We start from the raw sequence: 56837 nt of genomic DNA on the forward strand, positions 1-56837 counted from the left end.
CAAAAATGTCCGTCACCCTCACGGGGGGAGGATGAACGGAACCAAAATAAATATTTGGCACTGACATTCATCGACACACTATTGAGTTCTCAAAGAACACACGCACCAGCAATCTCGCGGGATTCTTCCCGGTCGATCGGTTGGGCAACTTTTACAGCTTAGCTCAGCCAGAAGTTCCCGACCAAATCGGGGTCCCTCTTACCGAACCAGTGTGATTGTCAGGCGCTCCTCGTCCGACCTCGTTGTCCCGGGCCTCTCGGCTCCGGGTCGGTGTCCGTGTCGCTCTGACCTGGAATAAGTTACGTGCCAACCGCATTCGAAGTCAAATCGCCTGGTCATCCGGCCTAACGACGCACATCGGATGCGCTCGCAACACCATTCACAACATCGGCGCCGGCGAGAATTCCGACCGTCGGCCGAAGCTCGCCCCGAAATGCCGGAAGCCGGCCCGCGGTGGGTGCGGGACCGGCGTCCGATCGCTATTCGGGATACGCGTCTCGGGGATACGCGACGATTTCGGCTGCGAGTCAGCCGTTGCAGCGCGACGCGCTGATGACAGCGGGACCCGAACCGTCCGAACTCAGGTTCGGCGGGCGATCCGGGCCCAGCGCCGCGATCGCGTTGCGCTCGGCCTCCTGCAGGGTGGCACCGGTTCCGACGGCATGAACGTCGTCACGCCTGGCGACCGCCCCGCATCCGTCGACGAAGCGAAGGATGGTCGCGCAGCCGGGCGCCCCCTTCGACCCGCACACGTCCACCGCATCCCGGTCGGCCGTGTCCTGATCGGGCGCGTTGACGACACTTCCGATGTGCGAGCCGTCGTCCATTTCGTAGGAGATGGCGAACGCGCCGTACAGGTGGCCGTCCAGTCGACGCAGACGTTCGACCGCCGAAACGCCGGTAGCCGGCCCGCCCGAAGGCGGACCGGCTACCGGTTCGAAAGGTGTTGATGGAAGGCAGGACTCAGAAGTCCATGCCGCCCATGCCGCCGGTCGGGTCGCCGACAGGAGCGGCGGCCTTCTCCGGCTTGTCGGCCACGACGGCCTCGGTGGTGAGGAACAGCGCGGCGATCGACGCGGCGTTCTGCAGCGCCGAACGGGTGACCTTGACCGGGTCGGCGACACCGGCGGCCAGCAGGTCCTCGTACTCGCCGGAGTCGGCGTTGAGGCCCTGGCCGGTCGGCAGGTTGGCGACCTTCTCGGCGACCACGCCGGGCTCGAGGCCGGCGTTGAAGGCGATCTGCTTCAGCGGCGCGGCCAGCGCCACCTTCACGATGTTCGCGCCGGTGGCCTCGTCACCGGTCAGCTTCAGGTCGTCCAGCGCCGGGCCGGCCTGCAGCAGCGCCACACCACCACCGGGGACGATGCCCTCTTCGACGGCGGCCTTGGCGTTGCGCACCGCGTCCTCGATGCGGTGCTTGCGCTCCTTGAGCTCCACCTCGGTAGCGGCGCCGGCCTTGATCACCGCAACACCGCCGGCCAGCTTGGCCAGGCGCTCCTGCAGCTTCTCGCGGTCGTAGTCCGAATCCGAGTTCTCGATCTCGGTGCGGATCTGGGCGACGCGACCCGCGATGGCCTCGGCATCACCGGCACCGTCGACGATGGTGGTCTCGTCCTTGGTCACCACGACCTTGCGGGCGGTGCCCAGCAGATCGACGGTGGCGGTCTCCAGGTTCAGGCCGACCTCTTCGCTGATGACCTCGCCACCGGTGAGGATGGCGATGTCGGCCAGCTGCGCCTTGCGGCGGTCGCCGAAGCCCGGGGCCTTGACGGCGACGGACTTGAAGGTGCCGCGGATCTTGTTCACGACCAGGGTCGACAGGGCCTCGCCCTCGACGTCCTCGGCAATGATCAGCAGCGGCTTACCGGCCTGGATGACCTTCTCCAGCAGCGGCAGCAGGTCCTTGACGGTCGAGACCTTGGAACCGACCAGCAGGATGTAGGGGTCCTCGAGGACCGCTTCCTGACGCTCGGCGTCGGTGACGAAGTAGCCCGAGATGTAGCCCTTGTCGAAGCGCATACCCTCGGTCAGCTCCAGCTGGAGGCCGAAGGTGTTGCTCTCCTCGACGGTGATGACGCCTTCCTTGCCGACCTTGTCCATGGCCTCGGCGATCAGTTCACCGATGGACGCGTCGCCGGCGGAGATGGCCGCGGTGGCAGCGATCTGCTCCTTGGTCTCGACCTCCTTGGCGGTGTCGAGCAGCTTGGCGGTGACGGCCTCGACGGCCTTCTCGATGCCGCGCTTCAGACCCAGCGGGTTCGCACCGGCCGCGACGTTGCGCAGACCCTCGCGTACGAGCGCCTGAGCGAGCACGGTAGCGGTGGTGGTGCCGTCACCGGCGACATCGTCGGTCTTCTTGGCGACCTCTTTGACCAGCTCGGCGCCGATCTTCTCGTAGGGGTCCTCCAGCTCGATCTCCTTGGCGATGGACACACCATCGTTGGTGATCGTGGGGGCGCCCCACTTCTTCTCCAGGACAACGTTGCGACCCTTGGGGCCCAGCGTCACCTTGACCGCGTCGGCGAGGGCGTTCAGACCCCGCTCGAGACCGCGACGGGCCTCTTCGTCGTACGCAATTGTCTTGGCCATTGCGTTGAGATCCTCCACATGTATATGGGGCTGACACACAGAGCGACCGCAGGTTGGATCGCCCCATTACGCTGGCCAGGTACGGTGCCCGCGACGGACGACCGAGGGTGTCTGGGAACCCGGTCTCACCTGCCCGACCTAGCACTCACTGGTCGAGAGTGCCAGGACCTTTCTAGCACTCGACGGTACCGAGTGCAAGGTTACGGACCCGATGGCCGCACCGTTCGCAATCGGCGATATCGGCTGCACGGTGCGATATCCGGGCGGGCACGCTCACGTATCGTCGGTGACCCGCAGCGCCAGGGCGACGAAGGCGTCGGTGCGGCGCTCCTCCGGACTGCGCGGTTCGCCGCGCTCCACGGTCACCTGCTCGGCGTCGTGAAGCAGCAGTTCCGCCTCGATTCGCATAATCGCCCGGATGAACGGGGGCGCCACTTCGGGCGGCAGATCGCCGTTGACGATGTAGCTGCCGTCCGGGCCGTCCTCGGTCTCGACATAGGACAGCGCGCGCAGCAGGTCTGCGCGTAGTTCCCCCGCGATCAGGTCGGAATCCGATCCATCCGCCATAGCAATATCGTATCCGGACCACCGAACACCTCATCAGCCCCACAACTGCACAGCCGTATCGGCGAGTGAGCGGGTACGGCGTGGCCACCGCGGAATCGGGCACGGCCTGGGCGGATTCGGGGGCGCATTCCGGGCCGCGGAACCCGCCGCGACGCGGCGAGTCGCGCCGGGCCGGATATCGCGACGACGGCCGGCGTGCCGAATCGGGACGCCGGCGAGCATCGATCAGGCACTCGGCGCGGCCGGCGGCTGCGGCGGAGCGGGTGGCGCGGGCGGAGCCGGCGGCTGGGGTGCATCCACCGGATTCGGCGGCATGAACTGAGCGAGCTGGGCGACGAGATCGCGTTCGATATCCGTCTTGGTCAAGCCGAGTCCCGACAACACGCCGCTGCCGTCCTCCTGCTCGAGCAACGCGAGTAGCAGGTGTTCGGTGCCGATGTAGTTGTGGCCGAGCCGAAGCGCCTCGCGGAAGGTCAACTCCAGAGTCTTGCGGGCACTCGCGGTGTACGGGATGAGGGCGGGAACCTCGTCCACCGCCGTCGGCAGCGCCGCTGTCGCCACCCGGCGCACCGCGTCCAGCGAGACTCCCTTGGCGACGATGGCGTGTGCGGCCAGCGCGCCCGGCTCACTGAGCAGTCCGAGCACCAGATGTTCGGGTTGGATTTCCGCGTTGCCCGCGCGCCGAGCCTCCTCCATGGACGCCATCACCACATTGCGTGCCCGGGGTGTGAAGCGCGCGAACCCGGCATTCGGATCCATCGCGGGATCACCCGGTTTCGGCACGAAACGCTTCTGCGCGGCTTGTTTGGAGACGCCCATGCTCTGGCCGATATCGGTCCAGGAGGCGCCCGAGCGGCGAGCCTGGTCGACGAAGTGGCCGATCAGATGATCGGCCACCTCGCTCATATGTTCGGCGACCACGATGGCGTCGGACAGTTGCTCCAGGACGTCGTCGGGCCGGGCGCGTTTGATGCCTTCGATCAGATCGTCGAGGCGGATACGTTCGGTCATACGTCAACGCTAGGTTGACTGCCACATGTCAGTCAACCATTGGTTGACGTCAATTCAGGGACGCGCCTGCATCGCCGCGCCGCGCACGATCATCTCCTTCACCACCGCGGCCGGACGACCGGTCAGGGCACGCGCCGTCGGGGCGTCGTCGGCGCGGACGAACTGCACGACCGCGTCCCGCCGCCCGAGACTGATGCACTGCAGGACGTAGCGGAAACGCAGATCGTCCGGCTCCGCGCCGCGCATCCGCGCGAGCGCCGACCGCGCGGCATGGGATCCGGTCGGCAGCGCCGTCGCACAGGCCATCCGCAGTTCGCGACCGCCCGGTCCGGTGATCGCGGCGCAATCGCCTGCGGCGTAGATATGCGGGTCGGAGGTGCGCAGCGTGGCATCCACCAGGACGCGACCGCGCGCATCGACCGCCAGCCCGGCGCGGGCGGCGAGGTCGCTGGTGGTGAAACCCGTTGTCCACAACACCGTTTCGGCGTCGATGTGGCCACCGTCGGCGAGCCGCACGCCGTCCGCCGCGACCTCGACGACCTTGGCGCCCGCGTGCACCTCGACGCCGAGTCGCTCCAGGGTGGCGGCGATATGCCGCTGCGCGCGATCGGAGAGCCAATAGCCCGGCTGCTCCGAACTCACCAGCGCCACCGACAGTTCCGGATGTGATTCGGCGAGTTCGGCCGCGGTCTCGATGCCGGTCGCACCGCCGCCGACCACCGCGACACGACCACGCAGTGGTGGCAGCGCGGCGATGTTCTCGAGTGTCGCGATCGGATGGGCGTGATCCCGCACGCCCGCAACGCTGTCGGTATCCGCGGCGCTGCCGAGGGTGTACACCAGCGTGTCGTAACCCAGCACCGAACCATCGGACATCGAAACCTCTTGTGCCGCAGTATCTATCGCGGTAACCCGGCCACGGACGAAATGGGCGCCCCTGCGTTCCAGCATGGTCCGCAGATCCCGGCGCGCGATCGTCTGCCCGGCGGCGAGCTGATGCAGCCGCACCCGCTCGACCATTTCCGCACGACTGTCCACGACCGTGATCTGCGCGCCGCGGGATTTGCAGAGTCTGCCCGCCGCGGCCAGGCCGGCGTAGCCGGCGCCCAGCACGAGGATTCGGTGGGATGCGGTGTGATGTGCATTCATGGGTGACTCCTTTTCGAGGCCGACACCCTTCAGACCGGACAGCTTGCCGATCCCTGACAACGAGCTGCTGTGTTCCGCATCACTACCCGAGGCGATCGGCCTCCGCCGGCGCCGGGAAGCGACCGAAGTACGCGAGTTTGTCGGGATTCACCAGGATCCGGATCGCCGAGATCCGCTCACCGTCCACGTCGGCCGCGCCGATCAACAGCAGGTCACCGTGGACCCGGGCCACGGCGGCCGGTGAGCCGTTGACCTCCTCGATGCTCAGTTCGAGGTCATCGACCTCGCGGTGGAACAGCCCGGCCAGATAGCGCGCCACCCGGGCCGCACCGACCACGGGCCGGCGGGCCGCGCTCATCTTGCCGCCGCCGTCGGCGACCGAGACGATATCGGCGGTGAACATCTGTTCCAGCGCAGCGATATCGCCGGCCCGGGCGGCCACGAGGAAACGCTGGAACAATTCCCGGGCGCGGGCGGGTTCGGCGTCGAACCGGGTGTGTTCGCTGCGGACGTGCATGCGGGCACGGCGGTAGAGCTGCTGCGAATTCGCCTCCGACAGCTCGAGCATGTCGGCGATCTCGCGATGGGCGTAACCGAAGGCCTCGCGCAGCACGAAAACGGCGCGTTCGGCGGGCGACAACCGTTCCAGCAGCGTCAGCATCGCCAGCGAGACGAGTTCGCGCTGCTCCGCGGATTCCATCGGACCGAGCTCGCCCCCGCCGGTCGGCACCGGTTCCGGCAGCCAGGGGCCGACATAGGTTTCGCGGCGTGTGCGCGCCGACTCCAGCCAGCTCCGGCACAGATTCACCACGACCGTGGTCAGCCAGGCCTCGGCGGACCGAATGTCGGCGCGCTCGGTGGCCTCCCAGCGCAGATAGGTCTCCTGGACGGCGTCTTCGGCCTCGCTCGCCGAGCCGAGCATGCGATAGGCGAGTGCGAACAGGCGGGAACGATGGCGTTGGAATTCGGCCAGACCCGTATCGTCCATCCGCTCCGCCCTCCAGTGCCGGCCCGGTGATCGAGGGCGAGACTACTCGCCGTAAGCCACCGGGTCGCGTTTCGACCAGGTGATGTGGGGCGGCCGGGGCTCGCTGGTCGGCGGCGCCCGGCCCAGCAGACGCCGGGCCCGGAGCTATTCCGTGACCATCCCGATGGCGACCGCGACGGGCTTGTCGGCCTCACTCTTGGACAGGCACACCAGTTTCGCGGTCCCCAGCGCCACATTCGGGCTGCCGTCGAACTTCGAGCCGGGGTTCTCCGCCAAAATGCGGTCCATCAGGGACTTTTCACCCTCGATATCGAGTTTGCGGAACTCGCCGCAGGTGGTCTGCGAGGCCGGGCCCAGTCCCGAATTCTCCGGATGCGCGGTGGTGCCGGGCGCCTCGGTGGGCGCCGCCGGTGCGGGGGCGGTGGACGAGGCGGGGGCCGGGGCCGAGGTCGCGACGGCCGAGCCGTTTCTGCGCAGGCCGTTGGCGTCGGCGGACGAATGGTCGTCGCCGCCGCAGCCGGTGAGGCCGATGGTCAGTGCGCCCAGCGCGACGGCCGTCACGGTCAGTCGTTTCATCTCGTGCGTAACCCCCGAGTGGTCCGGCAACGCCGAATCTCCTCCGGCGCGCGCCGGATGCCTCCGGCGCGGCTCGCAGCGTACCGGCCACATCGGCCGTTGAAAACCCCGGCCTCGCGGCGGGGACCGGATCGAATTGCCGCCCTTACGATTCGGCCCCGGCGGCGTCCGAACCACGTCCGGAGGCCGCCTCCAGCGGCAACCGCACGATGAATCGGGTGTCACCCGGCGTGGACTCCACCCGGATATCGCCGCCGTGTTTGTTCACCACGATGCGGAACGAGATGTCGAGGCCGAGTCCGGTGCCCTCACCGACCGGCTTCGTGGTGAAGAAGGGCTCGAAGATCCTGTCCCGCAACGCCTCCGGCACTCCCGGCCCGGTATCGCCGATCTCCACTGCGGCACAGTCGTTTTCCCGATAGGTACGAACCGTCAGCGTGCCCGACCCGTTCATCGCCGCCACCGCGTTGTCGATGAGGTTGGTCCACACCTGGTTCAATTCCGCTGCATAGCAAGGGACCTCGGGCAATGCGCGGTCGTATTCCTTGACCACGGAGATGTCGTCGCCGATCTTGCGGGCCAGCATCACCAGCGTGCTGTCGAGCAGTTCGTGGATGTCGACCACCTGGAACGGAGCCCGGTCCATCTGCGAATACTGCTTGGCCGCATGGACGAGCGAGGAGATGCGCCCGGTCGAGTCGGTGATCTCGTTCATCAGCAATTCGGTTTCGACGGTGTAGTTCAGCCAGCGGATCGCACCCTCGAACACTCCGTCGTCGCAGTGTTCGAGAGTGCCCGCGACCTTCTCCAGCCAGTCGATGTCGAAGCCGGCCTGAACGAAGTTCGGGGCCAGATCCCAGCCGTTGGCGATGCCGTGATCGGCGAGCCAGTCACCGAGTTCGTCCTCGCGGTCGGCGGCCTCCATCGCGGTGAGAGTCGGCGCCTTGGCCACCTGGGTGGCGGCCTCCTCCTGGAGCTGCACCAGCGCCTCGAGTGCGGCGGAGTCGAACTTGCCGTGCGCCATCATCTTCAGCTTGTGCCGCATACCGGCGACCCGATCCCGCAGCGAGGAGGTGGCCCGCACCGCGGCCGCCGCGGGATTGTTCAGCTCGTGGGTGAGACCGGCCGACAGCGAGCCCAGCGCCAGCAGGCGTTCCCGCCGGCCGATGATCTCGTTGGTATTGCGGTTGCCGAAGAACACGCCCTCCAGCAGATGCAGGGCCATCGGGAACCATTCCTGCATCATCCGCGCGAAGGTGTCCGCGTCCAGGACGAAGAACTTCGACGGTTTCGTCACCGTCAGCGAGCCGGTGTAGTTCTGGTCGGCCCGCTCACCCATATACGCGGTCCACGCGCCGGCGTAGGAGCCGCGGTGGTCGGTGCGGACGAGTTCGAGATCCTCGCCGGCCGACAGTTTCGACAGCACGACCTCGCCGTCCATCAGGACGTAGAAGCAGGTCGCGGGCTCGCCCTCGCGGTAGACCGGGCCCGGCACGAAGTATTCGACCCGGCCCTCCCGGCAGAGCCAGGCCAGCTGCTCGTCGTCGAGCTTCTCGAACAGGAACAGGGTGCGCAATTCCGCGGGATCGCACAGAGTCCGGGAGCCGGTGACCGTGCGGTTGTCGTCGCTCACGTGCGCCTCCTATTGTTTCGCGAGGTATCGGTGGACCAGCATGACCGCCATCGCACCCTCGCCGACCGCGGACGCGACCCGCTTCGCCGATTCGGAGCGCACATCGCCGGCGACGAAGACGCCCGGGATGCTGGTTTCGAGATGATGGGGCGGGCGGGGCAGTTCCCAACCCGGCGGCCGGGAACCGTCGACCATCAGATCCGGTCCGGCCAGGACATAGCCGAATTCGTCGCGGACGACGAGTCCGTCCAGCCAGTCCGTTTCGGGCGCCGCGCCGATGAACAGGAACAGTCGTTCGGCGTCGACCTTGTCCTCGGCACCGGTCGCGTTGTTGCGCAACACGATTCGTTCCAGGTGATCGCTACCGTCGGCGGCGACCACCTCGGTGTTGGTGTGCACCTTGATATTCGGCACGGCCTCGATCTGCTGGATCAGATAGTGCGACATCGACTGGTCCAGCGAACTGCCGCGCACCAGGATGTGCACCGTGCAGGCGTGCCGGGACAGGAAGACCGCGGCCTGGCCGGCCGAATTCGCCCCGCCGACGATGTAGACCTCGCGTTCGGCGCAGTCGGCCGCCTCGGTCATCGCCGAGCCGTAGTAGACGCCGCGACCGGTGAAATCGTCGACGCCGGGCGCGGGGTGGTGTCGGTAGTTGACGCCGGTGGCGATGAGCACCGAGTGGGCGCTGACGCAGGAGCCGTCGGAGAAGAGCACCCGCCGCGCGGAACCGCACGCCTCCAACCCGACCACCTCGCGGGCGGTGATGAGTTCGGCGCCGAATTTCACCGCCTGGCGCCGCGCCCGATCGGCCAGCTGGGCGCCCGAAAGCCCGTCCGGGAAGCCCAGATAATTTTCGATCCGGGAGCTCTGCCCGGCCTGCCCGCCGGTAGCGGTCCGCTCGACCAGGACGGTGCGCAGCCCCTCGGAGGCGCCGTACACGGCCGCGCCGAGTCCGGCGGGGCCGCCACCGACCACGATCAGGTCGTAGAACTCACCACTCGGATTCGTGCTCAGGCCGACGCAGCCGGCGAGTTCGCTGTCCGACGGGGACAGCAGCACATTGCCGCTCGGATCGATCACCACGGGGCACTGCTCGGCATCGGCGCCGGCGGCCTCGAGCAGGCGTTGCCCCTCGGGATCGTCGGCGAGGTACCACCGGTACGGCAGCTGATTGCGGGCCAGGAATTCCCGCACCTCGGAACTGCGCGCCGACCAGCGGTGCCCGATCACCTTCGTCTCGTGCACCGGGCGGCGGTCGTCACCGCGCCACGATTCCAGCAGCGCGTCGACCACCGGATACAGCTTCTCTTCCGGCGGGTCCCAGGGTTTGAGCAGATAGTGGTCGAGATCGACCACATTGATCGCGTCGATGGCGGCATTGGTGTCCGCATATGCGGTCAGCAGCACCCGGCGCGCATAAGGGTGCAGATCGATCGCGTTCTCCAGGAATTGGATGCCGTCCATACCCGGCATTCGATAATCGGCGATCAGCACCGCGACCGGCTGGCCGCGCAATTTGAGTTCGCGCAGGACGTCGAGTGCCGAGGCACCGGATTCCGCGCGCATGATGCGATAGTCGGCTCCGTATCGCCGCCGCAGGTCGCGCACGACGGCCCGGGAGACGCCGGGGTCGTCGTCGACACTGAGAATTACCGGTTTGACGGCAGCTGGTGAAGTCACATCGAAAAGTATGAGCGCCCGGGCGGCGAGTTGCCGAGGATGTTCGCTACGGGCACCACATCGATCACACCAGGCGGTGCTCGACGAGATCGAGTTCGCTCGGCGTCAGCAGCCGCTCGAGCCTTTCCTCCCGCTCGGCCAGATTGCGGCGCGATCGCCGGCCGTGATTGCGGAAGGGGGCGACCACCGACGGCCAGGATTCCGAATCGGGAAGTAACGGAACCGATTCCGCCTGCCGACGATGGAGGATGGTTCGAATGTTCACGGCCGATCACCTCACAGGGACGTAGCAGCGTGTGCTCCGGTCGAATGCTTCGTTGCCTGCCGTAGTTGCCTATCCGCCATTGTGCGTCGTTTATTACGGCCGGCGAAACGGATCACATCAGAATGTGACCTAGCTGATCTTCAATGGAAAAGTGGTCTCCCTCACAGGGTCGCGTGTCCGGTTGCCACGTCTAGGATTACCGTTACCGACCGTCATAACCACGCCCGTCACGATCTCGGAGGCAGCGTTGCCGAACACCCTGGAAGCCACCATCGACATTGCCGCCACGCCGGACAAGGTGTGGGCGGTCGTCTCCGATCTCGGGCGGATGCCGGAATTCAGCCCGACCACGTTGAAGATGATTCCGCTGGGCACGCCGCGCGCCGGCACGTGGACGGTGAATTTCAACAAGGTCGGCCGCAAGTACTACCCGACCACCTCACGCATCGTGCGTTACGAGCCCGATCAGGCCTTCGCGTTCCGGATGAACGAGAACGGCACGGTGTGGAGCTACACCCTCGAACCCACCGCGGCGGGCACGCGGGTGACCGAGCGCCGCGACGTGCCGAACGGGGTGCGCAAACCGGTGCGGTTGATGATCGACGCGCTCCTCGGCGGCGAGCAGCAGTTCGAGGCCGATCTGGTCGCCGGGATGAACGAAACCCTCGGCAAGATCAAGGCCGCGGCCGAGCGCTGATCCGGCGCGCCCTTGGCCCCACAGGCGGGTTCGACCGCGTAATTTGCCCGGTATGCGACGGATGACGGGCGTGTTGGCGGTACTCGCGGGAACCGCCGTGCTGCTGAGTGGTTGTGGCAGTTCGGATTCGGGGACCTCACGCGAGGTGACGGTGGTCGGCACCGGTCAGGTGCGGGGAGCGCCGGACACCCTGAACGCCGACGTGGGTGTCGAAGTGACCGCGCCCGACGTGTCCACCGCCATCGCGAACGCCAACGGCAAGGCTGCGGCGATCACCGACGCGATGGTGAACGCGGGCGCCACACGCGAGGACATCCGGACCACCGATGTGTCGGTGCAGCCGCAGTACGGCCCCGACCACAACGTCACCGGGTACACCGCGACCAACACCGTGCACGTCGTGGTTCGCGATCTGCCCAAGGCCTCGAGCGTATTGGCGTCGGCGGTCCGGGCCGGCGGGAACGACACCCGCATTCGCGGTGTCTCGTTCGCGCTCGACGACAATTCGAAACTGCTGGCCGACGCCCGGGCCGGCGCCTTCGCCGACGCCAAGGCGCGCGCCAACCAGTACGCGGTGCTGTCGGGCCTGAAGTTGAAGGACGTGAAGACCATCAACGAGACCAGCAGCGGGGAATCGACGCCGCCGCAGGCCAAGGCCCAATTCGCTACTCCGGACGTACCTTTGGAACCCGGTCAGCAGACGGTGACCTTCACGGTGACGGTCACCTGGACCATGGGCTGACGCGCGCCCGCCGGACGCCCGCGCAGTTCGACTCGGCTACTGCCAGTTCGGCAGTTTCGTCACTTGCGCGGCGTAGGACAGGCCCGCGCCGAAGGCGACCAGCAACGCCGCCGCACCGGGCTTGCTCTCGCCCGACCGCAGCATGGCCTCCATGGCCAGCGGGACCGAGGCGGCCGAGGTGTTGCCGGTCTCCTCGATGTCGTTGGCCAGTGCGCAATTGGCCGACAGCTTCAACTCGCGCGCCATGATCTCGATGATGCGGCCGTTGGCCTGGTGCGGAACCATCGCGTCGATATCGCCGGGGGTCAGGCCGGCCCGCTCGATCGCGTCCAGGCAGACCTTCTTCAGCGAATGGGCGGCCCAGCGGAAGACCGCGGTGCCCTCCATCGCCAGGTACGGGCGGACCGCGTCGGTGCCTTTTTCGTCGATCTCGCGGAAGAACTCCATCCAGTCCTTGTCCTGGCGGATCGCGTGATGCTGTTCGCCGTCCGAACCCCAGACGGTGGGGCCGATGCCCGGCTCGTCGGACGGGCCGACGATCACGGCACCCGCGCCGTCGGCGAACAGGAAGGCGGTGCCGCGGTCGGCCGGGTTGAACGTGTCCGTGAGCCGCTCGACGCCGATCACCAGCACGTGGCCCGCGGTGCCACCCTTGACCAGATCCGAGGCCACGCCCAGCGCATGGCAGAAGCCCGCGCACCCGGCGGAGATGTCGAATGCGGCCGGATTGTTCATCCCGAGTTCGGTGGCGATCTGCGGGGCGGCCGCCGGGGTGAGCAGCAGCCAGGTCGAGGTCGCGACGATGACGCAGTCGACCTGCTCGGCGGTGATCCCCGCGGCGGCCATGGCATCGCGCGCCGCGGCGGCGCTCATGGCGATGATGGTCTCGGATTCGGAGGCGAACCGCCGGGTCCGGATGCCCGAGCGGGTGCGAATCCATTCGTCGCTGGAATCGATCGGTCCGGCGACTTCCTCATTGGTCACGACCCGGGCGGGGCGGTACACGCCGAGCCCGAGCATCGCCGTGTGCTCCACCCCGGTGACTTGGGCGAGTCGAGCAGCCATCGCGCATCTCCTATGTACCTGCCGGCGGGCCGGAGAACCGGAAATTGGCCCCGGTCCGGGCGCCACCCGCTATCGAACATTCCTTCATCGGGCCTCAGCGGCCGACGCGCTCGTCGTTCGCGAACCGACGGTTCGACCCGACGAGTCCGAGTGCTACGTGCGCGTAGACATGAGGCCCCCTCATATTAATAGGAATGCTAATCCCCACGGTGGGTATTGTCACAATCGATTCGTGTAGAACCGGCTCGCAGACTGGTTCCGATACCGAACCGCGGCGAGGCGACGACGGCAATTTCCGACGAGTTTCCCTGGAGGACACCATGCTCGGTCTCGGAATCATCGGCTGGATCATCATCGGCGGCCTGGCGGGCTGGATCGCCAGCAAGATCATGGGCACCGACGCCCAGCAGGGCATCCTGCTCAATATCGTCGTGGGGGTGATCGGCGGCCTGATCGGCGGTTTCATCCTGCGGCTGTTCGGCGTCGACGTGCACAGCGGCGGGTTTTTCTTCAGCTTCCTCACCTGCCTGGGCGGAGCGGTGATCCTGCTGTGGCTGGTGCGGCTGGCCACGGGGCGCAAAGCCGCGCGCTGACGGCACGCGGCGGCGAGTACACCCGATCGGGACCACGCCACGGTGATGCCGTGTCCCGTAAGGTGTGAGCGCGGTCCCGGAAGCTCTGCGGACCGAATGTCATCCGCGCACGAAAGAGGAGTCCGTGGCCCGCCGCCCCACCCCGCCCGGTACGCCCGAACGTACCGGGCTCGGTCATGTCGCCGACCTGGTCAAAGCAGCGATTCCGCCGCTGCATCCCGCCGGCCTGCCCTTCGTGGCCGCGCCGCTGGCGGTGGCGGTCCTCGGCGGGCGGCGCCGTCGCTGGCTGCGCCGCACCGGGCTGACCGCGGCCGCGGCCTCGGCGGCCTTCTTCCGGCATCCGCACCGGGTGCCGCCGAATCGGGCGAATATCGTCGTCGCCCCGGCCGACGGTGAGATCGCACTCGTCGACACCGCGGTGCCGCCGGCCGAGCTGAACCTCGGCGACACCCCGCTGCCCCGGGTGAGCATCTTCCTGTCGGTGCTCGACGTGCACGTGCAGCGCACACCGGTTTCGGGCACCGTACGCACCATCGCCTACCAGCGTGGTCAATTCCGCTCGGCGGATCTGCCGGAGGCCAGTTCGGTGAACGAGCGCAACAGCATGGTGCTCGAGACCGCCTCCGGTCAGCTGGTGACGGTCGTCCAGATCGCCGGACTGCTGGCACGGCGCATCGTCTGCGACGCCAAGGTCGGCGACGCGTTGAGCATCGGCGAGACCTACGGTCTGATCCGGTTCGGGTCGCGGGTCGACACCTACTTCCCGGCCGGCACCCGGCTGCTGGTCGAGCCCGGACAGCGCACGATCGGCGCGGAAACGGTGCTGGCCGAACTGCTGCCATGATCGAGAACACCGTGACCGAACCGGGTCGCCGCCGCCGCACGATCCGCCTGCTGCCGAGCATCGTGACGATCCTGGCGCTGTGTGCCGGACTGTCGGCGGTGAAATTCGCACTCGACGGCTCTCTCGACATCGCCCTGGCGATGATCGGCGCGGCCGCCGTCCTCGACACCCTCGACGGCCGGCTGGCCCGGATGCTGTCGGCGACCACCAAGATCGGCGCCGAACTGGATTCGCTGGCCGATGCCATCTCCTTCGGCGTCGCACCGGCCCTGGTGCTGTACGTGACCTTCCTGCGCCAGGACAGCGCGGGCTGGATCATCGCGCTGATCTACGCGGTGAGCATCGTGCTGCGGCTGGCCCGGTTCAACACGATCATGGACGACGACACCCGGCCCGACTGGGAGCGCGAATACTTCACCGGCGTCCCCGCGCCGGCGGCGGCGTTGATCGCGCTGCTGCCGATCGCGCTGCACAGCCAGTTCGGCGAGGGATGGTGGAACAACTTCCCGGTGGTGGCGGCGTGGACCGTGTTCGCGGCGCTGCTCGCCGTCAGCACGATCCCCACGCTGGCGATGAAGTCGGTGTCGGTCGCGCCGCAGGCGGCGGCACTGCTGCTGGTCCTGGTCGCGCTGGCCGCGGCCGCCCTGGTCACCTATCCGCTGATCCTGCTGATGGTGCTGATCGGGCTGTATCTGGTGCACATCCCGTTCGCTTGGCGCTCGCAGCGCTGGGTGGCGGCGCGGCCGGAGACCTGGCATCACAAACCGGCCGAACGCCGTGCGCAGCGTCGTGCGGCCCGACGGATACCGCCGATCGGCGAGGGTGCCCGGCTGCGGCTGCGGCGGCCGCCGGGCATTCGCGAATCGTCGGCGCGGTTGCGGTTGCGCAGGCCGGGCGGGCGCTGAGCGGGAGAGCTCGATCCACACGGCCGCTACCGCGCCGCGGGCACAATGGCAGACGTGCCTGAATTGTCGCTGACCGCCCGACTCAACCGCTCGGCCGCCGACGCCCGCCGGGGCGTGGTCCGCTTGCATTCCGAGGCGCTCGCGGCCCTGGGATTGCGGGAGTGGGACGGGATCAGCGTGATCGGCTCCCGGCGCACGGCCGCGGTGGTCGGCCGGGCGCCCGCCGATACACCCGCCGGAATCGCCCTGCTCGACGATGTGACGCTGTCCAATGCCGGGGTGCGCGAGGACGGCGCGGTCGTCGTGTCCCCGGTGACGGTGTACGGGGCCCGGCACATCTCGGTGACCGGCTCGGTCGCGGCGATGGGCGCGATCGCGGAATCCACACTGCGGCAGGCGCTGCTCGGCAAGGTCGTCACCGTCGGTGACGCGGTGTCGTTGCTGCCCCGCGATCTGGGGCCGGGCACCAGCTCCGCCGCCGCGACACAAGCGCTCTCGCGCACCTTCGCGATCGCCTGGACCTCGGAACTGCTGACCGTGACCACCACCGATCCCACCGGCGGCCCGGTGAGCGTGCAACCCAACAGCGCGGTGGTGTGGGGCGCCGCGGCCCCGGCGGCGGACGCCTCCCACGATCCCCGGGGCGCGCTGGCGCCGAATCGTCCCGGCAGCCGGATGCTGGTGCGCGAGCGTCCCTCGGCCGTCCCGGTGGCGGATCTGGCCGGGGTGCGCGCGCCCGCGGCGAAACTGTCGGAATGGCTGAGCCTGGCGCTCGACGAACCGGAACTCCTGCGGACCCTCGGCGCCCCGCCGCATCTGGGCGTGCTGATCACCGGGCCGGCCGGCGCCGGCAAGGCGACCCTCGCACGCGCGGTGTCCACACCGCGCCGCATCGTGGAATTGGACGGACCGACCGTCGGCGCGTCCGAGAGCGGCACCCGATTGCGCGAGGTGGGGCTCGCGGTCTCGGAGGTCTGCTCCGGCGCGGGTGGTGTCCTGGTGATCACCGATATCGACGCTCTGCTTCCCGAGCAGCCAGAGCCCGTGGCGACGCTCATTCTCGATCAGCTGCGCGCCGCGGTGGCCACGGCCGGAGTGGCCTTCCTGGCCACCACCTCTCATCCCACCGCGGTCGACAGCCGGCTGCGGGCACCGGATCTCTGTGATCGCGAAGTGGCGCTGACGCTGCCGACCGCCGCGGTCCGCACGGAACTGCTGCAACAACTGCTGCGCAAGGTGCCGACCGAGGATCTCGATCTCGACGAGATCGCCTCGCGCACACCGGGATTCGTCGTCTCGGACCTCGCGGCGCTGTGCCGGGAGGCGGCGCTGCGGGCGGCCTCGCGGGCCAGCCGCGATCACGCCGAGCCGAAGTTGATGCAGGCGGATCTGGTCGGCGCGCTGGAGGTGATCCGGCCGCTCTCGCGTTCGGGTACGGAGGAACTGGCGATCGGCAGCCTGAGCCTCGACGACGTCGGCGATATGACCGAGACCAAACAGGCGCTCACCGAGGCGGTGCTGTGGCCGCTGCGGCATCCGGATTCGTTCGCGCGCCTGGGTATCGATCCGCCGCGCGGAGTGCTGCTGTACGGACCGCCGGGCTGCGGGAAGACCTTCCTGGTCCGCGCGCTGGCCGGAAGTGGGCAGCTCAGCGTGCATACGGTCAAGGGCGCCGAACTGATGGACAAATGGGTCGGCTCCTCCGAGCGCGCGGTACGCGAACTCTTCCAGCGAGCCCGCGATTCCGCTCCCTCGCTGATCTTCCTCGACGAGATCGACGCCCTCGCCCCGCGACGCGGCCAGAGCACGGACTCCGGCGTCGGCGATCGGGTGGTCGCGGCGCTGCTCACCGAACTGGACGGGGTGGAACCGCTGCGCGATGTGGTGGTGGTCGGCGCCACCAACCGGCCCGAGTTGATCGACCCCGCGCTGCTGCGTCCGGGCCGGCTGGAGCGGCTGGTCTTCGTCCCGCCGCCGAACGCCGCGGCCCGCGCCGAAATCCTGCGCACCGCAAGCCGTTCCGTGCCGCTGAGCGACGACGTGGACCTCACCGCACTGGCCACCGACCTGGACGGCTACTCGGCGGCCGACTGCGCGGCACTGCTGCGCGAGGCCGCGATGGCCGCGATGCGCCGCGATGTGGATGCCGCCGCGCTCGGCGCCGCGGATCTGGCGACGGCCCGCGACAGTGTGCGGCCCTCCCTCGACGCCGATCAGGTCGAAGCGCTGCGGCAGTACGCCGGCAAGCGCGCGACACTCTGATTCGCCGCGCCTCCGACCGGCGCGCCCGATCCGGCAGGTCTGCCCCGGTTCCACCCGGTTCGCAGGTATTTTCGGCTGGTGCGCACGCACCACGCGGTTCTGGAGATGATCACGGCGGCCCTGGCCACCCTGGTCGCCGGGCTGTCGTTGCTGCTGCCCAACGGCTTCCGCTGGGCCTCGCAGACCTCGGTGCTGCAACTGGATATGCTCGCCGCCAGCCAGCCGCGGGCCATCGCCGTGGGCGCCATCGTGGCGCTGATCGTGGCCGTCTTCGCCACCACCGTCAACCATGCCCTGGTCGCCTGGGGCACGGCGCTGTGCGGGGTGGCGACCATGCTGCTGGCTCATCTGCTGGCCGAGAGCGGCGACCAGAGCATCGCGCCGGCCACGCTGAATTATCTGGAGGCGCTGGCGGGCGGAATTCTGCTGGGCGGTATCGCGGTCGCGGTGCTGCGCGGCTGGCTGCAGGTGTTCGGCTGGACCCTGGGCGCGCTCGCGGCGGTGGTCTTCGGCCAGCTCGGTTCGACCTCGACGGGAACGGTGCAGAACGGAGTGATGGGCGCGCCGGGCTGGTCGACGACCACGCTGCCGCCGCTGTGGTTGATCGTGATCACACTCGTTCTCGTGATCGTCGGCATGGTCGTCAATCGCAACCAGGACACCGTCGAGCGCCGCTCGGTCGAATTACCGATGGCGCCGATCGTCGCGGGACTGGTCTTCGTGATCGTCGAGGTGTTCGGTGCGGAATGGCTTGCCCGCCACGCCGAGAGCACGGGACATATCGTCACCGCCGCGGTGCTGACGGTGGCCGCGGCCGTGGTGGCGGCGGTGCTGCTGCCCCGGCGCGACGGTGTGCTGATCCTGCTGGCGGTCGCTCTGGCCGCAGTGGGCGGCGCGCTGATTCCGGCGCGGCTGCCGCTGTGGTCGGTCGCCCCTTTGGTGCTGTTGATCGCACTGGGCTTGATCGCGGGTTTCCGGCGCCCGATGCCGATGCTCGCGGTCGTGGTGCTGGCCGCGATGGCGCTGTACTGCGCGTTGGTCACCGGACATCGGATCGGCGGTGGCGTGCAGGCGGCGGTGTTGAGCGGGCTGCTGGCGGTGGTGGGCGGCTACAGCTTCGGCAGCGCCGCACCGCGCTACAACCCGACCCGGGTGCTGGGTGTGGCGATCGTGTTCGTGCCGTCGGTGATCACCGCGATGCGCGACCGTCTCGGCCGGCAGCAGTGTGTCTCGGACCTCGGCCGGTGGTACCTGTGCCCGGCTCCGTCGATGGCCTCACCCGCGCCGTTCTGGACCGCACTGGGCATCACCGCCGGGTGCGCGGCGGGCCTGCTCGCCCTGCGCTACTGGCGCAAGCCGACCACCACCGAATCGGTAGCCGATATATAGCCATCGTCTCTGGAAGGTCGCGCTCCGGACCGCGCCTGATCCGGCCGTGACCACTGAAGCCCGGAGTCAGCAGTAGGATCGGGGCGCCACCACCCCGCCGCCGACCGACGGAGTGACGTTTGCTCGCCATCCTGCTAGCCCATGCTTGTGCCGCCCTGCTCGCACCGCTCGCTGTGCGCGTATGGGGAAGGCGCGGGTTCTACCCGATCGCCCTGGCGCCGCTGGCCGGGCTGGTATGGGTCATCGCGAACTGGAACAGCGACGCCGAGGTCCGGATCGCCTGGGCGCCGGAGATCCACATGAATCTGGATCTGCGTCTGGACAGCCTCGCCTCCATCATGTCGGTGCTGGTCCTGGGCGTGGGCGCGCTGGTGCTGGCCTATTGCGCCGAATATTTCGACGACGACGACCGAGCCCGCCTGGGTATCTTCGCCGGCTATCTGGTGGCCTTCGCCGGGGCCATGTTCGGGCTGGTCGTCAGCGACAACATGCTGGTGCTGTTCACCCTCTGGGAGCTCACCACGGTGCTGTCGTTCCTGCTGGTGGGCCATCACGCCGAACAGAGCACCGGCCGTCGCGCGGCGCTGCAGGCGCTGCTGGTCACGGCCGCGGGCGGGTTGGCGATGCTGGTCGGCCTGGTGCTGCTCGGGCAGCGCTGCGACAGCTATCTGCTCTCCGATGTGGTGGCGCGGGCCGATCCACACGACTGGTCGACCAATGTCGCGGTGGTGCTGATCCTGATCGGCGCGTTGAGCAAATCGGCGATCGTGCCACTGCACTTCTGGCTGCCCGGCGCGATGATCGCGCCCACCCCGGTGAGCGCCTATCTGCACGCCGCCGCGATGGTGAAGGCCGGTATCTACCTGGTGGCGCGACTCGCCCCGGGCCTGTCCGAGGCACCGGTGTGGCATCCGATCGTGCTGACTCTCGGCATCCTGTCGATGCTGCTCGCCGGTCTGCGATCGCTGCAGGTCTACGACCTGAAACTGGTGCTCGCCTTCGGCACCGTGAGCCAGCTCGGGTTCCTGCTGGTCCTGGTCGGCACCGGAACCCCGGAGGCGGCGCTGGCCGGTGCGGCGTTGCTGGTCGCGCACGCGCTGTTCAAGGGATGTCTGTTCATGGTGGTCGGCATCATCGATCACAGCGCCGGCACCCGCGATCTGCGCCGGCTCTCCGGCATCGGGCGGCGCGCGCCGGTCCTGTGCGCGGTCGCGGCGCTCGCCGCGCTGAGCATGGCCGCGATTCCGCCGCTGTTCGGATTCGTCGGAAAGGAAAGCGCTTTCGCCGCCGAACTCGACGCGGGAAATCTGAGCCCACCGGTTCGGATCGCCGTCGCGATCGGCATCGTGCTCGGGTCGATGTTCACCGTCGGCTACAGCGCTCGCATGGTCTGGGGCGCGTTCGGTACGAAACGGGCCGCCGAGGGTGTGCCGGAGCCGGAGCCGTCCTGGCATCGCCCGAGTGCGCTGTTCGTCGCGCCGTCGGCTGTGCTGGCCGTGGCCTCGCTGGCCGCCGGTCTCGCCTCGCCCTGGATGGACCGGCTGCTCTCGCCCTACGCCCGCACCCTCGGGCCGCTGGAGGCGCATCTGGGGTTGTGGCACGGCTGGGGCACCCCGCTCACCCTCACCCTGATCGCCATCGCCTGCGGTCTGGTGCTGTTCGAGATCCGCGACCGGATCGGCGAATCGGTGAATCCGCGCCTCGGCAACGCCGACCGGGTCTACGACGCCGTACTGCGCGCGATGGATCAGCTGTCGCTGCGGATGACCGGTGCCACCCAGCGTGGTTCGCTGCCGCTGAATCAGGGGCTGATCCTGACCACGGTCGTGGCGTTGCCGCTGGTTTTGTTGTTCATCGGCGCGCGTTCGCGCATCTCCGTGCGGGCGTGGGATTCCTCACTACAGCTGGTGATCGCGTTGGTGATGGCCGCGATGGCCCTGGGCGCCACCATCATGCGCAACCGCCTCGCCAGCGTGCTGCTCGTCGGGGTCACCGGCTACGGCTGCGGTGTGATCTTCGCCCTGCACGGCGCGCCGGATCTCGCCCTCACCCAGTTCCTGGTCGAGACACTGACGTTGGTGATCTTCGTGCTCGTGCTGCGGAAGTTCTCCGCCGAGATCGAACCCAGCCGCACCGCCGCCCTGAAGGTACGCCGCGCCATCCTGTCCGCGGCGGTCGGAGCGGCGGTGGTGACCGTGGCGGCCTTCGCCACCGCGGCCCGCAGCACCGAACCGATCTGGCATCGAATCCCGCCCGCCGCATACAGTTTCGGCGGCGGGAAGAACGCGGTGAACGTGCTGCTCGTCGACATCCGGGCGTGGGACACCCTCGGCGAGATCTCGGTCCTAGTGGTCGCGGCCACCGGTGTCGCCTCGCTGATGTTCCGCAGCCGCCGGTTCGGCACCCTGCCGCGCGTCTCCGACGCCCCCGGCTACACCCCCGATCCGGATCGGGCCTACTGGTTGCGCGCCAGTCCGCTGGTCGCCCCGCGGGACCGGTCGATGGTGATGGCGATGACCACCCGAATGCTGTTCCCGACCATGATGGTGCTGTCGGCGTATTTCTTCTTCGCCGGCCACAATGCGCCGGGCGGCGGCTTCGCGGGCGGTCTCACCGCGGGATTGGCCCTGGTCATGCGCTATCTCGCCGGTGGCCGCTACGAGCTGGCCGAGGCGCTGCCGGTCGACGCCGGACATGTGCTGGGCGCCGGGCTGGTGCTGTCGGCGGGCACCGCGACCGGATCGCTGCTGCTGGGCGCGCCACCGCTGTCCTCGGCCATCATCGAGGTCACCCTGCCGGTGCTCGGACATATCAAATTCGTCACCGCGATGCTGTTCGACCTGGGCGTGTACCTGATCGTGGTGGGTCTGGTCCTGGACGTGCTGCGCAGCCTCGGCGCCCGCCTCGATATCGAATTCCTGGACGGCACAACGTCTTCGACGAAGGGAGGGATGCGATGAGCGCGAATATCACCATGCTGGCCCTGATCGGGGTCATGGTCGCCTGCGGGGTGTATCTGGTGCTCGAACGCGCGGTGTCGAAGATGCTGCTGGGGCTGATCCTGTTCGGCAATGCGGTGAACCTGCTGATCCTCACCATGAGCGGTCCGGACGGACGGCCGCCGATCCTCGGCGAGTCGGACCGGCGCCATCACGACCCGGCCGATCCGCTCGCGCAGGCGATGATTCTCACCTCGATCGTCATCACCATGGGTTTGGCGGCATTCGTTCTCGCCCTGGCCTATCGGGCCTTCGCGCTGACCACCACGGAACAGGTCGAGGACGACCCCGAGGACGTGAAGGTCGCCGCGCAGCGCGAGGGCGAGGATCCCGAACAATGAGCCTGTCCCCCGGTCTGCTCCCCGCCCTCTGCCCGCTCCCGGTGCTGATCCCGCTGCTCACCGCGGCCGCGACCCTGATCGTCGGTCGCAAAGCGCGCGTGCAGCAGGCGATTTCGATCGCGGCGCTGACGGTGGTGGTCGCGATCTCCGGGGTGCTGCTGTATCTGGCCGACCGCGACGGTATGGGTGCGGTGCAGGTCGGCCGCTGGGAGACGCCGATCGGCATCACACTGGTGGTCGACCGGCTCTCGGCGGGCATGCTGCTGGTGTCGTCGATCGTGCTGCTCGCGGTGCTGATCTTCGCGGTCGGGCAGGGTATCAGCGACGGCACCGAACGCCAGCCCACCTCGATCTTCCAGCCGACGTATCTGATTCTGAGCGCGGGGGTTTCGCTCGCCTTCCTGGCCGGTGACCTGTTCAATCTGTTCGTCGGATTCGAGGTGCTGCTGGCCGCGTCGTTCGTCCTGCTCACGCTGGGCGCGAGCGCCGACCGGGTCCGGGCCGGGGTGTCGTATGTGATGGTGTCGATGGTGTCGTCGCTGATCTTCCTCACCGGCATCGCGCTGGCGTACGCGGCGACGGGCACCCTGAATCTGGCCGATATGTCGGTGCGGATGGGCACGGTGCCGCTGGGCGTGCGCAGTGCGATCTGCGCGGTGCTGCTGGTGGCGTTCGGCATCAAGGCCGCGGTGTTCCCGCTGTCGAACTGGCTGCCGGATTCGTATCCGACCGCGCCCGCACCCGTCACCGCGGTCTTCGCGGGTCTGCTGACGAAAGTCGGTGTGTACGCCATCATCCGGGTGCACGCGTTGCTACTGCCGGCCGGCACCTTCGACAACGTGCTGCTGGTGTGCGGTCTGCTCACCATGGTGATCGGCATCCTGGGTGCGATCGCGCAGAGCGATATCAAACGTCTGCTGTCGTTCACCCTGGTCAGCCATATCGGCTATCTGATGTTCGGGGTGGGGCTGGGTTCGGTCGGCGGCACCACCGGCACGGTTTTCTATGTGGTGCACCACATTCTGGTCCAGACCACCCTGTTCCTGGTGGTGGGCCTGATCGAGCGGCAGGCCGGGTCGGCGTCGCTGAGCCGATTGGGCGGATTGCTGGCGGCGAGTCCGGCGCTGGCCCTGCTGTTCGGCATTCCGGCGCTCAATCTCGGTGGTATTCCGCCGTTTTCCGGCTATATCGGCAAGGTGCGGCTGTTGCAGGCGGGCGCCGCCGACGGGAGCGTGCTGGCCTGGATGCTGATCGCCGGCGCGGTGACGACCAGCCTGCTCACGCTGTACGTCATGGCGCGGGTGTGGAGTAAAGCGTTCTGGCGCCCGCGCGTACAGGCCCCGGAGGGCGAACTGGCCGATGCCGCCCCTTCGGCGCTGATCGACGAATCCACCGATGTGCTGTTCGACGACCGCGTGGACCCCGGCCGCATGCCCCGGCTGATGGTGGCTCCGACGGCGGCGTTGATCGTGGTCGCGCTCGCGCTGACGGTATTCGCCGGGCCGATCCTGGGCATCTGCCAACGCGCGGCCGAAGATCTCAACGATCCGCACCGATATCTGGGCACCGTGCTAGGCCCGCCGGAGACGTGGCAGTCGGGAGGAAACCGATGACGCGGGAACGACTGGTTCGCATCGGCGTGCTGATCTGGCTGGCCGTCCTCTACACCGCGCTGTGGGGTAATGCCAGCGTCGCCAATCTGCTCGCCGGGCTGGTGGTCGGCATCCTGATCATGGTGCTGCTGCCGCTGCCCCGGGTTCCGGTCAACGGCGGGCTGCGGGTGTTGCCGCTGATCGAATTGGTCGTGCTCACCGCCTATTACGCGATCGAATCCAGTCTTCAGATCGCGTGGTTCGCGGTGCGGCCCGCCGGTGCGCCGGTCTCGGGGGTGTTGCGGGTGCGGCTCGCGATCGACTCGGATCTGGTGATGGTGCTGTGCGCCGATGTGCTCAATCTGATCCCGGGCACGATGGTGCTGGAACTGGATCGGGTGGCCGGGGTCGCGTGGGTGCACGTACTCGATGTCGGCAGCGACGACGCGGTCGAGAAGTTCTACTACATCACCCGCCGGTTGGAAGGCCTGCTGATCAGGTCCTTCGAAGGCAACAAACAGGAGGCGGCGTGAGCGACCATCGCGTAGCGGCTCGCGCCGCCGACCGGGTGCGGGTGTCCCGCAAAGTACAGGAGGCAGGTTCATGACCTTTGTCGCGATCGTGGCGGGCATACTCCTGGCGACCGCCGCGGCTTTCACTTCCTTCCGGGTGCTGGCCGGTCCCGGCACCCTGGACCGGGTCGTCGGCATCGATTCGCTGGTCGGCATCGCCGCGGCGGGATTGGCGGTGTGGGCCGCCTACAGCGACGACACCACAGTGGTGCCGGGCATCGTCGCGCTGTCGCTGGTCGGCTTCCTGGGATCGGCAGCGGTTACGCGTTTCCGGGTGCGGGACGGCAAATGAGCGGCATCTTCCATACCGCGCTGATCTGGTTGTCGTACGCGACCATCCTGCTCGGGGCCTTCCTCGCCGCCACCGCAGCGGTCGCGATCGTGCGCTTCCCCGACACGCTCTCGCGCATGCACGCCGCGACGAAACCTCAAGTCGTCGGCCTGGTTCTGATACTGATCGGTTCGGCGATCCAGCTGCGCGGCCATCCCAACGTCTGGATGTTGGTGCTCGTCGGCCTGTTCACGCTCGTCACCGCACCGGCCATCGCGCACCTGGTCGGCCGGACGGCCTATCGGGAGCAGCGCCACCGCGACGGACTGCTGCTGATCAACGAGATGGGTGACGAGGACCTTCCCGACGACTGACCGAACCCGCTACACCGCGACCGGTTCGGGCACATCCGCGGCCGTGCGCGCGAACCAGGTGCGATAGAACGCCGACACGAATCCGGCGAACAGACCGAGCGCGATGAACCCCGCGGGCAGCGGATATTCGGCCATCCACACCGCCAGATACCGGTAGGCGAGCAGCAAACCGATCAGCAGCGTGAATCCGGCGGCGACCAGCAGTGCGCGCGCCCGGTCCCAACCGCGCTCGGGGGCGCGCAGCACCGATTCGACGGTCAGGGCCAGCACCGCACCCGCCAGCAGGTCGGCGCCGTAGTGATAGCCGAAACCCAGAGTGGCCGACAGCGTCGCGAGCAACCAGAATGTCCCGGCCCAGCGCACCCAGCGGGGTGCGGGCGCACCGTCGTTGTCGCGGCGGGTGTGCAGGAAAACTGCAGTCGCCCAGGCGGTGTGCATGGAGGGCATGCAGTTGCGCGGCGTGTAGCGGTCGAACGGCATGGGCTTCGGGTGGTAGTCGGTCGGTGGCACGACGTGCGGCCAATAGTCGCCGACCTGCAGACCGTGCCCATCCGGTCCGTAGGCGAACATCGGCCCGACCACCGGGAAGATCAGGTAGATCACCGGGCCGACCAGGCCCAGCACCAGGAAGGTGCGCACCAGATAGTGCCGGGGCCACACCCCGGTGCGCATCACCTTGCGCAGCTGCCAGACCGCCACCACCATCGCGGCCACCGGCAATTCGATGTAGACCCAATGCAATACGCCGTAGACCACCGGCCCCAGGGCGTCGATCACCCGGCCCATCACCCATGCGGGCTCACCGAAGGCGTGATCGGCCAGCACCAGATAGCGGTCGCGGACCTCCGGTCCGGCCACCACCGTGAAGTGCAGCCACACGTCACCGACCTTGGTGGCGATGATCAGCAACGATCCCAGCGCCGCCGCGTGCAGGGCGTTGCGTTTGGGCACACCCTCCCAGCCGAGCCAGGCGATCAGCGCCACCGCGGTAAGAGCGATGACCGCACCGTTGCCGATGGTCAGCGGGCCGCCGAGAAACACCCGGATCGACGCACAGACGGCATCGACGATCACCGCCACGCCCACGGTGATGAACCGCCACCGCCACGACAACCCGACCAGCGCCAGCGCCAGCCCCGCCCACGGCACGGAGACCGATTTGGGTGTCCCGGCGAAATCCTCCCAGAGGCTGTGCAGCGGGCCCTCGAAGTTGTTGCGCACGGCCACTATCTGCAACACGACCAGCAGCGCCGGCACCGCGGTGACCAGCGCCCAGGCCGCGTGGTGCGGCGACAGGTTCCGGAACCGTCCACGGCGAGCGTCACCGAAGCCGGAACGCGGATCATCGAGCAGCACCCGATCATCGTAAACAGGCGATGAACGCCGTCCCTCGCACAGCGGAAACGTCGGCGACGGATGTGATCTGCGCCATTGTCGCGGCGGGCCCGGCCGCGACAACCTTTCCGTAAGCGATCACCAGGGGCGCGCTGCCAGAGTTCGAGTCATGTTCACTTGGTATGTCGCACTGCTCGCGATCAGCGGGATCGTCATGATCGCCATGGCTTCGGTGAAGCAGGGGCAGAGCAGCGCGTCACGATCCTTCAACGGCATCTTCGGCGGCATCTTCCTCGGCTACGCCTTCTACCTCGCCTTTCTCTTCGACGGCGGCTCGTACCTGATCTTCTTTCACGCCTTCATCGTTCCGGTGACGATGGTGGTGAACTTCTTCCGCAACCGCACGCCCCGCCCGAAGCTCACCGACACCCAGAAGGCCTGGCGCGAATTCCACCGCTGACCGAGGCGTTGGCGTGGCGCCGAACCGGTGAGATACGTCGCAAGCCGGGCAGGCGCGAGACGTGCGCGGGCCCTCGGGCCAGACTGCACGCATGGGTGAATACATCGACGCGGGCGGGTTGCGGACCTACTACGAGGTGCACGGGGACGGTGAGCCGGTGGTGTTGTTGCACGGTGGGCTCGGGACGGCCGAATCTTGGGGACAGCAGGTGGGCGAGCTGGCTCGGCACTATCGGGTGTACGTGCCGGAACGGCGCGGACACGGCAGGACCGCCGATGTGCCCGGGCCGATCACCTATGCGGCGATGGCCGAGGATACGGCCGCCTGGCTGGACGCCATGGCGCTGCGCGGTGCCCATCTGATCGGGTGGAGCGACGGTGGCGCGGTGGCGGCGCTGGTCGCCATCGCGCGGCCGGAGCTGGTCGGCAAATTGGTGGTGATCGGCCAATATTTGTCGCTGGACGGCGAGTGGCCCTCGTCGCGGGCGGCACTGGACGATCTCGCCGAGGACGCCGGCACCCGTGCCATGTTCGAAGGGTTGCACGCACCGCTGTCCCCGGACGGCCCGGACCACTTCCCCGTCGTCTACGACAAGATCATGCGAATGTGGCGCGAGGAGCCGGAGATTCCGCTCGGCGACATCGCCCGCATCACCGCACCGACACTTTTCCTGCAGGGTGACGGCGATTGGGTGCGAGTCGAGCACAGCGCACTGCTCGCCCGCACCGTCGCCGATGGGCAGCTGGCCGTCGTTCCCGGCACTTCGCACGCGCTACCTCTGGAAAAGCCCGAGCTGGTGAACCGGTTGCTGCTGGACTTTCTCGCCGACGAGCAGGTCGCCCGCTTCCTACCGGTCGGACACGAATAGCTGCTGTCCCGAAAGATGCTGTCGGGGAGAAGATTCGAGGCCACGGGTAAGTCAGCGTCGGGCGGATACGAGGTCCGGAGCGAACGAATTCAGCCCCATCCCATTGTATTTCGAGACCAGCTTGCGGTAGCGACGCCGGTTGCGCGCCAAGGCGGTATCGGTCACCGCGGCCGGCAGCGCGTGGTAGGCCAGGCGCAGTACCGTTGCGAGGGCGCGGAATTCGCGCTCCTGCCGCGGAGTCCACGGGTACGGCATGAGCTCGCGCACCTGGGGATGCATGATCCCGCAACCCAGCACGACGATCATGTGCCGGATGAACGGCGCGGCCATCCGCCACAGCGGCTCGGCGAGCGGCGGCAGGAAATCCGGCCGCGGCGCCGCGTCGATCGCGCCGGTGGCCGCGGCCAGCGTAGGAGTGCGCCGCAATTGCTCGGCGACCACGCGGTTGTAGTGCTCGACCATCTCGCGGTAGTCGGCGATCGGCACGGACCGGCCGGGGAGGTGCAGCGGCGCGGTGCTCGCCCGGAAGGCGTCCCAGATCGCCTGGTCCTCGGCGGCCGTCGGCCGATCGCCGGTGACCGTCCGATACGCGTGGTACTGAACGAAGAAGGCGGAGTACAGGATCCAGTTCCACGATTCCGGCGCCAGCGCCGAATACCGCACGCCGTCGGCCCCGACTCCCTTCACATCGCGATGCAGTCGCAAGAGCCGCTCGGCCTCGGCCAGCCGGTCGGCCTCCTCCGCCTGGTACAGGATCTGATCGGCCGCCGCGGTACGCCGCGCCCGCCCCCACGGCTCGTCGCGGACCCGGCCGGTGACCTCCAGCGCGGCCGAGACGGCGGGCAGCATGGTCTGGTCGTACAGGCCGACACCGAAGAGTGCGACAAATGATTCTGGTGTCAGAGTGCACCAAAATAGGGCGGTGGTCAAGATCATGAACGCGGATGCGGAGTCCCGAGGCCGCGCCGTGCGTGCCTACGGCGGGATCAGCGCGGCCGAACGCCGGGAACGGCGGCGCACCGCCCTGCTCGACGCGGCATTGGACCTGCTCGCCGAGGGCGGCGCGACTGCGGTGACCAAGCGCGCGGTCTGCGCCCGTGCCCGCCTGAACGACCGGTACTTCTACGAACATTTCGCCGATCGCGACGTCCTGGTCCAGGCCCTGGCCGGACAGCTCACCGCTGACGGCATCGCGGCCGTGATCTCGGCCACGCTGGCCGCGGGACCGGATCTGCACGAACAGGTCCGTGCCGCCGCCGACGCCGCGCTCGGATTCCTCGCCGCGGACCCGCGACGCCCAGCACTGGTGCTGGCGTCCCATTCCGATGCCGCATTGCAGAGCGGCCGGCTCAGCACTCAGCGCGACATCGCGGCCGCCATGGCCGCGGTGGTGCGGGAACTACGCCCGCCCGACCCGGCCGCCGCCCCGCTCGACCTGGATATGACCGCCTACGCCGTCGTCAGCGGCACGCTGGAACTGGTAGCGGCGTGGATTCGTGGCGAATTCCGCGCCACCCGTACCCATCTCACCGAATTGATCGCCGCCCTGCTGCTGGCCGGCACCGCCATTACCCCGGCCGCGCCGGAGGACCGCTGACTCAGCTGTTCAATTCCTTGACCAGCGCGTCCACCACCGCGACCAGATCGCCCTGCGCGGCCGCCGCCACTCGCCGCTGCCGCTGATACGACGCCCCGCGTTCGACGATATCGGGCACTCGCGCGAGCTCGTTCTCACACTGCAGCAGTTTCGCGGTGGGCTGCAACCGATCCAGCAGATCCATCAGATCGTCGGTGACCAGCCGCTCGTTGCTGTCGGAGTCGGTGATGATGATCGCGTCCAGGCCGTACCGCGCTGCGCGCCACTTGTTCTCCTGCACATGCCACGGCGGAAGGGTGGGCATGGTCTCCCCCGCCTCCACCCTGCGATCCAGATCCACGATCAGGCAGTGGATCAGGGCGACGAGTGCGGAGAGTTCGAAGCGACTGGGGATGCCGTCGCAGACGCGGACCTCGATGGTCCCCCATTTCGGCGCGGGGCGGATATCCCAGTGCATCCCGCCGAGTTGTTCGAACACACCGGTTTTCATCTGGTCGTGCACGAAAGACTCGAACTGCGACCAGTTCTCGAACTGGAACGGCAAGCCGGCGGTCGGCAGCTGCTGGAACATCAGCGCGCGATTGCTCGCGTACCCGGTATCGATGCCGGCCCACATCGGTGAGGACGCCGACAGCGCCAGCAGATGCGGATACGAGAGCAGCAGCGTGTTGAGAATCGGAAAGACCTTCTCCGGGTGCGAGACTCCCACGTGCACGTGCACGCCCCAGATCAGCATCTGGCGGCCCCACCACTGGGTGCGGCTGATCAGCTCGTCGTAATGCTCGGAGCGAGTCAGCTGTTGCGTCGACCACTGGGCGAACGGATGGGTGCCCGCGCAGAACAGGTCCACACCGACCCGGTCGGCGGCCGCGCGCACGGTGTCCATCGTGGCGTGCATCTCATCGACCACCTCGCCGACGGTGTCGTGGACACCGCTGACGAGTTCGACCGTATTCTTCAGCAGTTCCTTGGTGACATGCGGCGGGCCGTTGGGCGCCCGCAGATCACCGACCTGATCGAAGACCGCGGCGGCCGTATTGGAGAGATTGCGCGTCTGCTTGTCGACGAGCGCGATCTCCCATTCGACGCCCAGCGTCGGGCGGGGCGAGCCGTTCCAGGGAACCGTTCGAGAGCCAGCCCCACCCATGACGAATCCGCTCTTACCCGATGACGCCGCAGGCGACCCGGCCGCCCGCGTCGCCGGTTGCCAGAGTCTCGGCATCGGGTCCGGGCGCGCCACCGTTGGCCTGCAGGTAGCGGTTCGGGATGTTGCCGAAGTTGTCGGCGCCGGCGTGGATCATCAGCGCCTTGCCCTTGACCTGGTCCAGCGTCACGGAGTCGGTGGTGGTCACCAGCTTCGCGGTGCCGTCCTTGCCGACCTCGAGCGAGGTCAGATCGCCGCTGGAGGGATGGGCGTTCGACTCGCCCACCTGGAGGTGGCCACCGGCGGAGAGGAAGTTGCCCGGCGCGCCGCCGGACGGGGCGGTGGAGTTCGGCTCGCACTTGCCGTTCTGGTGGATGTGCAGGCCGTGGAAGCCCGGCTGCAGGCCGTGCGCGTCGACGGTGATCTGCAGCTTGTCGCCGGACTTGGCGATGGTGGCGGTGCCGACCTGCGCGCCGGAGGGGTCCTTCAACTGCACCGAGACCGAATCGCCGGAGGGCGGGTTCTGCTCGGCGCCGGTGCCGGAGTTCTCCGCCGGACCGGCGCTACCGGTCCATACCGGCGGGGTGGTCCCCTTGACGTCGCTCGACTCCTGGCTGTTGCTGCACGCGACCAGGCCGAAAGCCGCGATCGCCAGCATCGGGGTCACAGTCCGCCAGGAGGGGCGACGGGTTGCGGAGGGGGCCATCGGAGAACTCCTTTACGAGTACCGAGTTTACGAGTAGTGCTGGTTGAACAGATTCCTTACCGGACAAGATCTTGCCAGAGCCGTTATGCACCGCACTGGTGGGGCTCGGTTGGGTTCTAGTTACCGGTGACGATGACGATGACGCCCGGCGGCGAGTCCGCGATTCCGGCGAAACGCGGTTCGGCCGATACTCCCAGTTCATTCGCGATCGCCTGGGCGGTTTCCCGTTCGTGCGGGGAATTTCCGTAATAGACAGTTGTTTTCGCGATCACACCGCCGGGATAGTTGCCGGTCTCGGTGACGTCGAAGCCCGCCGCGGTGAGCTGGCTCCCGGTGCGGGAGGCCAGGCCGGCGACGGTGCTGTTGTTCAGCACCCGGACCGGGACGGTCTTGTCCACACCGGCCGTCGTGCTGGTCGCCGCCGCGGTGGTCGTGGTGAGCGCGGTCGTCGGCGCCGCGGTGGTCGCGGCCGCTGTCGTCGTGGCGGCGGCGCGGGTCGTGGTGACCGGGGCGGCCGTCGTTTCGGTGTCCGACGAGGTCTCCGCGGCAGCGGAATCGGAACTCGAGTTCGACAGCGCCATCGCGCCGAGGCCCGCGAAGACGATGGCCAGCGCGATCAGCACCATCGCGAGTGCTCGCAGCGGCGGTCCACCGGAGGGCGGATTCGGGTTGCTCACGGTGTCGACCCTAGTCGCAGGGATGAGCGGGCGCGTGCATCGGACATCCGCCGATCAGACCTGAAAGCCCAGCCGCCGCGCCGCCCGCGATTTCTGCCGGCTGGCCCGCAACCGGCGCAGCCGTTTCACCAGCATCGGATCGGCGGCCAGCGCCTCGGGCTTGTCGACGACGGCGTTGAGAACCTGGTAGTAGCGGGTGGCGGACATGGCGAACAGCTCCCGGATGGCTTCTTCCTTGGCACCGGCGTACTTCCACCACTTGCGCTCGAAATCGAGGATGTCGAGTTCGCGACGGGTGAGACCGTCGACCGCGACCCCCTCGGGGGCGCCCTCGACCACCGCGCCGGAGGCGCCTTCGACCACTGCCACGATCTCTTCGCTCGCGGAGCTGTCCTCGCTTGCGGATAGATTCCGGGCCGCTGCGCTGTCCATATCGCTCCCTCGCCGAATCAACAACGGACGACAGTCGTCGTCATTCAACCACGCGGCACACCCGTTCACCGAGGCGTCGTACGGCGTGTCGGGCCGTACACGCGGCGCCGCGTAAAGTGTGCCACCATGGCGATTCTCCCGATCCGCATCGTCGGCGATCCGGTGCTGCACAACCCGACCCGGCAGGTGTCGCAGTCGCCGGACGAGCTCGCCGGCCTGATCGCGGACATGTACGAAACCCTCGATGCCGCCAACGGAGTCGGGCTGGCCGCCAATCAGGTCGGTGAATCGCTGCGCCTGTTCGTCTACGACTGCCCCGACGTGCAGCCCGACGGTTCGGTGCAGCGGCGGCGCGGCGCGGTGATCAACCCGGTGCTGGAAACCTCCGAGATCCCCGAAACCATGCCCGATCCCGACGACGACGAGGAGGGCTGCCTCTCCGTTCCGGGTGAGCAGTTCCCCACCGGCCGCGCGGACTGGGCGCGGGTCACCGGCACCGACGAACACGGCGAGCCGATCACCATCGAGGGCAAGGGTTTCTTCGCCCGCATGCTCCAGCACGAGGTCGGCCACCTCGACGGCTTCCTCTATGTGGATGTGCTGATCGGCCGCAACGCCCGCGCCGCGAAGAAGGCGATCAAGCGCAACGGCTGGGGCACACCGGGTCTGAGCTGGGTGCCGGGCGAGGTGCCGGATCCGTTCGGGCATGACGACTGACCGTCCCGATATCCCGCTCGGGCGCCGCGTGGTGGTGCGGTACCGCCTGCCCGAGGGTTATCCGCAGCAGTTCACGGATGTGATCGGCGAACTCGTCTCACCGGATCCGGTGCAGGTCCGCACCGCCGACGGCACCACCGTGACCATCGCACCCGATCGGGTGGTGGCGATGAAAGCACTGGGGCCGCGCCCGATCCGGATCGGTGAGATCCGCGCGCTGGAAGCGGCGGCGATCGACGGCTGGCCCGGACTCGAGCGGGCCTGGTTCGACGGCTGGTTGTGCAGTGCCGGCAACGGATACAGCCATCGCGCGAATTCCGCTGTGCCACTGGGCGAATCCGGTCGCAACGCCGCCCTCGACATGCGCACGCTGCAACGCATCGGCGAGTGGTACACCGAACACGGTCTGCCGCTGCAGCTTCGGCTCCCCGACCGCCTGGCGCCGGTGCCGCCGGGCTGGCGCACCTGGGGCGAGACGAGGGTGCTCGGCATCGATATCGCCACTTTCGTACTGCCGCAGGGTCCGTCGATGGTCCGCATCGACGAGCGGCCGCACCCGGCCTGGCTGGAACTGCACCGGCACCGCGGGGAGGACACCGTCGACGTGGCCGCGCCGCTGCCCGACACCGACGTGCTCACCGCGGTCCGCGACGGTGAACTCGGTTTCGCCGCGCTGGGCCTGCCGACTCCGCTGGCCATCGGCCGCGGCGCACTGACCACCGCCCCCGACGGACGCCACTGGATCGGCCTGAGTTGTCTCGCGGTCGCCGCACCCCACCGCCGCCACGGCCTGGGCACCCTCGTGTGCGCCGAGCTGATCAACTGGGGCTACAAGCGCGGCGCCACGCACGCCTACGTCCAGGTGGAGGTGAACAACGACGCCGCCCTCGCGATGTACCGGGAGATGGGCTTCGTCGACCATCACGCCTACCGCTACGCCGCTCCGGACCCCGACGCGGGCCGCCACCGCCGCGAGTGAACCGGCCGACTAACCTCGTTTCATGCGGTTGGCCACCTGGAATGTGAATTCGATTCGATCCCGAGTGGATCGGGTCGTGTCGTGGCTGGACCGCGCCGATATCGATGTGCTGGCCATCCAGGAAACCAAATGCCGCGACGACCAGTTCCCGGCCGAGCGGTTCGAAGAGGCCGGCTACGAGGTCGTGCACACCGGCTTCAGTCAGTGGAACGGGGTGGCGATCGCCTCCCGGGTGGGCATCGACGAGGTCGAGGTCACCTTCCCGGGCCAGCCCGGATTCGACAAGGACGCCGGCGCCTCGCTGATCAGCGCGCCGGTGGTGGAGGCACGGGCGATCGGCGCCACCTGCGGTGGCGTCCGGGTGTGGAGTCTGTACGTACCCAACGGGCGCACACTGACCGATCCGCACTACACCTACAAGCTGGAATGGCTTGCGGCCCTGCGTGATTCCGGTGCGGCCTGGTTGGGGGCCGACCCGTCGGCGCAGATCGCGCTGTGCGGCGACTGGAACATCGCACCCACCGACGACGACGTGTGGTCGCCGGAATTCTTCGCGCACAAGACGCACACCTCGGCCCCGGAGCGGGCCGCGTTCGACGCCGTCGTGGCGGCGGGATTCACCGATGTGATGCGCCCGTTCGCTCCCGGCCCGGGTGTCTACACCTACTGGGATTACACCCAGCTGCGCTTTCCGCGCAAGGAGGGTATGCGCATCGATTTCGTCCTCGCCTCACCCGCGCTGAGCGCCCGCGCCGTCGATGCCGGGGTCGATCGCGAGGAACGAAAAGGTAAGGGCGCCAGCGATCATGCGCCCGTGGTGGTCGAATTCTCGGACTCTCCGGCGCTTTCGGAGCAGCCGGGACCGGAGGTCAGCTCTGCCGGGTCTTGATGGCGTCGTGGGAGATGTAGACGTCGTAGCTGCCGGGCATCGCGATCACCGCATTGCCGTAGGCCGAGCGGATGAACGGTTCGGTGTACCAGCTGTGATCGCGCATATCGGTGAAGAAGTCGCCGTCGCCGCCGCCCAGCATGGTCTGGTGCTGACTCACCGCGGCACCGTCGAGCCGCTGACCGTAGAGCCGGGTCACCTTGTAGCCGGAATGGAATCCGAGCGCGTTGACCCACGGCTCCAATTCCACGATATCGGCCTGTAGCACCCACAGATCACCCTCGATCCGATAGGTCTGATGCGTCTCGTCGTGATGGCCGTCGCCGTAGAGGGTGAGCTCGATATCGAGGGTATGGTCTTTGCCCGCAACGCTTTTCGCGACGACGTGCGCGGCCTTCACCTCACCGGTCAGCCCGAGGTAAGTCTGCAGCAGGGTCACCGCCCACAGCAGGACGACCGCCACCAGCAGCACCACCAGCCCGCTCGCGCCGCGCCCGATATGGCTGCGCCAGCCCGCTTTCCGGGCGCGCAGGACGGCCGTGACCAGCATCGCGATCGCGACGACGAAGAGCACCGCCAGCAATGCCTGGATCCAGCCGAAGGCCATGGGGAATACCATGCCGACAGTTGTACCCGCATTCGGGTACCGCACGCGGGCGAGTCGGACACGAATACGCCACGGCCGGCCGGGATTTCCCGGCCGGCCGTGTGCGCGGTGTGGGCTTCGAGCCTAGAAGGCGCCCTCCTCCAGCCGCATGATGTCGGTGTCGAGGTTTTCCACCACGGCCCGCATACCACTCAGCAGCGGCAGCTGGTTCTTGGCGAACCACGATGCGACGCCGACCTTTCCGGCGTAGAACAGCCGATCCTTCTCCGCCGGCTGTCCCGCCAGCGCGGCCTGCGCGACCTGCGCCTGCGCCAGCAGCCGCCAGCCGATGACGAGATCGCCCACGGCGTGCAGGAAGCGCACGGAACCGAGTCCGACCTTGTAGATCTCCTCCGGCGTCTGCGCCGCGGCCACCAGATAGCCGGTGAGCGCGGTCGCCATCGCCTGCACATCCGCGAGCGCGGCGCCCAGCAGGGTCTTCTCCGCCTTCAGGGTGTCGGGCTCGCTCTCGACGAACTGCTGCACCAGTCCGGCGACATGGGCGAGCGCCACGCCCTTGTCGCGAACGATCTTGCGGAAGAAGAAGTCCTGCGCCTGGATCGCGGTCGTACCCTCGTACAGCGAGTCGATCTTCACGTCGCGGATGTACTGCTCGATCGGGTAGTCCTGCAGATATCCCGATCCACCGAAGGTCTGCAGCGACTCGGTGAGGGTTTCGTACGCCCGTTCCGAGGCGACGCCCTTGACGATCGGCAGCAGCAGGTCGTTGACCCGCGCCGCGGTATCGGAGTCGGCGCCGAAATTCGCCTGTGCCACATCGTCGTTCTGATACGACGCGCAATACAGATACAGCGCCCGCAGACCCTCGGCATAGGACTTCTGCAGCGCCAGGCTGCGCCGGACGTCCGGGTGGTGGGTGATGGTGACGCGCGGAGCGGTCTTGTCGGCCATCTGGGTCAGATCGGCGCCCTGTACGCGAGACTTCGCGTACTCCAACGCGTTCAGGTATCCGGTGGACAGGGTTCCCGCCGACAGCACGCCGACCATCATGCGAGCGTTCTCGATGACCTTGAACATCTGGGCGATGCCGTTGTGCACGTCGCCGACCAGGTAACCGATCGCGGGCTTGTCGCCACCGTAGGTCAGCTCACAGGTCGGCGAGGACTTGATGCCCATCTTGTGTTCGAGGTTGGTCACCAGCACGCCGTTGCGCTCGCCCAATTGCATTGTCTGCGAATCGAACAGGTACTTCGGCACCACGAACAGCGACAGGCCCTTGGTACCCGGGCCGGCGCCCTCGGGCCGCGCCAGGGTGAGGTGGAAGATGTTGTCGGCGGTGTCGCCGACGTCACCACCGGAGATGAAGCGCTTCACCCCTTCGATGTGCCAGGTCCCGTCGGGCTGCTGAACGGCCTTGGTGCGGCCCATGCCGACATCGGATCCGGCATCGGGTTCGGTGAGGACCATCGTTCCGCCCCAGCGGTTTTCCCAGGCGTGCTCGGCCCACCGCCGCTGTTCCTCGGTGCCCTCGCGGTACAGCACCTGGTGCATGAGCGGGCCCATATTGAAGAAGCTGGCCGAATTGTTCGCCGCCACAAGCATTTCCTGGATGGCCCAGATCAGCGGCGACGGGGCGTCGACACCGCCCATGTCCTCGGGCATACCCAGTCCGGACCAGCCGGCCTCGTTGACCGCCGCGACCGTCTTGCGCAGCGGGTCCGGCACTATGACCTCGTGCTCGGCGGCGTCGAACGAGATCGGATTGCGATCGGCGTCGACGAACGACTCGGCTACCGGCCCCTCCGCCAACCGCTGCACCTCGGTGAGCATTCCGCGTGCGGTTTCGGTATCCAGATCGCCGTACGCGCCGGCCTCCAGCAGCGCACCGATTCCCAACACCTCGAACAAGTTGAACTCGATATCCCGAAGGTTCGCCTTGTAGTGCGACACGCTCAGGGCCTCCTCGCCATCGTGGGATGTTCTCCGTCGGAGGTTGCCGTACCCGCGTTCACTTACGCAACCGTAACCGGCCGAGACTAGAGAATTCGGGGTAACTTATGCGGGCGGACCAGTCCATCCGCGATTCACTTTTCCCAATCGCGCCCCGCCTCGCGGCAATTTGCTCGGAATGTGCTCGCATTCGATATCCCGATCGGCATCCCCCGATCGGCCGAGACCCGCCCGCGCGGCGCCCCTCCGCCGGTGCGATGCGACCGGCATAACCGCCCTCTACCACTGCTATCTTGTTCGCCATGGCTTCGGAATCCGCGGTACGACCGCGTCAACGGGCCCAGCATCTCGGCCCCGAACGCCGCCGCCCGCAGGTTCTGGATGCGGCGCTGCGCATCGCGGCGGACGAGGGGATCGCGGCCGTCACCATCGCCGCCGTGGCCGAACGCCTGACCGTGACCCGGCCGGTGGTCTACGCCTGCTTCGCCGATCGCGTCGAACTCATCAACGCCCTCATCCAGCGTGAGGAGGGGCTGCTGCTGGCCGGCATCATGGACGCCCTGCCGCCGCGCCGGGTGGAGGCCGACGAAGAGGTCTTCGTCGAGGGCTTCCGCGCCCTGCTGGAGACGGTCTCCAAACGCCCCGACACCTGGAAACTGCTGCACGGCAATCCCGATCCGGCGGTAGCGAGTTCGTTCGGACGCGGGCGCAGCTTCGCGGTCGAGCGCTGCACCCGCCGGTTGCGGCCCACGCTGGAGGCGTGGGGAACCGTCGACGCGGAACGCAAACTGCCCGCACTGGTCGAGTTGTGGGTTTCGGCCGGTGAGGGCGCGGTGCGAACGCTGGTGACCGAGGGCGACAAGTGGACCCCGCAGGATCTGGGCGCCTTCGTCGGCGCGGCGGTCTACCGGGCGCTGCGCTCGGCCTGAGAGCTGTCGCGAAACCGCCGCTCGACTGGTATTTCTGCCGACCGAAGTTCGCACTCTCCGGCAATCGGTCTAGCTAAAATGGAAATCGGCGTCCATTCGACCAGCGACCCGGCGGGAGAGCGGTATGGCGTTCTATCGGCAACTGGGATCCCTACCGGCGAAGCGGCACACCCAGCATCGTGACGAACGGGGGCAGCTGCTCTACGAGGAGCTGATGGGCGAGGAAGGCTTCTCCGGCGACTCGTCGCTGCTGTATCATCGCGGCCTGCCGCCGGCGATCGTCGACTCCTCGGTCTGGCGGCCGCCGAATCCCGGGACCGTGCCGAACCATCCGCTGCGGCACCGGCACCTGCGGCTGCACGAACTGTTCCCCGAGTCCGTACTCGCGCAGACCGACGTCGTGACGGGCCGCCGCCTGATCCTCGGCAACGACGACGTGCGCATCTCCTATGTGGCGGCGCTGGGCGAATCACCCTTGTACCGCAACGCGATCGGTGACGAGCTGGTCTACGTCGAATCCGGATCGGGCGTGGTGGATACCGTCTTCGGGCGGCTGCCGGTGCACGCCGGCGATCACGTGCTGCTGCCGCGGGCGACCACGCATCGCTGGCGGCCGGAGGGCCCCGAACCGCTGCGCGGCTACATCATCGAGGCGACCGGACATATCACCGCACCGAAACGGTATCTGTCCGCATTCGGCCAGTTCCTGGAGAATTCGCCGTACTGCGAGCGGGATCTGCACGGTCCGGCCGAGCCGCTGCAGGAGTCCGGCACCGAGGTCGAAGTGCTGGTGAAACATCGGCCCGGCGCCGAAATACTCGGCACCCGAATGGTGTACGCCCATCATCCGTTCGACGTGGTGGGCTGGGACGGCTGCCTGTACCCGTACACCTTCGATATCGCCGATTTCGAGCCGATCACCGGCCGGGTTCATCAGCCGCCCCCGGTGCACCAGGCCTTCGCGGGGACGAACTTCGTGATCTGCGATTTCGTACCCCGCAAGGTCGACTACCACCCGCTGTCGATTCCGGTGCCCTACTACCATTCCAACGTCGACTCCGACGAGATCCTGTTCTACTGCGGCGGAAACTACGAGGCGCGGCGCGGTTCCGGTATCGGACCGGGATCGGTCTCGGTGCATCCGGGCGGATATGCGCACGGTCCGCAGCCGGGCGCCTACGAGCGCAGTATCGGCGTGGAATATTTCGACGAGCTGGCGGTGATGGTCGACACCTTCCGCCCGCTGGGGCTCGGCGAGGGCGCCCTGGCCTGCGAGGACCCGGATTACGCGTGGACCTGGTCGGGCCGCGGGCCGAGTTCGGAGCGGGCGTGAACGCCACGGTCCGGCTGGAGGTGTCCGACGATGCCCCGTTCGGGCCGGACAACCTGCCCTACGGGGTGTTCGCGCCGCCCGGCGGCGATTTCCGAGTCGGCGCCCGGATCGGCTCGGATGTCGTGGATCTGGCTGTGTTGCTGGATGATTCGACGTTCGCGCGACCCGATCTGAACGCTTTCCTGGCCCAGGGGCCACGGCGTTGGCACACGGTGCGCGAACGGCTGCGGGAGGCGGTGCGTGGGCCACTGCCCGCGGCGGTGATCCATCCGCTCGCGTCGGTGCGATCGAAGCTCCCGATCGCGATCGGCGACTATGTGGACTTCTACGCGAGTATCGACCACGCCACCCGGCTCGGGCGGTTCCTGCGTCCCGACGGCGAACCGCTGCTGCCGAATTGGCGACACCTGCCGGTGGGGTACCACGGGCGCGCGGGCAGCGTGGTGGTCTCGGGCACCCCGGTGATCCGGCCCTGCGGTCAGCGCCGGACCGGCTCGGGCGCAACGGAATTCGCGCCGTCCGCACGGCTGGACATCGAGGCGGAACTCGGCTTCGTCGTCGGCGCCGGTTCCGAGCTCGGGACATCGATCGCGGTGGACGCGTTCTCCGATCATGTTTTCGGCGTGGCGCTGGTCAACGACTGGTCGGCCCGCGACATACAGGCCTGGGAGGGACAGCCGCTCGGCCCGTTCCTCGGCAAATCGTTCGCCACCTCGCTGGCGGCGTGGATCACGCCGCTCGCCGCGCTGGAATCCGCCCGGATCGCGCTGCCGGAACAAACCCCGGAACCGCTTCCCTATCTACGGGGACAACAGGATTGGGGATTCGACATCGACGTGCGCGTGCACTGGAACGGTGTCCCGGTGAGTGCGCCGCCGTATCGGGCGATGTACTGGTCGGGGGCGCAGATGCTGGCCCATCTGACGGCCAACGGCGCCGGCACCCGGCCCGGCGACCTGTTCGCCTCCGGCACGATCTCGGGTCCCCGCCGGGATCAGAGCGGATCGTTCATCGAACTCTCCGGCAACGGCGCCGAGCCCGTCGACATCGGCGGCTCCGAGCGGACCTTCCTCGCCGACGGGGATACGGTCCTGCTGACCGCGACGGCCCCTGGCCCCGGCGGCTCACCTATGGCGTTAGGCGAGGTCAGCGGCCGGGTCCTGCCCGCTCGCCGCTGATCGGGAGCGGGTCACCGTCCTGGCGGACACAACCCGATAATTGTGCAGCGCGACTACAATGTGAGAGGCGTCACAGCACGGAGCGCGTCTTCCACATCCGTTCGGTGCGGTGAACACCATCGGCAGCGTGGCTTACAAGGAGCAGCTATGCGCGAATACAGCCTGCCGGCCGTACAGGAAGTACCCCCCGGCGCCACCCTCGGCGACCTTGTTCACCGCAACGCCGAGAAGTATCCCGACGTCGCGGTCATCGCTCGAAAACGCGACTCCCGATGGGAGGATGTGACCGCGGTCGAATTCCTCGCCGAGGTGCGAGCGGCGGCCAAGGGCCTGATCGCCAGTGGTATCGAGCCGGGCGACCGGGTGGCGATCATGTCCCGCACCCGGTACGAGTGGACCCTGCTCGATTTCGCCATCTGGTGCGCCGCGGCCGTCCCCGTTCCGGTGTACGAGACGTCCTCCGCCGAACAGGTGCAATGGATACTCTCCGATTCCGGAGCCGTCGCGGTGATCACGGAAACCGCCGCGCACACGGCCGTCGTGGGCAAGGTGCAGGAACAGGTGCCCGATCTCGCGCACATCTGGGAGATCGAGGCGGACGCGGTCGCCACCCTCGTGCGAACCGGCGCCGATGTCACCGACGCCGCGCTGGACGAACGGCGCTCCGCTATCGCCGGGGACTCTCTCGCGACCATCGTCTACACCTCCGGCACCACCGGCCGGCCCAAGGGATGCCGGATCACCCACGGCAACTTCCTCGGCGAACTGGGCAACGCGACCGCCCGCCTGCCGCAGTTGTTCCGCACGGGCGAGTCGTCGGTCCTGCTGTTTCTGCCGCTGGCCCATGTGTTCGGACGGATCGTCGAGGTGGCCGCGGCGCTCGTGCCGATCAAGATCGGTCATGTCGGCGACGTCAAGAACGTCACCGACGAGCTGGGAACCTTCCGGCCGACGCTGATCCTCGGCGTACCGCGGGTGTTCGAGAAGGTCTTCAACACGGCGCGCACGCAGGCGCAGTTGACGCATCGGGGCCGGATCTTCGATATCGCCGCCGATACGGCGATCGCCTACAGCCGCGCCTTGGATAGCGACCATGTCCCGCTGGGGCTGCGCCTACGCCATCAGCTGTTCGACCGTTTGGTGTATCGCAAGCTGCGAGCCGCGCTCGGCGGCCGGGCCACGCACGCCCTCTCCGGTGGCGCTCCACTCGGCGAACGGCTGGGGCACTTCTTCCGCGGCGTCGGCTTCACGGTGCTGGAGGGTTACGGGCTCACCGAAACCTCCGGAATCGCCACCTTCAACCCGGACGACCGACCGAAGATCGGAACCGTCGGCCAGCCGGTGCCGGGCACGACGGTTCGCATCGATGAAGACGGCGAGATCCTGCTGCGGGGCCCCCAGATGTTCCCCGGCTACTGGAACAACCCCGTGGCCACCGCGGACACCTTCCGCGACGACTGGTTCGCCACCGGCGACATCGGCTCACTCGACGACGAGGGCTACCTCTCCATCACCGGCCGCAAGAAAGAACTCATCGTGACGGCCGGCGGCAAGAACGTCGCCCCGGCGGTGATCGAAGACCGCATTCGAGCCCACGCCATCGTCGGCGAAGTCGTGGTCGTCGGCGACGCCAAACCTTTCGTCACCTGTCTGGTCACCGTCGACAGCGAGCACTTCCCGATCTGGAAGCAGCTGCACGGCAAACCCTCCGAGGCCACCCTCGAAGACCTCGATTCCGACCCGGAGCTGCTGAGCGCGATCCAGGCCGCCGTCGACGACGGCAACGCGGCCGTATCCCGAGCCGAGGCGGTCCGGAAGTTCAGGCTGCTGCGCACCGAATTCACCGAGGCCAACGGCTATCTCACCCCGTCACTCAAACTCAAGCGCAACGTGGTCCTGCGCGACTTCGCCGACGAGATCGAGGCACTGTATTCGACGTAGCAGGGCCGGTTCGACTACCGAGTCCGATTCAGGGGCCGATCGCGGGGGCAGTGACGCGCCCCACGGTCTCGCGGTACCCTCGGCCGGGTACCACATCGTGCCAACGGGGGCTCGCACCAGCGGGCTGAGAGGACGGCTAGCCCATTCGGGCGGATCGAGGGCCGTCGACCGTACGAACCTGACCGGGTAATGCCGGCGTAGGGAGGATTGAGCTCACATGTCGTCGAACCATGTCACCACCGGCCCCATTGCGGGCAGCGCAAAGCACTACGAGCAGATCGACGCCGACGGGACGACGTTGCGCATCCCGGTCCGCCGGATCAATTTGACCAACGGCGAACACTTCGACGTCTACGACACCTCCGGGCCGTACACCGACGATTCGGCGACGATCGACCTGGAGGCCGGACTTCCGAAGCTCCGCGCCGGCTGGACCGAACCGGATGTGCCGGGCCCGCGCACCCAGCTGGCCTGGGCCAGAGCCGGCGCGATCACCGCCGAGATGCGGTATATCGCTGCGCGCGAAGGTGTTTCGCCGGAATTGGTTCGCGACGAGGTGGCCGCCGGCCGGGCCGTGATCCCCGCCAACCACAACCATCCCGAATGCGAGCCGATGATCATCGGCAAGAAGTTCGCGGTGAAGATCAACGCCAACATCGGCAACTCCGCGGTCACCTCCTCGATCGCCGAAGAGGTGGAGAAGATGGTGTGGGCCACCCGCTGGGGCGCCGACACCATCATGGACCTGTCCACCGGTAAGAACATCCACGAGACCCGCGAGTGGATCCTGCGGAATTCGCCGGTACCGGTCGGCACCGTGCCGATCTACCAGGCGCTGGAGAAGGTGAACGGCGATCCGACCGAGCTGACCTGGGAAATCTATCGCGACACCGTGATCGAGCAGGCCGAGCAGGGCGTGGACTACATGACCGTGCACGCCGGGGTGCTGCTGCGGTACGTACCGCTGACCGCCAAGCGCGTCACCGGTATCGTCTCGCGCGGCGGTTCGATCATGGCGGCGTGGTGTCTGGCCCACCACCAGGAATCGTTCCTGTACACGAACTTCGCGGAGCTGTGCGAGATCCTCGCGAAATACGACATCACCTTCTCGCTCGGCGACGGACTGCGGCCCGGTTCCATCGCGGATGCCAACGACGAGGCGCAGTTCGCCGAACTGCGCACCCTCGGCGAGCTGACCAAGATCGCGAAATCCCATGGCGTGCAGGTGATGATCGAGGGCCCGGGCCACGTCCCGATGCACAAGATCGTGGAGAACGTGCGGCTGGAGGAGGAGCTGTGCGAGGAGGCGCCGTTCTACACCCTGGGCCCGCTCGCCACCGACATCGCACCGGCCTACGACCACATCACCTCGGCGATCGGCGCGGCGATCATCGCCCAGGCCGGCACCGCGATGCTCTGCTACGTCACCCCGAAGGAACATCTGGGCCTGCCCAACCGCGACGATGTGAAGACCGGTGTGATCACCTACAAGATCGCCGCGCATTCCGCCGATCTCGCCAAGGGGCATCCGCGGGCGCAGGAACGCGACGACGCATTGTCCAAGGCGCGCTTCGAATTCCGCTGGCACGACCAGTTCGCGTTGTCGCTGGACCCCGACACCGCGCGGGAGTACCACGACGAAACGCTGCCCGCCGAACCCGCCAAGACCGCCCACTTCTGCTCGATGTGCGGCCCGAAGTTCTGCTCGATGCGGATCTCCGCCGATGTGCGCGAGTACGCGGAGAAGCAGGGACTCACCGACGTGGAGGCGATCGAGGCCGGTATGGCCGAGAAGTCGGCCGAATTCGCCGAGGCCGGTGGAAAGGTCTATCTGCCGGTCGTGTCCTGACAGCGAAAGCTGTTGTGCCGTAACGGTCCGGCCGTTGCGCTGCGCGCGCCGACGCCCGCCCGCCGCCAGGGCGTGCGTCGGCGCCGCAGATGTGCCGCACGTCCGCGGCTCATCACTCGATGTTCGCGAGCGTCCGGATTCCGGTGAGGATCACGCGGACGCCGTGCTCGAATTCGTCGTTCGGATCGATCGTGGACAGCGTGGTGACCAGGTGGGCCGTACGCGGATAGCGATCGGGGTCCACCGCCCGGTCGAGGTGGGCATAGGGATTGTCGGCACCGTAGTCCGCACCCGTACGCGCCTGCTCCTCGATCACGAAGCCGACCGTGTAATGCAGGACGATCGGGAAGACCCACCCGGCCTGATCGGCGGAGAAACCCGCGTCCTCCAGTGTGCGTAGCGTCAATTCCATTGTGCGCCACATCGACTCGTCGCTGACGTAGGTACCGGCGAGCAGTCTGCCGCCGTCGCGGTGGCGCAGCATCGAACGCCGCAGCCGGCCGGCCAGTTCGGTGATCCAGTCCTGCCAGGTCTCGCCCCGGCGCGGCCCCTCCACGCGGTCGACCGCGGCGGTGAAGACCGCGCGCGCCATCACATCGAGCAGTTCCTGCTTGTTCTTGACATGCCAGTACAGCGCCGGCGCCTGCACGTTCAGCGCCGACGCCACCTTGCGCATGGTCAGCCCGTCGAGCCCGGTCTCGTCCAGCAGCTCCAGCGCGGCCGCGCCGATGACGTTGGCGTCGAGTTTCATCGCACCTCCCAGTCGATTGCTTGACAGCTTAACAACGTTCTGGTGTCCTTAACGACGTTAAGGATTTAACAACGTTAAGGAGCGGGTCGTGCACACAACCGAGGTAGTCGTCGCAGGTGGCGGGCCTACCGGCCTGATGCTGGCGTACGAACTGCGGCTGGCCGGGGTCGAAGTGGAACTGCTGGACGCGCTGCCGGCCCGCACCGGCGAATCCCGGGCCGGAGGTATTCACGCGCGCACCATGGAGATTCTCGACCAGCGCGGCCTGCTCGACGAGCTGCTGCGTCAGGGACGCACTCTGCCGCGGGGGCATTTCGGCGGACTTCCGCTCGACTTCAGCGACTTCCACACCCGCTTCCCGTACACGCTCGCGGTGTTGCAGTCGGTGATCGAGCGTGAGTTGGACCGTCACGCGACGGCGGCCGGCGCGCCCGTGCAGTGGGATTCGCCGGTCACGGGATTTCGTCAGGACGATTCCGGGGTGGAGGTCGAGGTCGGCGGGACCCACCCCCGCCGGATCCGCGCCGCTTACCTGGTCGGCTGCGACGGCGGGCGCAGTGCGGTGCGCAAGCTCGCGGGCATCGGCTTCGACGGTACCGACGCGACGGTGACGGGAATGATCGCCGATGTCGAACTCGCCGCTCCTCCTGCCGAGTTGTTCTTCGGCGCCCGGGGCGCGACCGGCGACTATTCCGTGATCCAGTTCGAGCCAGGGTGGTACCGGCTGATCGCCCAGTGCCACGACCGGGTGCGCGAGCGGGGCAGCGAGTTGACCTTCGACGAATTTCGCGACGCATTCACCGAACTCGCCGGCACCGATTTCGGTATGCACAGCCCGCGGTGGGTCACCCACTACGGCGATGCCGCCCGGCAGGCCGATCGCTACCGCGTCGGCCGGGTGTTCCTGGCCGGCGATTCCGCGCACATCCATTTCCCGGCCGGTGGCCAAGGCCAGAATCTGGGTCTGCAGGATGCGGCCAACCTGGGCTGGAAGCTGGCCGCCGTCCTGCGCGGCAATGCCTCCGACGCGCTGCTGGACACCTACGAGTCCGAACGCCGGCCGATCGCCGCACGGGTACTGCAGAACACGCGCGCCCAGACGGCGCTGTCACGACCTGGCGCACACGTGGACGCGTTGCGCGACAGCATGTCCGACCTCCTCGCGATCGACGAGGTCCGTCATCGCCTCGGGCTCATGATCACCGCGCTCGATATCCGCTACGACTGCGGTGACCACCATCCGCTGTGCGGCCGGCGTGTTCCGGATTCCGACATCGTGACTGCCGACGGCCCGGCCCGCGTCCATGAACTGCTGCGCCCGGGGCGGCCGATCCTGTTGGTGCGCAACGCAGCCGAGGTGCCCGATATCAGCGACTGGAAGGATCGGGTGGACATCGTGTGCGCACAGGATCGGGGCGCCGAATGGACCGTTCCCGGCCTCGGGCCCGTTCCGGCACCCACGCATACCCTCATCCGCCCGGACGGCTATATCGCGTGGGTCGCAGTCGATTCCACCACCGACGGGTTGAACGCGGCGCTCACCACCTGGGTCGGCGCGAATACCGCACTGCGGTGAATTCGACGGCTACTTCCGGGGCTGCCAGCGCGCGACGAACTCCTCGGGTTGCGGTGCGGGACCGGGGAGTTCGCCCGGAGTGCGCAGACCGTCGAGCAGCAGGGTGAGCATGCGATGACGTAGTTGCGTGGTCCGGGTGGGATCGGGGAGGACGATCGCCGCGCACGCCTCCAGCACCAGGCTCAGGTCGGCGACCGTCACCCCGTCGCGCACGCCGCCGGAAACCGTTGCCCGGCGCAGTATCTCCTCGTTCAATTCCGCCGAGCGCCGCACCTGAGGGGCGAAGGATTCGTCCGGCGTGAAGGTGCCGGCCAGTCGCACGGTCAGCGAATGCACATCGGCGTCGACCACCCGGCGCAGGAATTCCGCCAGCACGTCCGCATCCGCCGGCAACTCCAGCGCGGCCTCGCCCTCGGCGTTGTAGCGGCACAGCCCCTGGTAGCAGAGCGTGCGCAGCAGCGCCTCCTTACTCGGATAGCGGCGATACAGCGCGCTGATCCCCACCCCGGCCCGTTCGGCGACGGCCGAGATCGGCGCGGTCGCATCGGCGAGGAAGACCGCGCGGGCGGCGTCGAGGATGATCCCGTCGTTGCGCGCGGCCTGCGCCTTGCGGCCGGGAAGCGCCTGGTGAGCTGGGGCGTCGGCTGATTTCGGCATGATCGCAGCGTAGCACTTGAAACGGAATGATCCGTTCTGATATTGTCTAAACAGAACGAAACATTCCGTTCCAGAGGGAGACGATCATGACCATCCGCCCGTTCCACATCGACATCCCGCAGGACCGCCTCGACGACCTCGCCGATCGGCTGCGCCGGGCGCTGTGGCCGAACGAGCTGCCCGGTGTCGGTGACGCCTACGGTGTGCCGGGCGATCGGGTGCGCGCGCTCGCCGAGTACTGGCTGAACGAATTCGACTGGCGTGCAACGGAAGCCCGGCTGAACGCGTATCCCCAGTTCCGCGCGGAGATCGACGGCGAGGACATCCACTTCCTGCACGTCCGCTCGTCGCGGCCGGATGCCCTGCCGGTGATCCTCACCCACGGCTGGCCCGGTTCGGTACTGGAGTACCTGGACGTGATCGAGGCGCTCACCGAACCGGAATCGCCCGACCATCCGGCCTTCCACGTGGTCGTGCCGTCGCTGCCGGGTTTCGGCTTCTCCGGCCCGACCCGCAGCACCGGCTGGGACACCCAGCGCACCGCCCGGGCCTGGGTGGAGCTGATGGATCGGCTCGGCTACCAGCGCTTCGGCGCGATCGGCAACGACGGCGGGTCGATGATCTCCCCGGAGATCGGCCGGCTGGCCGGTGATCGCGTGGTGGGGGTGCACGTGACGCAGTTGTTCTCCTTCCCCTCCGGCGATCCGGCGGAATTCGAGGGCTTGTCCGAAGAGGACCTGGGGGCGCTGGCGCACCTGCAGTGGTTCCATGACAACAAGATGGCGTTCAACATCCTGTGCAGCCAGCAACCGCAGACACTGGCCTACGCGCTCAGCGACTCCCCGCTGGGGCTCTTGGGCTGGAACGCACAGCTTTTCGGTGAAAGCCTCGATCCGGAATTCGTGATCGGCAATATCGCGCTGTACTGGCTCACCGGCACCGCGGCCTCCTCGATCCGGTTCTACTACGAGAACGCCCACGCCACCGCGCATCCGGACGGGCCGACCACCACCCCCACCGCCTTGGCCATGTTCGCCGGGGATTTCCAGTCGATCCGCCGCTTCGCCGACCGCGATCACAAGAACATCGTGAGCTGGAATTCCTACGACGTGGGATCCGTGACCGGCGGACCCAACGACGCGGCCGGACACTACGCCGCGCACGAGGCACCGGAGGTGCTGGTCGGCGACATCCGGACGTTCTTCGCCCGGGTCCGGTGAATCCCCCGGCGGCTGAGCAGTCGTACCGACTGCTCAGCCGGGGCGCCCTACCGCTGCTTCTTCCCCGCGACCGTCGTCTCGACACCCGATGAGGTGACGCCCTTGGCCTTCTTCTCCGCTCGCTTCTCCTTCAGCGACTTGCCGGACTTCTTGGACATGGTGCTGCGCGGAGATTTATCGGACATGAGGGTCCTTTGTTTGGCAGGATCCGAATGATCCTGTTGGCTCGACCGTACGCGCCGGACTCCCGCATCGGCGTAATGCGCCATCAGCACGGCCGCGTGGATGACCACGCTGCGGTCGCGTGCCGGCGCGTCGTAGGGTCTGTCTCGTGAAACTGCTGCCGTTGCCGGAACCGGGTGCTACGCCGGTCCGGGTGCTGACGATCGCCGGAACCGACTCCGGGGGCGGGGCCGGAATTCAGGCCGATTCGCGGACCATGGCACTGCTGGGGGTGCACGCCTGCGTGGCGGTGGCCGCGGTGACGGTGCAGAACTCGGTGGGGGTCAGCGGCTTCCACGAGATCCCGCCGCAGACCGTCGCCGATCAGGTGCGGGTGGTGACGGGCGATATCGGGGTCGCGGCCGCCAAGACGGGCATGCTGGCCTCGACCGCCATCATCGAGGCGGTGGCGCAGGTCTGCGACGAGGTCGGCATCGGACGCGACGGCACGGTGCCGTTGGTGGTCGATCCGGTGGCGGCCTCCATGCACGGCGACCCACTGCTGCATGCGGAAGCCCTGGACGCACTGCGCTCGGTTCTCATTCCGCGCGCCACGCTGGTGACCCCGAATCTGGACGAGGTGCGGCTGCTCACCGGCATCGCCGTCACCGACGACCGCACCGCCCGCAAGGCCGCCGAGGCGCTGATCGCACTCGGCCCGCGCTGGGCCGTCGTCAAGGGCGGCCACTTGCGCTCCTCCGAATTCAGCACCGATCTGCTGTTCGACGGCGAGCGCTTCCACGAGCTCACCGCGCCCCGCATCACGACCGGTAACGATCACGGCGGCGGCGACACCCTGGCCGCCGCCTCCGCCTGCGCCCTGGCACACGGCTACCGGGTGCCGGAGGCGGTTGCCTTCGCCAAGGAGTGGACCACGCGCTGCCTGAAGGATGCCTACGACCTCGGCGCCGGCCACGGTCCGGTGTCGCCGCTGTGGCGGCTGCGCGAGAACTGAATTCGCTCCACGACCAGGCCGGACGACCTGCTCGCTCCCAGGAAGCTCACAGGTCGGACGCAGCGCTGCCCAAGGCTGATCCCCGAGATTGGGATCATGACCGAGACAGCGATGGCGTTCCAGGCGGCCACCACCCCCGACTCGACGCGCACACCGGTGCTCGAGGTCGTGATCCCGGTGTACAACGAGGAGCGCGATCTCGCCGGATGTGTCCGCCGGCTGCACGCCTTCCTGCGTGACGGATTTCCGTTCTCGACCCGAATCACGGTGGCGGACAACGCCTCCACCGATTCCACGCTCGCCGTGGCGCGCGCACTCGCCGAGGAGCTGCCCGAGGTCGAGGTCGTCCACCTCGACCGCAAGGGCCGCGGGCGAGCGCTGCGTGCGGTGTGGGAGGCCTCGAAGGCACAGGTCGTCGCGTATATGGACGTCGACCTGTCCACCGACCTCAACGCCCTGCTGCCGCTGGTGGCCCCGCTGGTCTCCGGACATTCCGATCTGGCGATCGGCACCCGGCTGGCGAAATCCTCGCGGGTGGTGCGCGGCCCCAAACGTGAGATCATCTCCCGCTGCTACAACCTGATTCTGCGAGCCTCGCTGCAGGCCCGGTTCTCCGACGCCCAGTGCGGATTCAAGGCGATGCGCACCGATGTGGCGCGCCGGATCCTGCCGCTGGTCGAGGACGGGGAATGGTTCTTCGACACCGAACTGCTGGTGATCGCCGAACGCGCCGGGCTGCGCATCCACGAGGTGCCGGTGGACTGGATCGACGATCCGGACAGCCGCGTGGACATCGTCGACACCGCCCGCAAGGATCTGCTCGGCGTGTGGCGGGTGGGCCGCGGCCTGGCCACCGGCGCGCTGCCGATCAACGAACTGCGCGCCGCCATCGGGCGGGAACCGCTGGTGGACGGGGTGCCGCTGGGCATGGTCGGGCAGCTGGTGCGCTTCGGCATCATCGGTGTGCTCTCCACCCTGGCCTACATGCTTCTGTACGTGATGTTGCAGGCCGTGGTGGGCGCCCAGCCCGCGAACTTCGCCGCCCTGCTGATCACCGCGGTCGCCAACACCGCGGCGAACCGCGCCTTCACCTTCGGCGTGCGCGGCTCGGGCAACGCGGTCTCCCATCACTTCCAGGGCCTGCTGATCTTCACCTTCGCCTGGGTGCTGACCAGTGGTTCGCTGTTCGCCCTGCACCGCTGGGCGCCGGACGCGTCCGTGCACGTGGAACTGCTGGTGCTGGTGGTCGCGAACCTGGTGGCGACGCTGACCCGATTCGTGGGACTGCGCTGGGTTTTCCGCAACGCGGTCGCCGGCAGCGCCGTCGAGGACATCGCGGTCGAGGACGTTGCGACGGCACAGGCCTCGACGGAACCGCGGTGACCACCACCCTCATCCGGCCGATGTCCCCGGACGCGTCGGCCGCCCCGCCGTCGCCGGCTCCGGACCGGCCACGCTGGGAGCGGCCGGCGCTGACCGCGCTCCTGCTCACGACAGCCGTCACCTACCTGTGCAACCTGAGTGCCAACGGGTGGGCGAATTCCTTCTATGCCGCTGCGGCACAAGCGGGTTCGGTGTCGTGGAAGGCATTCCTCTTCGGTTCCTCGGATGCCGCGAACGCGATCACCGTGGACAAGACCCCGGCCGCCCTGTGGCCGATGGATCTGGCGGTACGGGCGTTCGGACTGTCCAGTTGGAGCCTGCTCGTGCCGCAGGTGCTGATGGGCGTGGGCGCGGTCGCGCTGCTGTGGGCGACGGTGCGTCGGCCGTTCGGGCCGGTGGCCGGTCTGCTCGCGGGCGCGGTGCTCGCCGTGACACCGGTGGCCGCGCTGATGTTCCGGTTCGACAATCCGGATGCGCTGCTGGTCCTGCTGATGGTGGCGGCATGCTGGGCCATGACTCGCGGGCTCGAGGACGGGCGGCTGCGGTGGCTGGTGCTGTGCGGCGCCTTCATCGGATTCGGCTTCCTGGCAAAGCAATTGCAGGTGCTGCTGGTGGTCCCCGCCCTCGCGATCACCTACCTGATCGCCGGCCCGCCACGGCTGGGCAAGCGGATCGCGCATCTGGGCGCCGCGGCGGCGGCCATGGTCGCCGCCGCCGGCTGGTGGATTCTGCTCGCCGAGCTGTGGCCGGCCGATTCCCGGCCGTATTTCGGTGGTTCCCAACATAATTCGGTGCTGGAGCTGACCTTCGGATACAACGGCCTGGGCCGGCTCGACGGCGACGAGGTCGGCAGCCTGGGCTCACACGGCGGCGGATTCTGGGGCGAGAGCGGGATGACCCGGCTGTTCCAGCCCGCCCAGGGTGGTCAGATCGCCTGGCTGCTCCCGGCCGCGCTGATCCTGCTCGGCGCGGCGATCGTTCTGCGCGGCAGAGCCTCTCGCACCGACCATCAACGCGCCGCGCTCGTGATGTGGGGCGGATGGCTGGTGGTGACCGCCCTGGTGTTCAGCTTCATGCGGGGCATCTTCCACCAGTACTACACGGTGGCGTTGGCCCCGGCGATCGCGGCACTCGTCGGTGCGGGGACGACGCTGCTGTGGCGGCACCGGGAACGGCCCTGGGTCCGAGCGGCCGCCGCGGTGACGATGGCGACGACGACCGCCACGGCGTGGATGTTGTTGTCGCGCAACCTCGAATTCGTACCGTGGCTGCGATGGCTGGTGCTGGTCGGCGGGACCGCGGTCACCGTCGCGCTGCTGTTGCCGGCGCCGCGGCGGATCGCTGCCGCGCTGGCGATCGCCGCGGGCCTGGTCGGCGCCGCAGGTCCGCTCGCCTATACCGTCGACACCCTCGCGACCGCGCATACCGGGCCGATTCCCAGTGCCGGGCCTCGGATGCCGATGCACGTTCGTGCGGGTATGCGGATGCCGTGGGGGCAGAACTCCGGCGCCGAGGGTTTCGGACCGGGTACGCACGGTGGCCGGGTGGGCGGTCCCGCCGCGGGCCCCTGGGGACGCGACAACCCGGGCGGCAACGCGATGCAGGTCAGCACACCGAGCGAGAAGTTGACCGCCCTGCTGGACCGCGACGGCGAGGCCTACGAATGGGTCGCGGCCACGGTGAGCTCGAACCGGGCGGCCGGATACCAGCTCGCCACCGAACTGCCGGTCATGGCGATCGGCGGATTCAACGGCAGCGATCCCGCCCCGACCCTGGACCAGTTCCGCGACCACGTGGCGGCGCTGGATATCCACTACTTCGTCGACGGTGCGGATCGCGGGCCGGGCGACGGTGCGGCGGATTCGACGGCGGCGCGGATCACCGACTGGGTGCGGCAACATTTCACCGCACAGAACGTGGACGGGGTGACGATCTACGACCTGACCGCGCCGCGATGAGCGAGCCGACCCCGAACGACATGTGCTCCCGGAAACGACAATGCCCGCCCTCGAAAGAGGGCGGGCATCGCGTTGTTGTAGCCCCGACGGGATTTGAACCCGCGCTACCGCCTTGAGAGGGCGGCGTCCTAGGCCGCTAGACGACGGGGCCGAGAACTTCGCTCCGGGAACCGGAGCCCGGTCAGCTTATCGGTCCCGGGCGGCGGCACCAAATCCGGTGTTCACATACCGTCGATCTCAGAACGGCTTGCCCTGGATGAGTCCGAAGATTCCGGCAATGAAGAACAACGGGATGAACAGCGCGGTCGCCACCGGGTCGCCGTTGAGATATCCCTGCCGAATACCTTCCAGAGCTGCCGCAGAACCCGAATCCATGATCGATTCCCCTCGCTCGATATCCGATGAATTTGTCCGGTTACGGTAGCGCGGCGCGGCGCTGTTCCCACCGGCGGGCATGGGTCAGTGCGGGGTGTGCAACCCCATGTGCAGGGTCGCCGCCCATTGATGCACGATCTGTTTGCGCCGGACCGAGTCGTCGGTCAGAACGTCGGCCAGGCCGAGTCCGCGCGCCATGTCGAGGGTGGCCTGCACGAGGTGGTGGGCGACCGGGTCGGAATCGTCGACGCCGAGGGCCTCGACGGCCAGGCGATGCGAGATGCGGCCGAAGTGGGCCTCCAGCGGCACGATGCGTTCGCGCAACACCGGATCCGCCGCGGCGTGGGTCCACACCTGCAGCGCCGCCTTGAACAGCGGAGTCGTATAGGACTCGACCAGCTGCGCCACCACCGCCTCGGTGCGGCCGACGCCCTGCGCCACCTCGGTCACGGTCGCCGCCTCGGCCTTGGACTGCGCCATCCGGGTGTCGAACATGTACTCGAGGGCGGCGGTGATCAAATCCTCCCGGGTGGGGAAATGATGTTGGGCCGCCCCGCGCGAGACCCCGGCCCGTTCGGCGACCACCGCGACAGTGGCCGCCGCCCAGCCCATTTCGGCCAGACAGTCGATGGTCGCCTCGAGCAATCGCTGACGGGTGGCCCGGCTGCGGTCCTGCTTGGGTTCGTGCGATGCGGTCATGATCGGTTCATTCTGCCCAGCTGGGTGGGCGACGCTGGAAGAAGGCCGTCATCCCCTCGATCACCTCGGGTGTGCCGAAGAAGCTGCCGGAACGTTTGGCCAGCTCATCGGCGGTGCGATCGAATTCCGCGACGATGGACGCATTCACCAGCCGCTTACTTTCGGCCAGCCCCTGCGGGGACCCCTTGCGCAGTTCGCCACACAGGCGGGCCACCTCGGCGGCGGCATCGGCGGCCGCGACGGTGATCAACCCGATCCGCTCGGCCTCGGCCGCGTCGAAGGTCTCTCCGGTCTGGTAGTAGCGGGCGGCGGCCCGGGAGGTCAGCCGCGGCAGCAGTGTGAGCGAGATCATGAACGGCGCCAGGCCCAGCCGCGCCTCGGTGAGCGCGAAACTGCTCGACGGTCCGGCGACCGCGATATCGCTGGCGCCGACGATGCCCATCCCACCCGCACGCACATTGCCGTCGACCTGCGCGACCACCGGTTTGTGCAGTTCGACGATGCCGCGCAGCACGTCGATCATCCACCCGGTGCGGATATCGGCGGCCGCGGCCGGATCGGCGTCGAGCGCCTCCTTGAGATCCGCGCCGGCGCAGAACGTATTACCGGTGTGGGTGAGGATCACCCCGCGGGCCTGCTCGTCGGCGCCGGCCTTGCGCAGTCCGTCGAGCAGCTCCCGAACCAGCTTCGAGGACAACGCATTCCGATTGTGCGGTGAATCCAGCGTGAGCACTGCGAAGCCGTCGCGCACCTCGTACCGCACGAAAGGCGTTTCGGTGCCGCCGGTTTCGGTGATCTCGGTGCCGGTTTCGGTGCCGGGGGTTTCGCTCACGTGCATTCCTCCTCGTCCGGTTCGGGTCGGTGTGCTCCGGCCGGGCCGCGCAGGGGCGGCCCGGCCGGGTCACCGCTCAGTACGACTTCGGCAGACCCAGCGAATGCTGGGAGACGAAGTTCAGGATCATTTCCCGGCTCACCGGCGCAACCCGCGCGATCCGGGCCGCGCCGAGCATGCCCGCGAGACCGATATCCGCGGTCAGGCCCGAACCACCGTGCGTCTGGATGGACTGATCCAGGGCCTTGATACTCGCCTCCGCCGCAGCGTATTTCGCCATGTTGGCAGCCTCCGCGGCACCGAAATCGTCGCCGGAATCGTAGAGGACCGCGGCCTTCTGCATCATCAGCTTGGCCAGTTCGAGTTCGATCTTCACCTGGGCCAGCGGATGCGAAATGCCCTGGTGCGCCGCGATCGGCGTCTTCCAGACCTGCCGCTCCCGGGCGTATTCGACGGCCCGGTCGATGGCGTAGCGGCCCATGCCGACCGCCATCGCCGCACCCATGATGCGCTCGGGATTCAGACCGGCGAACAGCTGTGCGATGGCGGCGTCCTCCTGGCCCACCAGCGCGCTGCCGGGCAGCCGCACATCGTCGAGGAACAGTGTGAACTGGTTGTCCGGCTCGATGATGTCCATCTCCTGGCGGTTCTTCTGGAAGCCGGGAGTATCGGTCGGGACGATGAACAGGGCCGGCTTCAACTTGCCGGTCTTGGAATCCTCGGTGCGCGAGACGATCAGCACCGCCTCGGCCTGATCCACACCGGAGATGAAGATCTTGCGGCCGTTCAGGATCCAGTCACCGCCGTCGCGCCGCGCGGTGGTGGTGATGTTGTGCGAGTTGGAGCCGGCATCGGGTTCGGTGATGCCGAACACCATCTTCGACGAGCCGTCGGCCAGCTTGGTCAGCCAGTACTGCTTCTGCTCCTCGGTGCCGTACTTGGTGATGATGGTGCCGCAGATCGCGGGCGAGACCACCATCAGCAGCAGGCCGGCGCCCTGAGCGGCCAGTTCCTCCATCACCAGCGCCAGCTCGTAGATTCCGGCGCCACCGCCGCCGTACTCCTCCGGCAGGTTCACGCCGAGGAAGCCGAGTTTGCCGGCCTCGTCCCACAATTCGTCCAGCGGTTCGTTGCGGCGCGCCTTCGCGGAGACGTAGTCGCGGTAGTTGTACTTCGCGGCGAGCTTGGCGACGGCCGCCCGCAACTGCTTCTGTTCGTCGGTTTCGATGAAACTCATGGAAATTCTCCTGTTGTGGGCGGCTATCCGGCGGTGACTTCGGCCGGTGCGGAGGTGGTTTCGGCGTGGACGACCGCCAGCACAGCGCCGACGTCGACCTGTTGTCCGGCAACCACATTCAGTTCGGTGAGCACACCGGCCGCCGGGGCGGCGATGGTGTGTTCCATCTTCATGGCCTCGAGCCAGAGAATCGGCTGTCCCTTCTCGACGGCGGCGCCAACCTCGGCGCCCAGCCGGATCACCGAACCCGGCATCGGCGCCAGCAACGACCCCT

At 68.0% G+C, this 56837-nt stretch carries 56 protein-coding genes, 1 tRNA gene and 1 riboswitch (1 of these 58 running past the window's edge); of the genes, 29 read left to right on the forward strand and 28 right to left on the reverse strand.

Annotated elements, in window-relative coordinates; genetic code table 11:
* Positions 1-527: 527 nt before the first annotated feature.
* The 10 genes from IG65_RS39685 to IG65_RS0120530 form a co-directional block, all read right to left on the reverse strand.
* Positions 528-1007 (reverse strand): DUF4189 domain-containing protein, encoded by a 480-nt coding sequence (locus IG65_RS39685; protein WP_304413546.1) that lies wholly within the window; start codon positions 1005-1007, stop codon positions 528-530.
* Complete coding sequence (gene groL, locus IG65_RS0120490) at positions 964-2589, reverse strand: chaperonin GroEL (RefSeq protein ID WP_030516557.1); 1626 nt, start codon at positions 2587-2589, stop codon at positions 964-966. The genes IG65_RS39685 and groL overlap by 44 nt, the downstream gene beginning before the upstream one ends.
* Before the next feature lie 273 nt (positions 2590-2862).
* Complete coding sequence (locus IG65_RS0120495; RefSeq protein WP_030516558.1) at positions 2863-3156, reverse strand: hypothetical protein; 294 nt, start codon at positions 3154-3156, stop codon at positions 2863-2865.
* Between the two features lie 225 nt (positions 3157-3381).
* A complete protein-coding gene (locus IG65_RS0120500; protein ID WP_051756547.1) occupies positions 3382-4167 on the reverse strand; it encodes a Clp protease N-terminal domain-containing protein in 786 nt (261 codons plus the stop codon).
* Positions 4168-4221: 54 nt separating this feature from the next.
* Positions 4222-5316, reverse strand: coding sequence for an NAD(P)/FAD-dependent oxidoreductase (locus tag IG65_RS0120505; protein WP_030516560.1), 1095 nt, complete (start codon positions 5314-5316; stop codon positions 4222-4224).
* An 82-nt stretch (positions 5317-5398) separates the two neighbouring features.
* Positions 5399-6304, reverse strand: coding sequence for an RNA polymerase sigma-70 factor (locus IG65_RS0120510; RefSeq protein ID WP_051756549.1), 906 nt, complete (start codon positions 6302-6304; stop codon positions 5399-5401).
* 144 nt (positions 6305-6448) lie between these two features.
* Complete coding sequence (locus tag IG65_RS0120515; RefSeq protein WP_030516562.1) at positions 6449-6880, reverse strand: hypothetical protein; 432 nt, start codon at positions 6878-6880, stop codon at positions 6449-6451.
* 145 nt (positions 6881-7025) lie between these two features.
* Entirely contained in the window at positions 7026-8513 is a 1488-nt protein-coding gene (locus IG65_RS0120520) for an ATP-binding protein (RefSeq protein WP_030516563.1), read from the reverse strand.
* 9 nt (positions 8514-8522) lie between these two features.
* The gene (locus tag IG65_RS0120525; RefSeq protein ID WP_030516564.1) at positions 8523-10196 is read right to left on the reverse strand and encodes an FAD-dependent oxidoreductase; all 1674 of its coding nucleotides are present in this window, start codon (positions 10194-10196) and stop codon (positions 8523-8525) included.
* A gap of 64 nt (positions 10197-10260) precedes the next feature.
* Positions 10261-10461: a hypothetical protein gene (locus IG65_RS0120530; RefSeq protein WP_030516565.1), complete on the reverse strand. Its 201-nt coding sequence runs from the start codon at positions 10459-10461 to the stop codon at positions 10261-10263.
* A gap of 247 nt (positions 10462-10708) precedes the next feature.
* Here IG65_RS0120530 and IG65_RS0120535 point away from each other — a divergent pair, with 247 nt between their 5' ends.
* Positions 10709-11158 (forward strand): SRPBCC family protein, encoded by a 450-nt coding sequence (locus IG65_RS0120535; protein WP_030516566.1) that lies wholly within the window; start codon positions 10709-10711, stop codon positions 11156-11158.
* A 52-nt stretch (positions 11159-11210) separates the two neighbouring features.
* Positions 11211-11900 carry an SIMPL domain-containing protein gene (locus IG65_RS0120540; protein ID WP_030516567.1) on the forward strand — a complete coding sequence of 230 codons (690 nt, stop codon included), beginning with the start codon at positions 11211-11213 and terminating at the stop codon, positions 11898-11900.
* Between the two features lie 36 nt (positions 11901-11936).
* On the opposite strand, the gene IG65_RS0120545 is transcribed toward IG65_RS0120540, so the two are convergent.
* Entirely contained in the window at positions 11937-12965 is a 1029-nt protein-coding gene (locus tag IG65_RS0120545) for a beta-ketoacyl-ACP synthase III (RefSeq protein WP_030516568.1), read from the reverse strand.
* Positions 12966-13285: 320 nt separating this feature from the next.
* Between IG65_RS0120545 and IG65_RS0120550 the strand changes: the two genes are divergently transcribed.
* From IG65_RS0120550 to mnhG, 11 genes are all read left to right on the forward strand, one after another.
* Positions 13286-13558 (forward strand): GlsB/YeaQ/YmgE family stress response membrane protein, encoded by a 273-nt coding sequence (locus tag IG65_RS0120550; RefSeq protein WP_030516569.1) that lies wholly within the window; start codon positions 13286-13288, stop codon positions 13556-13558.
* A gap of 124 nt (positions 13559-13682) precedes the next feature.
* The gene (locus tag IG65_RS0120555) at positions 13683-14402 is read left to right on the forward strand and encodes a phosphatidylserine decarboxylase (protein ID WP_030516570.1); all 720 of its coding nucleotides are present in this window, start codon (positions 13683-13685) and stop codon (positions 14400-14402) included.
* Positions 14399-15307 carry a phosphatidylcholine/phosphatidylserine synthase gene (locus IG65_RS0120560; protein WP_051756550.1) on the forward strand — a complete coding sequence of 303 codons (909 nt, stop codon included), beginning with the start codon at positions 14399-14401 and terminating at the stop codon, positions 15305-15307. The genes IG65_RS0120555 and IG65_RS0120560 overlap by 4 nt, the downstream gene beginning before the upstream one ends.
* Before the next feature lie 54 nt (positions 15308-15361).
* Positions 15362-17569 carry an AAA family ATPase gene (locus IG65_RS0120565; RefSeq protein ID WP_231509312.1) on the forward strand — a complete coding sequence of 736 codons (2208 nt, stop codon included), beginning with the start codon at positions 15362-15364 and terminating at the stop codon, positions 17567-17569.
* A gap of 78 nt (positions 17570-17647) precedes the next feature.
* Positions 17648-18958: a hypothetical protein gene (locus IG65_RS0120570; RefSeq protein WP_030516573.1), complete on the forward strand. Its 1311-nt coding sequence runs from the start codon at positions 17648-17650 to the stop codon at positions 18956-18958.
* Between the two features lie 119 nt (positions 18959-19077).
* Entirely contained in the window at positions 19078-21918 is a 2841-nt protein-coding gene (locus tag IG65_RS0120575; protein ID WP_030516574.1) for a Na+/H+ antiporter subunit A, read from the forward strand.
* Positions 21915-22298 carry a Na(+)/H(+) antiporter subunit C gene (locus tag IG65_RS0120580; RefSeq protein WP_030516575.1) on the forward strand — a complete coding sequence of 128 codons (384 nt, stop codon included), beginning with the start codon at positions 21915-21917 and terminating at the stop codon, positions 22296-22298. The genes IG65_RS0120575 and IG65_RS0120580 overlap by 4 nt, the downstream gene beginning before the upstream one ends.
* The gene (locus IG65_RS0120585; RefSeq protein WP_030516576.1) at positions 22295-23911 is read left to right on the forward strand and encodes a Na+/H+ antiporter subunit D; all 1617 of its coding nucleotides are present in this window, start codon (positions 22295-22297) and stop codon (positions 23909-23911) included. The genes IG65_RS0120580 and IG65_RS0120585 overlap by 4 nt, the downstream gene beginning before the upstream one ends.
* Positions 23908-24423, forward strand: a complete 516-nt coding sequence (locus IG65_RS0120590; protein ID WP_030516577.1) for a Na+/H+ antiporter subunit E — start codon at positions 23908-23910, stop codon at positions 24421-24423. Before IG65_RS0120585 ends, IG65_RS0120590 begins: the two co-directional genes overlap by 4 nt.
* Positions 24424-24493: 70 nt before the next feature.
* The gene (locus IG65_RS0120595; protein ID WP_030516578.1) at positions 24494-24754 is read left to right on the forward strand and encodes a monovalent cation/H+ antiporter complex subunit F; all 261 of its coding nucleotides are present in this window, start codon (positions 24494-24496) and stop codon (positions 24752-24754) included.
* Positions 24751-25107 (forward strand): monovalent cation/H(+) antiporter subunit G, encoded by a 357-nt coding sequence (gene mnhG / locus IG65_RS0120600; protein WP_030516579.1) that lies wholly within the window; start codon positions 24751-24753, stop codon positions 25105-25107. Before IG65_RS0120595 ends, mnhG begins: the two co-directional genes overlap by 4 nt.
* 9 nt (positions 25108-25116) lie before the next feature.
* Here mnhG and IG65_RS34925 read toward each other — a convergent pair whose 3' ends face one another.
* Entirely contained in the window at positions 25117-26463 is a 1347-nt protein-coding gene (locus tag IG65_RS34925) for a phosphatase PAP2 family protein (protein ID WP_081879624.1), read from the reverse strand.
* Between the two features lie 148 nt (positions 26464-26611).
* Between IG65_RS34925 and IG65_RS0120610 the strand changes: the two genes are divergently transcribed.
* Together IG65_RS0120610 and IG65_RS0120615 are read left to right on the forward strand one after the other, a co-directional pair.
* Complete coding sequence (locus IG65_RS0120610) at positions 26612-26902, forward strand: hypothetical protein (protein WP_030516580.1); 291 nt, start codon at positions 26612-26614, stop codon at positions 26900-26902.
* A 91-nt stretch (positions 26903-26993) separates the two neighbouring features.
* Positions 26994-27770, forward strand: coding sequence for an alpha/beta fold hydrolase (locus IG65_RS0120615; RefSeq protein ID WP_030516581.1), 777 nt, complete (start codon positions 26994-26996; stop codon positions 27768-27770).
* 51 nt (positions 27771-27821) lie between these two features.
* Here the strand turns inward: IG65_RS0120615 and IG65_RS0120620 are convergent, their stop codons facing one another.
* Positions 27822-28706, reverse strand: coding sequence for an oxygenase MpaB family protein (locus IG65_RS0120620; RefSeq protein ID WP_081879625.1), 885 nt, complete (start codon positions 28704-28706; stop codon positions 27822-27824).
* On the opposite strand from IG65_RS0120620, the gene IG65_RS0120625 reads away from it, so the two are divergent.
* Positions 28693-29367 carry a TetR/AcrR family transcriptional regulator gene (locus IG65_RS0120625; RefSeq protein WP_051756554.1) on the forward strand — a complete coding sequence of 225 codons (675 nt, stop codon included), beginning with the start codon at positions 28693-28695 and terminating at the stop codon, positions 29365-29367. The two genes, IG65_RS0120620 and IG65_RS0120625, sit on opposite strands and share 14 nt — an antisense overlap.
* Position 29368: 1 nt before the next feature.
* Here the strand turns inward: IG65_RS0120625 and IG65_RS0120630 are convergent, their stop codons facing one another.
* The 4 genes from IG65_RS0120630 to IG65_RS0120645 form a co-directional block, all read right to left on the reverse strand.
* On the reverse strand, positions 29369-30514 hold the full coding sequence (locus IG65_RS0120630; RefSeq protein WP_030516584.1) for a glutamate--cysteine ligase: 1146 nt from the start codon (positions 30512-30514) through the stop codon (positions 29369-29371).
* A 13-nt stretch (positions 30515-30527) separates the two neighbouring features.
* Positions 30528-31217 (reverse strand): superoxide dismutase family protein, encoded by a 690-nt coding sequence (locus IG65_RS0120635; RefSeq protein ID WP_030516585.1) that lies wholly within the window; start codon positions 31215-31217, stop codon positions 30528-30530.
* 116 nt (positions 31218-31333) lie between these two features.
* Complete coding sequence (locus IG65_RS0120640; RefSeq protein ID WP_030516586.1) at positions 31334-31894, reverse strand: LytR C-terminal domain-containing protein; 561 nt, start codon at positions 31892-31894, stop codon at positions 31334-31336.
* Positions 31895-31948: 54 nt separating this feature from the next.
* On the reverse strand, positions 31949-32326 hold the full coding sequence (locus IG65_RS0120645) for a DUF3263 domain-containing protein (protein ID WP_030516587.1): 378 nt from the start codon (positions 32324-32326) through the stop codon (positions 31949-31951).
* Positions 32327-32452: 126 nt separating this feature from the next.
* Between IG65_RS0120645 and IG65_RS0120650 the strand changes: the two genes are divergently transcribed.
* The 3 genes from IG65_RS0120650 to IG65_RS0120660 are packed head-to-tail and all read left to right on the forward strand — an operon-like array spanning position 32453 to position 34911.
* A complete protein-coding gene (locus IG65_RS0120650) occupies positions 32453-33043 on the forward strand; it encodes a peptide deformylase (protein WP_030516588.1) in 591 nt (196 codons plus the stop codon).
* Positions 33033-34022 carry a GNAT family N-acetyltransferase gene (locus tag IG65_RS0120655; protein WP_030516589.1) on the forward strand — a complete coding sequence of 330 codons (990 nt, stop codon included), beginning with the start codon at positions 33033-33035 and terminating at the stop codon, positions 34020-34022. The genes IG65_RS0120650 and IG65_RS0120655 overlap by 11 nt, the downstream gene beginning before the upstream one ends.
* A 22-nt stretch (positions 34023-34044) precedes the next feature.
* Positions 34045-34911, forward strand: coding sequence for an exodeoxyribonuclease III (locus IG65_RS0120660; RefSeq protein ID WP_030516590.1), 867 nt, complete (start codon positions 34045-34047; stop codon positions 34909-34911).
* On the opposite strand, the gene IG65_RS0120665 is transcribed toward IG65_RS0120660, so the two are convergent.
* Both IG65_RS0120665 and IG65_RS0120670 read right to left on the reverse strand, forming a co-directional pair.
* Positions 34892-35530: a hypothetical protein gene (locus IG65_RS0120665; protein ID WP_030516591.1), complete on the reverse strand. Its 639-nt coding sequence runs from the start codon at positions 35528-35530 to the stop codon at positions 34892-34894. The genes IG65_RS0120660 and IG65_RS0120665 overlap by 20 nt on opposite strands.
* 111 nt (positions 35531-35641) lie before the next feature.
* Positions 35642-37468, reverse strand: coding sequence for an acyl-CoA dehydrogenase (locus tag IG65_RS0120670; RefSeq protein WP_030516592.1), 1827 nt, complete (start codon positions 37466-37468; stop codon positions 35642-35644).
* A 302-nt stretch (positions 37469-37770) separates the two neighbouring features.
* On the opposite strand from IG65_RS0120670, the gene IG65_RS0120675 reads away from it, so the two are divergent.
* The 5 genes from IG65_RS0120675 (at position 37771) to thiC (ending at position 44698) form a co-directional block, all read left to right on the forward strand.
* Positions 37771-38397 carry a TetR/AcrR family transcriptional regulator gene (locus tag IG65_RS0120675; RefSeq protein ID WP_030516593.1) on the forward strand — a complete coding sequence of 209 codons (627 nt, stop codon included), beginning with the start codon at positions 37771-37773 and terminating at the stop codon, positions 38395-38397.
* Between the two features lie 124 nt (positions 38398-38521).
* On the forward strand, positions 38522-39730 hold the full coding sequence (locus tag IG65_RS0120680; RefSeq protein ID WP_030516594.1) for a homogentisate 1,2-dioxygenase: 1209 nt from the start codon (positions 38522-38524) through the stop codon (positions 39728-39730).
* Positions 39727-40908, forward strand: a complete 1182-nt coding sequence (locus tag IG65_RS0120685; protein WP_030516595.1) for a fumarylacetoacetate hydrolase family protein — start codon at positions 39727-39729, stop codon at positions 40906-40908. The genes IG65_RS0120680 and IG65_RS0120685 overlap by 4 nt, the downstream gene beginning before the upstream one ends.
* Before the next feature lie 147 nt (positions 40909-41055).
* Positions 41056-42849, forward strand: coding sequence for a long-chain fatty acid--CoA ligase (locus IG65_RS0120690; RefSeq protein WP_030516596.1), 1794 nt, complete (start codon positions 41056-41058; stop codon positions 42847-42849).
* Positions 42850-42942: 93 nt separating this feature from the next.
* Positions 42943-43070, forward strand: a riboswitch (TPP riboswitch).
* The gene (thiC, locus tag IG65_RS0120695) at positions 43067-44698 is read left to right on the forward strand and encodes a phosphomethylpyrimidine synthase ThiC (RefSeq protein ID WP_030516597.1); all 1632 of its coding nucleotides are present in this window, start codon (positions 43067-43069) and stop codon (positions 44696-44698) included. (Overlaps the previous riboswitch by 4 nt.)
* 112 nt (positions 44699-44810) lie before the next feature.
* On the opposite strand, the gene IG65_RS0120700 is transcribed toward thiC, so the two are convergent.
* Positions 44811-45449, reverse strand: a complete 639-nt coding sequence (locus IG65_RS0120700) for a TetR/AcrR family transcriptional regulator C-terminal domain-containing protein (RefSeq protein ID WP_030516598.1) — start codon at positions 45447-45449, stop codon at positions 44811-44813.
* Positions 45450-45585: 136 nt separating this feature from the next.
* Here IG65_RS0120700 and IG65_RS0120705 point away from each other — a divergent pair, with 136 nt between their 5' ends.
* Entirely contained in the window at positions 45586-47025 is a 1440-nt protein-coding gene (locus tag IG65_RS0120705; protein ID WP_051756556.1) for an FAD-dependent monooxygenase, read from the forward strand.
* A gap of 9 nt (positions 47026-47034) precedes the next feature.
* Here the strand turns inward: IG65_RS0120705 and IG65_RS0120710 are convergent, their stop codons facing one another.
* Positions 47035-47682, reverse strand: a complete 648-nt coding sequence (locus IG65_RS0120710) for a TetR/AcrR family transcriptional regulator (RefSeq protein WP_030516600.1) — start codon at positions 47680-47682, stop codon at positions 47035-47037.
* 86 nt (positions 47683-47768) lie between these two features.
* Between IG65_RS0120710 and IG65_RS0120715 the strand changes: the two genes are divergently transcribed.
* Positions 47769-48902 (forward strand): epoxide hydrolase family protein, encoded by a 1134-nt coding sequence (locus tag IG65_RS0120715; protein WP_030516601.1) that lies wholly within the window; start codon positions 47769-47771, stop codon positions 48900-48902.
* A gap of 47 nt (positions 48903-48949) precedes the next feature.
* On the opposite strand, the gene IG65_RS38570 is transcribed toward IG65_RS0120715, so the two are convergent.
* The gene (locus tag IG65_RS38570; protein ID WP_169812419.1) at positions 48950-49087 is read right to left on the reverse strand and encodes a hypothetical protein; all 138 of its coding nucleotides are present in this window, start codon (positions 49085-49087) and stop codon (positions 48950-48952) included.
* Positions 49088-49233: 146 nt separating this feature from the next.
* On the opposite strand from IG65_RS38570, the gene thiD reads away from it, so the two are divergent.
* From thiD to IG65_RS0120740, 3 genes are all read left to right on the forward strand, one after another.
* A complete protein-coding gene (thiD, locus tag IG65_RS0120730; protein WP_030516602.1) occupies positions 49234-50079 on the forward strand; it encodes a bifunctional hydroxymethylpyrimidine kinase/phosphomethylpyrimidine kinase in 846 nt (281 codons plus the stop codon).
* Between the two features lie 111 nt (positions 50080-50190).
* A complete protein-coding gene (locus tag IG65_RS0120735) occupies positions 50191-51462 on the forward strand; it encodes a bifunctional glycosyltransferase family 2/GtrA family protein (protein WP_231509323.1) in 1272 nt (423 codons plus the stop codon).
* A 20-nt stretch (positions 51463-51482) separates the two neighbouring features.
* A complete protein-coding gene (locus tag IG65_RS0120740; RefSeq protein ID WP_051756584.1) occupies positions 51483-53420 on the forward strand; it encodes a glycosyltransferase family 39 protein in 1938 nt (645 codons plus the stop codon).
* A gap of 78 nt (positions 53421-53498) precedes the next feature.
* Here the strand turns inward: IG65_RS0120740 and IG65_RS0120745 are convergent.
* From IG65_RS0120745 to IG65_RS0120770, 6 genes are all read right to left on the reverse strand, one after another.
* Positions 53499-53571 (reverse strand) — tRNA-Glu (locus tag IG65_RS0120745).
* 86 nt (positions 53572-53657) lie between these two features.
* The gene (locus IG65_RS38575; RefSeq protein ID WP_167355071.1) at positions 53658-53795 is read right to left on the reverse strand and encodes a hypothetical protein; all 138 of its coding nucleotides are present in this window, start codon (positions 53793-53795) and stop codon (positions 53658-53660) included.
* A gap of 84 nt (positions 53796-53879) precedes the next feature.
* Positions 53880-54494 (reverse strand): TetR/AcrR family transcriptional regulator, encoded by a 615-nt coding sequence (locus tag IG65_RS0120755; protein ID WP_030516605.1) that lies wholly within the window; start codon positions 54492-54494, stop codon positions 53880-53882.
* 7 nt (positions 54495-54501) lie between these two features.
* Positions 54502-55290 (reverse strand): enoyl-CoA hydratase family protein, encoded by a 789-nt coding sequence (locus IG65_RS0120760; protein WP_030516606.1) that lies wholly within the window; start codon positions 55288-55290, stop codon positions 54502-54504.
* Between the two features lie 112 nt (positions 55291-55402).
* Entirely contained in the window at positions 55403-56563 is a 1161-nt protein-coding gene (locus IG65_RS0120765; RefSeq protein ID WP_030516607.1) for an acyl-CoA dehydrogenase family protein, read from the reverse strand.
* A gap of 23 nt (positions 56564-56586) precedes the next feature.
* Positions 56587-56837, reverse strand: the final stretch of a protein-coding gene (locus IG65_RS0120770; protein ID WP_036525303.1) for a biotin carboxylase N-terminal domain-containing protein. 1771 nt of this gene lie beyond the right edge of the window; 251 of the gene's 2022 nt are visible here — the last part of the coding sequence; the start codon falls outside the window, past its right edge — the gene reads right to left on this strand; the stop codon is at positions 56587-56589.

It is taken from the genome of Nocardia sp. NRRL WC-3656 (assembly GCF_000720265.1).
GTDB lineage: Bacteria > Actinomycetota > Actinomycetes > Mycobacteriales > Mycobacteriaceae > Nocardia > Nocardia nova.

Coding starts and splice junctions, on each gene's coding strand:
- IG65_RS0120715 (WP_030516601.1), top strand. CDS start 47,769: ATGACCATCCGCCCGTTCCACATCGACATCCCGCAGGACCGCCTCGAC.
- IG65_RS0120560 (WP_051756550.1), top strand. CDS start 14,399: ATGATCGAGAACACCGTGACCGAACCGGGTCGCCGCCGCCGCACGATC.
- IG65_RS0120710 (WP_030516600.1), bottom strand. CDS start 47,682: ATGCCGAAATCAGCCGACGCCCCAGCTCACCAGGCGCTTCCCGGCCGC.
- IG65_RS0120585 (WP_030516576.1), top strand. CDS start 22,295: ATGAGCCTGTCCCCCGGTCTGCTCCCCGCCCTCTGCCCGCTCCCGGTG.
- IG65_RS0120740 (WP_051756584.1), top strand. CDS start 51,483: ATGTCCCCGGACGCGTCGGCCGCCCCGCCGTCGCCGGCTCCGGACCGG.
- IG65_RS0120620 (WP_081879625.1), bottom strand. CDS start 28,706: ATGATCTTGACCACCGCCCTATTTTGGTGCACTCTGACACCAGAATCA.
- IG65_RS0120765 (WP_030516607.1), bottom strand. CDS start 56,563: ATGAGTTTCATCGAAACCGACGAACAGAAGCAGTTGCGGGCGGCCGTC.
- IG65_RS0120645 (WP_030516587.1), bottom strand. CDS start 32,326: ATGGACAGCGCAGCGGCCCGGAATCTATCCGCAAGCGAGGACAGCTCC.
- IG65_RS0120590 (WP_030516577.1), top strand. CDS start 23,908: ATGACGCGGGAACGACTGGTTCGCATCGGCGTGCTGATCTGGCTGGCC.
- IG65_RS0120705 (WP_051756556.1), top strand. CDS start 45,586: ATGCTGGCGTACGAACTGCGGCTGGCCGGGGTCGAAGTGGAACTGCTG.
- IG65_RS0120635 (WP_030516585.1), bottom strand. CDS start 31,217: ATGGCCCCCTCCGCAACCCGTCGCCCCTCCTGGCGGACTGTGACCCCG.
- IG65_RS0120630 (WP_030516584.1), bottom strand. CDS start 30,514: ATGGGTGGGGCTGGCTCTCGAACGGTTCCCTGGAACGGCTCGCCCCGC.
- IG65_RS0120550 (WP_030516569.1), top strand. CDS start 13,286: ATGCTCGGTCTCGGAATCATCGGCTGGATCATCATCGGCGGCCTGGCG.
- IG65_RS0120495 (WP_030516558.1), bottom strand. CDS start 3,156: ATGGCGGATGGATCGGATTCCGACCTGATCGCGGGGGAACTACGCGCA.
- mnhG (WP_030516579.1), top strand. CDS start 24,751: ATGAGCGGCATCTTCCATACCGCGCTGATCTGGTTGTCGTACGCGACC.
- IG65_RS0120510 (WP_051756549.1), bottom strand. CDS start 6,304: ATGGACGATACGGGTCTGGCCGAATTCCAACGCCATCGTTCCCGCCTG.
- thiC (WP_030516597.1), top strand. CDS start 43,067: ATGTCGTCGAACCATGTCACCACCGGCCCCATTGCGGGCAGCGCAAAG.
- IG65_RS0120610 (WP_030516580.1), top strand. CDS start 26,612: ATGTTCACTTGGTATGTCGCACTGCTCGCGATCAGCGGGATCGTCATG.
- IG65_RS0120755 (WP_030516605.1), bottom strand. CDS start 54,494: ATGACCGCATCGCACGAACCCAAGCAGGACCGCAGCCGGGCCACCCGT.
- IG65_RS38575 (WP_167355071.1), bottom strand. CDS start 53,795: ATGGATTCGGGTTCTGCGGCAGCTCTGGAAGGTATTCGGCAGGGATAT.
- IG65_RS0120690 (WP_030516596.1), top strand. CDS start 41,056: ATGCGCGAATACAGCCTGCCGGCCGTACAGGAAGTACCCCCCGGCGCC.
- IG65_RS0120515 (WP_030516562.1), bottom strand. CDS start 6,880: ATGAAACGACTGACCGTGACGGCCGTCGCGCTGGGCGCACTGACCATC.
- IG65_RS0120650 (WP_030516588.1), top strand. CDS start 32,453: ATGGCGATTCTCCCGATCCGCATCGTCGGCGATCCGGTGCTGCACAAC.
- IG65_RS0120540 (WP_030516567.1), top strand. CDS start 11,211: ATGCGACGGATGACGGGCGTGTTGGCGGTACTCGCGGGAACCGCCGTG.
- IG65_RS0120505 (WP_030516560.1), bottom strand. CDS start 5,316: ATGAATGCACATCACACCGCATCCCACCGAATCCTCGTGCTGGGCGCC.
- groL (WP_030516557.1), bottom strand. CDS start 2,589: ATGGCCAAGACAATTGCGTACGACGAAGAGGCCCGTCGCGGTCTCGAG.
- IG65_RS0120500 (WP_051756547.1), bottom strand. CDS start 4,167: ATGACCGAACGTATCCGCCTCGACGATCTGATCGAAGGCATCAAACGC.
- IG65_RS0120700 (WP_030516598.1), bottom strand. CDS start 45,449: ATGAAACTCGACGCCAACGTCATCGGCGCGGCCGCGCTGGAGCTGCTG.
- IG65_RS0120580 (WP_030516575.1), top strand. CDS start 21,915: ATGAGCGCGAATATCACCATGCTGGCCCTGATCGGGGTCATGGTCGCC.
- IG65_RS0120655 (WP_030516589.1), top strand. CDS start 33,033: ATGACGACTGACCGTCCCGATATCCCGCTCGGGCGCCGCGTGGTGGTG.
- IG65_RS0120735 (WP_231509323.1), top strand. CDS start 50,191: ATGGCGTTCCAGGCGGCCACCACCCCCGACTCGACGCGCACACCGGTG.
- IG65_RS0120665 (WP_030516591.1), bottom strand. CDS start 35,530: ATGGTATTCCCCATGGCCTTCGGCTGGATCCAGGCATTGCTGGCGGTG.
- IG65_RS0120680 (WP_030516594.1), top strand. CDS start 38,522: ATGGCGTTCTATCGGCAACTGGGATCCCTACCGGCGAAGCGGCACACC.
- IG65_RS0120545 (WP_030516568.1), bottom strand. CDS start 12,965: ATGGCTGCTCGACTCGCCCAAGTCACCGGGGTGGAGCACACGGCGATG.
- IG65_RS0120675 (WP_030516593.1), top strand. CDS start 37,771: ATGGCTTCGGAATCCGCGGTACGACCGCGTCAACGGGCCCAGCATCTC.
- IG65_RS38570 (WP_169812419.1), bottom strand. CDS start 49,087: ATGTCCGATAAATCTCCGCGCAGCACCATGTCCAAGAAGTCCGGCAAG.
- IG65_RS0120615 (WP_030516581.1), top strand. CDS start 26,994: ATGGGTGAATACATCGACGCGGGCGGGTTGCGGACCTACTACGAGGTG.
- IG65_RS0120595 (WP_030516578.1), top strand. CDS start 24,494: ATGACCTTTGTCGCGATCGTGGCGGGCATACTCCTGGCGACCGCCGCG.
- IG65_RS0120660 (WP_030516590.1), top strand. CDS start 34,045: ATGCGGTTGGCCACCTGGAATGTGAATTCGATTCGATCCCGAGTGGAT.